Raw genomic sequence first — 48,497 nt, 5'->3', positions numbered from 1 at the left:
AACGGGTCCAACGGGAGCGACAGGAGTAACGGGAGCAACAGGAGCAACGGGAGCAACAGGGGCAACGGGTCCGACGGGAGCAACAGGAGCAACGGGCTCAACAGGAGCAACGGGTCCAACGGGAGCGACAGGAGCAACGGGCTCAACAGGAGCAACGGGTCCAACGGGAGCGACAGGAGTAACGGGAGCAACAGGAACAACGGGTCCAACGGGAGTAACAGGTACGAGTATCACGGCGACGTATGCATTTGCAAATAATACGTCGGGAACAGCGATATCGGTACTTCTTGGTGGAACAAATGTCCCACTTCCAAATAATCAAAACATCGGTCCAGGAATTACTGTTTCTGGTGGGAACACAGTATTTACGGTTGCAAATGCTGGGAATTATTATATTTCATATACGATTAATATAACGGCTTCATTATTAGTCAGTTCACGGATTACAATTAATGGAGCACCACTTGCTGGGACGATCAATGCTCCTGCGTTAGCAACCACATCATTTAGTGCAACAATTATTACAACTCTTGCAGCAGGAGATGCTATTAGTTTGCAACTATTTGGTTTGTTAGCTGTTGCCACATTATCAACAACTACACCAGGAGCTGTGTTAACGATAATAAGATTAAGCTAAATAATAACTCTCTTATTCTTTTATAGATTAGGAGAGTTTATACATATAATAAGAAGTTAATGGAGTGAAGCATAGTTATATAAAAGTCAGAATATTATGATTGTAACGCTATGGCGACTATAATATAATGAAAACAACCATCATGAATGAACATTCATTTATTTTTTATGTATTTGAAGGGGGAATGAAGGTGGAAAAACCATGGTTGAAAAGTTATCCAGAGGAAATTCCAAGTACGATTTCTTATGATATTCAGCCGCTTCATGGATATGTGGAACAGGTGGCTTCTCGTTATCCAGAAAAGAAAGCGCTTCACTTTTTAGGGAAGGATATTACATTTTCAGACTTCCACGATAAGGTGAAAAGGTTTGCAAATTATCTTCAAAAGCTAGGTGTGGAAAAGGGTGATCGGGTTGCTATTATGTTGCCGAACTGTCCGCAATCTGTAATTGGTTATTATGGTACATTACTTGCGGGAGGTATCGTAGTACAAACAAATCCACTATATACAGAAAGAGAATTAGAATATCAGCTTCATGACTCGGGAGCAAAAGTAATTCTTTGTCTCGATTTAGTGTTTCCAAGAGTAACGAATGTTCAAGCTACTACAAAAATTGAACATATTATCGTAACCCGTATTGCGGACTTTTTACCCTTCCCTAAAAATTTACTTTATCCATTTGTACAAAAAAAGCAGGCAAATCTTGTGGTGAATGTGTCGGAAAGTGAAACGATTCATCTATGGAAATCAGTAGAACGAGAAAGTACTGTTAATGTTGAAGTTCCTTGTGATCCTGAAAATGATCTAGCTCTTTTGCAGTATACAGGGGGAACAACGGGATTTCCAAAAGGGGTTATGTTGACGCATAAAAACCTTGTTTCGAACACTTTAATGGGAGCTCATTGGCTATATAATTGTAAAGAAGGAGAAGAAGTAATTCTTGGTGTTCTTCCGTTCTTTCATGTGTATGGGATGACAGCTGTAATGAATTTAAGTATTATGCAAGGATATAAAATGGTGCTGATTCCGAAGTTTGATATGAAAATGGTTTTTGAAGCAATAAAAAAACATAAAGTCACACTATTTCCAGGGGCACCAACCATTTATATTGCTCTATTAAATAGTCCCCTCTTAAAAGAATATGATATTTCTTCTATCGAGGCTTGTATTAGTGGATCTGCCCCGCTTCCTGTAGAAGTACAGGAAGAGTTTGAGAGAGTTACAGGTGGAAAATTGGTAGAAGGTTATGGATTAACGGAGTCGTCGCCAGTTACACATGGGAATTTTTTGTGGGAAAAACGCGTGCCAGGAAGTATTGGTGTGCCGTGGCCAGATACAGAGGCAAACATTATGTCACTTGAAACTGGAGAGGCTTTACCTCCGGGTGAAATTGGTGAGATTGTTGTAAAGGGTCCTCAAATTATGAAAGGGTATTGGAATAAGCCAGAAGAAACAGCAGCTGTATTACAAGACGGATGGCTCCATACAGGGGATGTTGGTTACATGGATGAAGATGGATTTTTCTATGTGAAAGATCGTAAGAAAGATATGATTGTTGCGAGTGGATTTAATGTGTATCCTCGTGAAGTAGAAGAAGTATTATATGAGCATGAAAAAGTGCAAGAAGTAGTGACGATTGGAATTCCCGATCCGTACCGAGGAGAAACAGTTAAAGCATTTGTTGTGTTAAAAGAAGGTATGGAGTGTTCTGAGGAAGAATTAAACCAGTTTGCGCGTAAATATTTAGCGGCTTATAAAGTGCCGAAAGTATATGAGTTTAGAGAGGAACTGCCGAAAACGACAGTCGGAAAAATTTTACGCCGTGTCCTAATAGATGAAGAGAAAAGAAAGAATGAGGATGAGCAAACGGGCTAAGGCCCTTTCTTTTTGAAAAAATAGGATTGACACTTTTCTAAATAGTCAGTATTATAAGAATATGAATGACTATTCATTCAGTCATCTTCTTGAAGGGGACAGTAAAGTGAAGAAAAATAGACCGAAATACAATCAAATTATTGATGCAGCAGTCATTGTGATTGCAGAGAATGGATACCATCAAGCGCAAGTTTCTAAAATTGCAAAGCAAGCTGGGGTAGCTGATGGCACGATTTATTTATATTTTAAAAATAAAGAAGATATATTAATATCCTTATTCCAAGAGAAGATGGGAGAATTTGTTGAAACAATTCGTCAAAAAACAGCAGGAATTGAAAGCGCTGTAGCGAAGTTATTCATGTTGGTAGAAACGCACTTCTTGCTGTTGTCGCAAAATGATCCTCTTGCTATAGTTACGCAATTAGAGCTAAGACAGTCCAATCAAGACTTGCGCCTTAAAATAAATGAAGTATTAAAAGGCTACTTACAAGTTATGGATGAGATTTTAGAAACAGGTATAAAGCAAGGTGAATTCCAGGCGGATTTAAATGTTCGCGTGGCAAGACAAATGATCTTTGGAACAGTGGATGAAGTTGTGACCAATTGGGTAATGAGCGATCATAAGTATGATCTGGTCGCACTTTCGAAAACGGTACATGGGCTACTTAGTGCAGCTTGTGGTTATCGTCAATAATGGGAGGGATCATGTTGAAATTCCTATCTGTAAAAGTTGAAGACCATATTGCGGTGGCGACGCTAAATCATGCGCCAGCTAATGCAATGTCTTCACAAGTTATGCATGACGTTACTGAATTAATCGATCAAGTGGAAAAGGATGATAACATTCGTGTTGTTGTTCTACATGGTGAAGGGCGTTTCTTCTCAGCTGGAGCAGATATTAAAGAATTTACATCTGTTACTGAAGCGAAGCAAGCGACAGAATTAGCACAGCTTGGACAAGTTACGTTTGAGCGTGTTGAAAAATGTTCAAAACCAGTTATTGCGGCAATTCATGGAGCGGCACTTGGCGGCGGCCTGGAGTTTGCTATGTCTTGCCACATGCGCTTTGTAACTGAAAGTACAAAGCTTGGTTTACCTGAATTAACACTTGGATTAATTCCTGGTTTTGCAGGTACACAGCGTTTACCGCGTTATGTTGGTAAAGCGAAAGCTTGTGAAATGATGTTAACAAGTACACCAATTACTGGTGCAGAAGCATTACAATGGGGGCTTGTTAACGGGGTATTTTCTGAGGAATCTATTTTAGAAGATACGCTTAAAATTGCAAAACAGATTGCTGGAAAAAGTCCAGCAACAACTCGTGCTGTGCTAGAGTTATTACAAACGACAAAATCGTCTCATTATTATGAAGGTGTACAGCGGGAATCACAGATTTTTGGTGAAGTGTTTACGAGTGAAGATGGAAGAGAAGGTGTAGCAGCGTTTTTAGAAAAACGTAAGCCTTCATTTAGTGGTAGGTAGTCCAATTATTTTTTTTATATAAATTAACAGAATTTTAAAATTGATAGAATCTTTCTGAAAAACAAGGGGGTAAATGGAATGAACATCTACGTACTCATGAAACGAACATTTGATACAGAAGAAAAAATCGTAATTAAAAACGGTGCAATTTATGATGGCGAAGCGGAATTCATCATCAACCCTTACGACGAATATGCGATTGAAGAAGCAATTCAAGTAAGAGATGCACAAGGTGGAGAGGTTACTGTTGTAACAGTTGGTGGCGAGGATAGTGAGAAAGAACTTCGTACTGCGTTAGCGATGGGCTGCGATAAAGCGGTATTAATCAATATTGAAGATGATGTTGAAAACGGTGATCAGTTCACGACAGCAAAAGTACTTGCTGAATATTTAAAAGATAAAGAAGTAGATTTAATTTTAGGCGGGAACGTTGCGATTGACGGCGCATCTGGACAAGTTGGTCCACGCGTGGCTGAAGCGTTAAACATTCCATACGTAACGACAATTACAAAGCTTGAAATTGACGGTACAAATGTGAAGATTGAGCGTGATGTTGAAGGAGATACAGAAGTAATCGAAACATCATTACCAGTCTTAGTAACAGCGCAACAAGGTTTAAATGAACCGCGTTATCCATCACTTCCAGGCATTATGAAAGCGAAGAAAAAGCCACTAGAAGAAGTAGAATTAGATGATTTAGATCTAGAAGAAGATGATGTGGAAGCAAAAACAAAAACAATTGAAATCTATTTGCCTCCTAAGAAAGATGCAGGAAAAGTGTTACAAGGCGAGCTGCAAGATCAAGTAAAAGAACTTGTATCGTTGCTCCATACAGAAGCGAAAGTAATCTAATAAAATACGAAATTATATATGCAGGAGGGAAAATCTATGGCTCGTAAAGTATTAGTAATGGGTGAAGTTCGTGATGGATCGCTACGTAACGTTTCGTTTGAAGCGGTAGCAGCAGCAAAAACAATTGCAGAAGGCGGTGAAGTAGTAGGTCTTCTAGTTGGAGACAGCGTTGCCTCTTTTGCAAATGAATTGATTCATTACGGTGCAGATCGCGTTGTGACAGTTGAAAATGATAAATTAAAATCATATACGTCTGATGGTTATGCGCAAGCGTTTTTAGCTGTATATGCTGAAGAAAATCCAGAAGGTATTGTATTTGGACATACAGCACTTGGTAAAGATTTATCACCAAAATTAGCAGCAAAGCTTGAAGCTGGTTTAGTTTCTGACGTAACTGCTTTAGAAGTTGAAGGTGGAAATGTTATCTTCACTCGTCCAATTTACTCTGGTAAAGCGTTCGAGAAGAAGATTGTAACAGATGGTATCTTATTTGCGACAGTGCGTCCAAATAACATTACAACGCTTGAAAAAGATGAGTCTCGCAGTGGTGATGTATCTTCTATTACAGTTGATGTAAAAGATTTACGTACAATCATTCAAGATGTCGTCCGTAAAACTGCAGAAGGTGTTGATCTTTCTGAAGCGAAAGTTATTATCGCAGGTGGACGCGGTGTGAAGAGTGAAGAAGGATTTAAACCATTAAAAGAGTTAGCTGACGTATTAGGCGGCGCTGTTGGGGCATCTCGTGGTGCTTGTGACGCTGAGTATTGTGATTACTCATTACAAATTGGTCAAACTGGTAAAGTTGTTACGCCAGACCTATACATTGCGTGCGGTATCTCTGGTGCGATTCAGCATTTAGCTGGTATGTCTAACTCAAAAATAATTGTTGCGATTAATAAAGATCCAGAAGCAAGTATCTTCAAAGTAGCTGACTATGGTATTGTTGGTGACCTATTTGAAGTTGTACCTCTTTTAACAGAAGAATTTAAAAAGTTAAAAGTACATTCATGATTTGAGTACCCTTGAGTTCTAAGTGAAGTACCCCTATATATAGAAAAAGGTGAGGGATCCCCTGTCTCTCACCTTTTTAGTATTTAATCCGTATTTTTATATAGTATAAAGGAACATTTTTTTGTTACAATACATAACGATACATATTATTCGCCACGTATATAAGTTAATGATATACTCTTGGTAGAATATACTTGAAGGAGGAAATAAAATGGCAATTGTAAACGCAAATGACCAAAGCTTCGCAGCTGAAACTAGCGAAGGTGTTGTATTATTAGATTTCTGGGCACCTTGGTGTGGACCTTGTAAAATGATCGCTCCTGTATTAGAGGAAATTGATGCAGAACTAGGCGAAAAAGTAAAAGTAGTAAAAGTAGACGTTGATGAAAACCAAGAAACTGCTCGTCAATTCGAAGTAATGAGCATTCCAGCTCTTTTCGTATTAAAAGACGGTAAAGTAGTTGATCAAGCGTTAGGTTATAAACCGAAAGAAGCGTTAGTAGAATTAGTTTCTAAACACTTCTAAAATAAAGAGGCTACCATTTGGTAGCTTTTTTTATTTTCTTTTTTATAACCTTTCAGTTACAATAAAAGAACGTATGTTGGGTGTTTTGGCATAGTATGTTTTCATGTGAAAATAAAAATGCTAAGCATGTAGAAATGGAGGGTGACGAGTGCACGAACATTTGAAAGAGAAGTTGGCTATTTTACCAGATCAACCTGGTTGTTATTTAATGAAAGATAAGCAAGGAACGGTTATATATGTCGGTAAGGCAAAAGTACTAAAAAATCGTGTGCGCTCGTACTTTACTGGTTCACATGATGGGAAAACACTTCGGCTTGTAGGAGAAATTGTTGACTTTGAATATATCGTAACCTCCTCAAATTTGGAGGCTCTTATTTTAGAGTTAAATTTAATAAAAAAGTATGATCCAAAATATAATATTCAATTAAAAGATGATAAAACATATCCTTTCATTAAAATTACAGCTGAAAAACAGCCACGCTTACTCATTACGCGAAATGTAAAAAAGGATAAAGGAAAGTATTTTGGTCCTTATCCAAATGCGCAATCAGCTCATGAAACAAAGAAATTATTAGATCGTATGTATCCGCTTCGTAAATGCTCAAATATGCCAGATAAAGTTTGCTTATATTATCATATGGGCCAATGTTTAGCGCCTTGTGTGAAAGAAGTAACGGAAGAGAAAAATAAAGAAATTGTAGATGAAATTATTAAGTTTTTAAATGGTGGACATAAAGAAGTTCGATCAGAATTAGAAACAAAGATGTATGAGGCTTCAGAGAAACTAGAGTTTGAACGGGCGAAAGAGTTGCGCGATCAAATTGCTCATATTGATGCGATTATGGAAAAACAAAAAATGATTATGAGTGACTTAGTGGATCGTGACGTGTTTGGATATGCGGTTGATAAAGGGTGGATGTGTGTTCAAGTTTTCTTTGTTAGAAAAGGAAAGTTAATTGAGCGTGATGTTTCTATGTTTCCAATCTATGATGAACCAGAAGAGGGATTTTTAACGTTTATCGGTCAATTTTATGAAAACAGTAGTCACTTTAAACCGAAGGAAATTGTCGTTCCAGGAAGTATAGATTCAGAATTAGTAGAGCGCTTTTTAGAAGTTGAAGCGACACAGCCGAAACGTGGTAAGAAAAAAGATCTTGTAGAATTAGCAAATAAAAACGCAAAAATTGCACTAGAAGAGAAATTTTACTTAATTGAACGTAATGAAGAGCGGACGGTTAAAGCCATTGATAATTTAGGGAAGCAGCTTAGTATTGAAACCCCATATCGTATTGAAGCATTTGATAACTCGAATATTCAAGGGACAAATCCCGTTTCCGCAATGATTGCTTTTATCGATGGGAAACCAGCAAAGAAAGAATATCGGAAATATAAAATTAAAACGGTTCAAGGTCCTGATGATTACGAATCTATGAGGGAAGTTGTAAGACGCCGTTATACGAGGGCGCTTAAAGAGAATTTACCTTTACCAGATTTAATCATTATTGATGGTGGAAAAGGCCATCTGGCCGCTACAAGTGATGTTCTGGAGAATGAACTCGGATTATATATTCCAATGGCAGGGCTTGTAAAAGATGACAAACATAAAACATCACATTTAATCATTGGAGATCCGCCTGAACCTGTGATGCTTGAGAGGAACAGCCAAGAATTTTATTTATTGCAACGCATTCAAGATGAAGTGCATAGATTTGCAATTACATTCCATCGCCAGTTGCACGGGAAATCGGTCATTCAATCAGCATTAGATGATATTCCAGGAATCGGCGATAAACGCAAAAAGGTATTGTTAAAACATTTTGGCTCGTTAAAAAAGATGAAAGAAGCTTCCATAGCTGAATTTGTCGAAGCAGGTATGCCGAAAAATGTTGCAGAGGCGATATACACTTATTTAACAGATAAGAAGACGTTGTAGTTTACAACGTCTTCTGTTTTTTGATATAATTTCTGAAGATTTAAAATAAACTCATCTGAATGAATATACAAAAAAGTCAACTAAACTTATATGTCTAGTTGACTGTAGGTAGATGCTACGCTTCAATGAGATCTTTAATATCCCATTTAACAAGAAATGTAATAGAGTCTGAACGTTTCTTTTGTTCTTCGTAGGACTCTGCAACGACGTTTCTTTGTCTTTGAATTTGCTCGGCGATAAATCCAGCTTCTAATTGATAAGAAGAATGTCTCTTTTGTTTTTGACGCTCAGTAATAAGCGTACCTTTAAGTTGGAACTGCATTTCACGACGTTTATGTTCAACGATGCTTAAAGTGCCCCAACCAGCTTTTTCAAAAAACTGAATGACTTCTTCAATTGTTTCTAGCGGATATTTTCTTGCAAGGTTTCTGCCGGACCAGTATAAAATACCGTCTAAATCGTTACCAATTAAATCAGGTAGTAATTCTTCACGTAGCAATTCATAAGCGAAGGCGTTCAATGAAACATCCTCTAAAGATGTTATATCGATTGTATTTTTGCTCACAATATTCCCCTCTTTCTATAGGGATTATTATATAACATTTTTCATTTATAAAAACAGATTTTTCTTTAGGGAAATCTGAATGTCTAAGAAGAAAAAAAGAATTGGCAAATTATATGCAAATTATGTATACGTTTTCTTGACGCTTCGACAAAAATAGGGGTAAAATGAACTTGTTATCAAATTATGCTGAAATATTTCGAATAATTTTTTCAGTTTTTCTTATGCCAATAGTGAAAAAACATTATTGTTATAAATTAATCTGAAAACAGCAGTCAAACATTCAAGGGGGTAATGGGGACATGAAAGGCCGCGAGTATACGTTTCGTAAGTGGCACTCATTAATGGGGGTCATCCCGGTTGGTGTCTTTTTGACGCAACATCTAATTGTAAACAACTTTGCAACAAGAGGAGCAGAGGCTTTTAACAAAGCTGCAGGCTTTATGGAGCTCCTTCCATTCCGGTATGCGCTAGAAATTTTCATCATCTTTTTACCTATACTGTACCATGCTATATATGGCTTATATATTGCATTTACAGCTAAGAACAATGCGGTATCTTACGGTTATTTCCGTAACTGGATGTTCGTCTTCCAAAGAATTTCAGGTATCGTTACGCTGATTTTCATTTCTTGGCACGTCTGGGAAACTCGTATTCAAGCATTGTTAGGTAAAGAGGTAAACTATGATATGATGGCAGATATTTTAAACAACCCATTTATGTTTGGTTTCTATTTAGTTGGTGTTGTTTCAACGATTTTCCACTTTGCAAATGGACTATGGACATTCTGCATAAGCTGGGGAATTACAGTATCTCCACGTTCACAAAGAATCTCTACTTATGTAACATTAGCTATTTTCTTAGGTCTATCTTATGTAGGTGTGAGTGCATTATTAGCGTTCATCGATCCACAGCTAGCAAACCAGTAAGGAGTGGGAGAGCATGAAAGGGAAACTTATAGTAGTCGGCGGTGGCTTGGCCGGCTTAATGGCAACGATTAAAGCGGCAGAAGCAGGAGTAAATGTTGAACTATTTTCTTTAGTACCAGTAAAACGTTCACATTCTGTATGTGCCCAAGGTGGAATTAACGGTGCCGTAAATACAAAAGGTGAAGGGGATTCTCCATGGATCCACTTTGACGATACAATTTATGGTGGGGACTTCTTAGCGAACCAACCGCCAGTTAAAGCGATGTGTGAAGCAGCACCAGGTATTATTCATTTAATGGACCGCATGGGTGTTATGTTCAACCGTACGGAAGAAGGACTTCTTGATTTCCGTCGTTTTGGTGGAACACAACATCACCGTACAGCATTTGCTGGCGCAACAACTGGTCAACAATTACTATACGCATTAGATGAGCAAGTACGTCGTCATGAAGTAGCGGGACTTGTAACGAAATACGAAGGTTGGGATTTCTTACGAGCTGTTGTTGATGATGAAGGTGTGTGCCGAGGAATCGTCGCACAAGACTTACAAACTATGGAGATTAAAAGTTTCCAAGCTGATGCCGTGATTATGGCAACAGGGGGCCCTGGTATCATCTTTGGAAAATCAACTAACTCTATTATCAATACAGGTACAGCAGCATCTGCTGTATATCAACAAGGTGCATATTATGCGAACGGTGAGTTCATTCAAATCCATCCAACGGCAATTCCTGGAGACGATAAGTTACGTCTTATGAGTGAATCCGCACGTGGTGAAGGTGGGCGTGTTTGGACATATAAAGATGGTAAGCCATGGTACTTCTTAGAAGACAAATATCCAGCTTACGGAAACCTTGTACCTCGTGATATTGCAACTCGTGAAATCTTTGATGTTTGCGTAGAGCAAAAACTAGGTATTAACGGTGAAAACATGGTATATCTAGATCTTTCTCATAAAGATCCGAAAGAACTAGATATTAAACTTGGTGGAATTATTGAAATCTATGAGAAGTTTACAGGTGATGATCCTCGTAAACTACCAATGAAAATCTTCCCAGCGGTTCACTATTCAATGGGCGGACTATGGGTTGATTACAAGCAGATGACAAGTATTCCAGGTTTATTTGCAGCAGGTGAGTGTGATTATTCTATGCACGGTGGTAACCGCCTTGGTGCAAACTCACTATTATCAGCAATTTACGGTGGTATGGTAGCAGGACCAAACGCAATTGAGTATATGAAAGGTCTTTCTAAATCATCTGATGCTGTTTCATCTACTGTATATGAGCAAAATGAATTAATCGAAACAGAGAAATTTAACAATATTTTAACGCTTGATGGTAACGAAAATGCGTATGTTCTTCATAAAGAGCTTGGAGAATGGATGACAGATAACGTTACAGTAGTTCGTGAAAATAAAAAGTTACTAGAAACTGATGCGAAAATCGAAGAGTTAATGGCACGTTACAAACGCATTAACATTAACGATACAGCAAGATGGAGTAACCAAGGTGCTTCATTTACACGCCAACTTGCAAATATGTTCGAGTTAGCGCGTGTTATTACAATTGGCGCATATAACCGTAATGAAAGCCGCGGAGCGCATTACAAACCAGAATTCCCAAATCGTGATGATGCAAACTTCTTAAAAACTACGATGGCGAAATTTGAGGGAGAAGGAAAAGCACCAGCATTCCATTACGAAGAAGTGGATGTTTCATTAATTAAACCACGTAAACGTGACTATTCTTCAAAACACGATGTAGCTGCTAAGGGTGAAGAGAAGGGGGATAAACAACATGTCTGAGAAAACAATCCGCCTCATCATTACGAGACAAGATGGACCAGATGCACAAGAATTTGACCAAGAGTTTGAAATTCCGTATCGTCCAAATATGAATATTATTTCAGCGTTGATGGAAATTCGTCGTAATCCTGTTGATTCAAAAGGGAACCAAACGACTCCGATTGCATGGGATATGAACTGTTTAGAGGAAGTATGTGGTGCTTGTTCGATGGTGATTAACGGAAAACCACGTCAATCATGTACAGCTCTTATTGACCAGTTAGAACAACCAATTCGCTTAAAGCCGATGAAGACATTCCCAGTTGTACGTGACTTACAAGTTGATCGTAGCCGTATGTTTAACGCGTTAAAACGTGTTAAAGCTTGGATTCCAATCGATGGTACGTATGACCTAGGACCAGGACCAAGGATGCCAGAGAAAAAGCGTCAATGGGCATATGAACTTTCAAAATGTATGACATGTGGTGTTTGCTTAGAGTCATGTCCAAACGTAAATAGTAAATCTGACTTTATTGGACCAGCACCGTTATCACAAGCTCGTTTATTCAACTCACATCCAACGGGTGAAATGCATAAAGCTGATCGCTTACGTGCAATTATGGGAGATGGAGGACTTGCAAACTGTGGTAACTCTCAAAACTGTGTGCAATCATGTCCGAAAGGTATTCCATTAACAACTTCAATTGCGGCATTAAACCGTGATACAACAATTCAATCGTTCAAAGATTTCTTTGGTAGCGACAATAACTATTAATAAATATTGCCTCTTCATGTTGAAGAGGCAATATTTATAACTTTATTTTTCTGTTTATTCTGTTTATTTTAAGGGCGAAAAGGAGAGGTAGCAATGAAGAGGATTTCTTATATTGAAGACTTTGAGCAATGGGAAAGTGGTTTTTCATTTTATAACCCTGTCAAAGTTCGTTTTGGTGAAGTAGATATGTTTGGGCATGTAAATAATGTCGTTGCTTTTACATATTTTGAAGAAGCACGTATTGCATTGTTTAAAGAACTCGGATTTATGCAAGAATGGACACATGAATCATCAGAAACGATGATAGTCGTCGCAGATCTACAATGCAATTTTATTAAACAAATTTATTTTGATGAGCAGTTGAAAGTATATGTAAAGGCAGGAGCGGTTGGGAATTCCTCATTAGATTTACACTATATGGTCAAAAATGCAGAAGGAGAAGTTTGTTTAGTTGGACGCGGCATGATGGTGCAAGCATCGAAAAAAACGGGAAGAGGCGAACCATGGCCTGAAGAATGGAAGGAAAAATTACTAAAATAATAGAATGAAAGAAAAATAAGAGAGCAATTTGCTCTCTTATTTTTTGTCTTCCATCGCTTCTTCTAATGTTAAATGATGTTTATATATGTATGTAGCGTATGGATTACCAACGTAGCGTAAATGCCACGGTTCATATGAATATTCTGTTGTTTCTGTTTTGTCTTCTAAGTAACGGATGACAAAGCCGAATTCATGGGCATGTTCTGCAACCCATTTTCCTTCTGCTGTTTCTCCGAAGATAGGCTCTAATTGGAATTTAGCAGATTTTGAACTAATATCCATTGCTAAACCAGTTTGATGTTCACTTGTTCCAGGAATTGCACTTACCGAATTAGCCTCAGTTTTTCCTTGGCGTTTAATATATGTATTATGTAATGACTGTTGACGTTTGTAAGAACGGTAACCTGAAACTGCTGTAAGTTCTACCCCTTCGTTTTTCGCTGCTTGGAACATTTTCTTAAGCGCATCTGCAGCATCTTTACGAAGTAATGTTTTCTCTTTATCTTTTGGACTAGTAAATGGTACGTTCGGTTTCGTTAAATCTTTTGGAATGTATCCATCTGGCAATTTACGATGTTTATTGACTAATACAAGAGCAGAATCTGGATTTGTTACAACGGAAAAATTATCATCTAGTTTCTTTTTATTATGATCAGCTTTTGGAAAAGCAGGAATCTCTTCTTTTTGATGGTTACTATGTTTTTGACTTTCGACAGCCTTCACCTCGTTTTGTAGTGGTGATTTAGAACCAAAGTAAGCGAAAGATGTGATACCGATTACAATAGTAGCGGCAGAAACAATTATTATCTTTTTCATGATGCCTTGTAATCACAGTCCTTTCTTAATAAAATATGTATCGTTTTTATTATAAGTCTAGCTTATTGAAAAAGAAATATAAGAGCCATAACGTAATAGAAATGCAAAGAAAATGTCAGAAAATGTGTGAAATTGTAGTGTTTTTTTCATATAATTCATTTCTAATCTTTCATGAAATTCATTTTTTATGTAATATATACATATAGATAGATTTAATGATTAGAAAGGGTGAAGGACTTCTTGTACAGAATAGGGGTGAATGGGAATGGATTTTGCAACAATTATTGGAATCGTTTTAGGAGTATTGGCGATAGTAGTAGGAATGGTCGTCAAGGGCGCTGACGTAATGGCCTTACTGAATCCTGCCGCGGCACTAATTATTTTTGTCGGTACGTTTGCTGCAGTATGTATTGCATTTCCGATGAATCAACTAAAAAAAGTTCCAAAATTATTTAAAGTTCTTTTTGGTTCAAATAAAAAAGATTTAAGCTATGAACAGTTATTAGAGTTATTTGTTCATTGGACATCTGAGAGTAGAAAATACGGTATTTTGTCTTTAGAACAACAATTAGATAAAATTGAAGATGAGTTTCTTTTACGTGGTATGAAATTTGTGATTGATGGCGTATCCGCAGAAAATTTAGAACAAATTTTAGAAGCTGAATTAGAAGCAATTGAAGAAAGGCATGCAAAAGGAGCGGCAATTTTTTCTCAAGCTGGTACATATGCACCGACATTAGGGGTTTTAGGTGCTGTTATTGGTCTTGTAGCTGCACTTGGAAATTTAACTGATATTGAAAAGCTAGGACATGCTATTTCAGGTGCATTTATTGCAACGATTTTCGGTATCTTTTCAGGTTACGTGTTATGGCATCCATTTGCAAATAAATTAAAGCAAAAGTCTGCCGCTGAATTAGAGAAGAAACGTTTAATTATTGATAGTTTATTAATGTTACAAGAAGGTACATATCCATTTATTATGAAAAACCGCATTTTAGGTGCGCTTTCTGCAACTGAGCGTAAAAAGCTAGAAAAAGGAGCGGAAAAAAATGCGGAGTAGGAAGAATAGAAGAAATAAAAAGAAAAAGCATGACGAACATATTGATGAAACGTGGTTAATTCCGTATGCTGATATGCTAACGCTGTTGTTTGCATTGTTTATTGTTTTATTTGCAATGAGTAGTATAGATGCTGAGAAATTTAAACAGATGGCAGTAGCTTTTCGCAGTGAACTAGCAGGTGGAACAGGAAATAAAGAGTTTTTAAGTGATCAAAAGCCAAATGATGAAAAAGGATTATCAGCAAGTGGTCTTGAGGCGGAACAAGAAAAAAAACAAGAAGAAGCTAGAGCCGAAGAAAAAAAAGAGATGGCTGAGTTAAAAGCATTACAAAAAAAGATTGATCAATATATTAATGAGAACCAATTATCCTCTGCTTTTCAAACTAAATTAACTGAAAAGGGATTAATGGTGACAATACTAGAGAATGTGCTGTTTGATTCGGGGAAAGCAGATGTAAAGTTGGAATCATTGGGAATTGCAAAAGAAATGTCTAATGTACTTGTTTCAGCAGCTCCTCGTGAAATAACTGTATCTGGTCACACTGATAATGTTCCGATTGCGAATGCAAAATTTGCATCAAACTGGGAATTGAGTACACAGCGCGCTGTGAATTTTATGCAAGTATTGCTTCAAAATAAAGAGTTGCCACCAGAAAGTTTTAGTGCAATTGGTTATGGAGAATATCGTTCAATTGATAAAAATGATACACAAGAAGGAAAGGCAAAGAATAGACGTGTGGAAGTGTTTATCTTGCCTTTAACAGAGAAGGAAAAATAAAAGAGGGTGGCGAAAGCCATCCTCTTTTATTTTGTATCAAATGATTTTAAGTTGTCACGACGAATTTTATCTTTTTCTGCATCTGATTTTTTGAAATCATAATCATATAAAGCGCCTTCCCAATCACCATACATTGGATTCGGGAAAATAATGAATTTCTCACCAAATTGTGCTTTTGAATTTGCTACTGTTTGATTACGATCTGTTACAGATTTTCCATCAAAACCAGTGAAATCAGATAAGTTATCACCGAAGAATAAGACAATATCATGTGTTTGTGAAACGAGTTCACGGCGTTTTTCTTTTCCTTTTTCTTTTGGATCTTGTAGTAATATATGTTCTTTCGTTGCTTGAGGAGCACCTACACGCTCAAGGTTTTTAATTGTTGCATCTAGTTGGTTCGTTTTACGATTTGAGATGTAGTAAATATCTACACCTTTAGATTCTGTATATTTTAAGAAATCAATTGAGCCTGGAAGGGCCTCAGCTTCAGCCTTATTAATCCAGTCATCCCATTTGTAAGGATAGCCTTTTCCTGTTTTTACGCTCATTGCTTGATGAGGACTGTTGTCTAAAACAGTTTCATCTAAATCAAGTACGATAGCAGGTTTTTTCTCTGTCCCTTTTGCAAGAGCTGCATCAAGCTTCAATTGACCAATATTGTATCCTTGGTAGTAAAGTGCTTTCGTTTCACCAGCTGTTTGATACCATAAATCAGCCATTAATTGCTGGTCTGTTAATTTTACTTTTTCTTCTTTTGCCACTGTTTTCTCTGGTGTTCCTGAACATGCTACAAGTGATGTAGATAGAACTGCTGCAGATAATAAAGTGGTAATGCCCCTCTTCATCTTCATATGTATCCTCCTTGATGTTAGAAAATCATTTAATATTATATATCGAAAAATAATATTTTTTTTATGAACATTTGCATATTGTCTTTTGTATATATAGTAGTCTGTCCTATATTAGAAAGGTGAGTTAAATAATAATACCTGTTTTGACAAGTTGTATTGTTGTAATGACAATTATAATTGACAGAAATAAGGTTTTTATTTACAGTTTTAACTAAATGAAACAAATGATGGATTAGGTGTAGTGATACATATAAGAGAATGAAATATAGTACTATATTTCATTCTGAACAATCATAGGATTTAACAGAGAGTACGAATGATACTAAAGGGGAGGCTTTATACTTTGAGTTTACAAATTCAAAATTTAACGAAACTATTTGGAGAATCAAAAGCAGTTAACGGTTTGCAAATTTCGTTACCAAAAGGTGAAGTGCTAGGATTGCTTGGACGAAATGGTGCAGGGAAAACAACAACAATCAAGATGCTTCTTGGATTATTAACACCTAATGAAGGCTCTATTACATGGGATGGAAAAACATTTGGTAATAGCGGGGTGACAATTGGATATTTACCAGAGGAGAGAGGTTTATATACAAAAAGTAGAGTAATAGATCAATTGCGTTATTTTGGTAGATTAGAAGGAATGACGAAGAAAGAAGTAGATATTGCTATCGATCACTGGTTAGAGCGATTAGCAATACCAGAATATAAATTTAAGACGGCTGGAGAGCTTTCAAAAGGGAATCAGCAAAAAATCCAATTAATTGCTGCCCTTCTTCATAATCCTGAACTTCTTATTTTGGATGAACCGTTTAGCGGACTGGATCCAGTTAATGCTGGGATGTTAGCTAGTATTATTGGAGAACAAGTACAGAGCGGAAAGACAATTATTTTATCAAGTCACCGTATGGAGCAAGTAGAGGCTTTTTGCCAGCATGTATGTATTTTGAAAAAGGGTGAAGCAGTTGTAGAGGGACAGTTAAGTGATATTAAGAAGGAATACGGTTTCCGTAATTTAACGATTGAAGATATAGCAGAGAATGAAAAGGGATTAGAAGCTATACAAGTCCCGTATGAAAAACAACAAGGCCTTCTTTATGTAAAAGTACAAGACGATGCAGAAGCTCTAAAGATTTTGCAACAATTGCAAGAACAAGGTGTTAGCTTACGACAATTTAAAATGTTAGAGCCAACGTTGAACGAAATCTTTGTAGAGAGGGCGAAATAACGATGCGTAAATTTTCTCATGTATTTTCATTTTATTTTAGGGAAGCGTTTTTATCTAAAAAATCATTAATTACGAGTGCGATTTTATTTTTAGTTGTGTTTGGGATTTTTGCATTTAATCATTTTACTACAGGCGATGATAAAAATAAGGATAAAGATAAAATTGCAGTTGTAGTAGAGAGCTCCACATACAAAGTACAAAAAGAAGAGCTAAATAAGCTATTACCATCAGCAAAAATAACGGTTGGTTCAAATAATGATTTTGATAAATACCATAAACAAGTAGAAGAAGGCGATTTAGATGGTCTATTCCATGTGACGGAAAAGGATGGGGCTCCAGCGGTTACATATATGTATAATGGATTTCCAAGCCAAGCAACTTCTGCAATTATGGCAGGCTATTTAAAACAACAATATACGATGGTGACGATTGCAAAAAATAATGTTTCACCAGAAATTGCGCAGCAATTACAAGCAGAAATTCAAGTGAAGCAAGAAGCGATAAAAGATCGTACATCTTCTTTCGGAATTGCGTATTTCTTTACATTTGCTTTGTATATGTTTATTGTAGCTTTCGGAAATACAATCGCAATGAATATTGCATCTGAAAAGGCGTCACGTGTAATGGAAGTAATGCTTCCGAAAGTAAAGCCACTTACGATGATGTATGCGAAAATTTTAGCGGTTGTTTCAACGGCGTTATTGCAACTTGTAATATTGACGTGTGGTTACCTTATTCCTTATTTGCTAGGTTGGGTCGATTTAGAAAGTGCCTCATTATTTGGTGTTCCAATTGACTTTACAAAATTAGATGCAAAGGTTATAAGCATGTTTCTTGTCTATTTCATTACGGGATATTTACTTTATGCGATGATGTACGCTGCGGCTGGAGCTGTTGTGTCTAAGACAGAGGATTTACAAGCTGTATCTTTCCCGGTAATGATTTTGATTATGGCTGCATTCTTCATTAGTATTAAATCATTAAGTGATCCGAATAGTACTATTGTTGTTGTAAGTTCGTATGTTCCGTTTTTCACACCGATGGTCACCTTCTCACGGATTGTAGCCGGTGAAGCAGGTATGTTAGAGATTACGATAACATTAATAGTTTTATTGGCGACAATTGGTATATTAAATGCTGTTACAAGTCGCATTTACGTAAACGGTGTAATGAATTACTCCGACAAAGTGAAATTTAAAGATTTAGCAAAATTTATAAAGCGTCAATAAGGAGAGAAAAGCATGATTTTCTAATGGAATCATGCTTTTTCTTTATGTATAAATTAAAAATAGTATATAATAATAAGAGTTGTCTTTTAATAGAATGAATACAAAGGAGGGTGTGCAGATGGGAATTAGTAGTCGGTTTACAGTAGGTGTTCATATGCTGACGTTACTTGCGATAGATCGAAACTCTCGCTGTACCTCTGAATGGATTGCTGGTAGTGTGAATACAAATCCAGTTGTGATTCGTCGCATTACAGGAATGTTGAAGAGAGCAGGACTTGTTGATGTACAAGCTGGTAAAGGTGGTACGACACTTGCTCGTGATTTAGAAGAAATTACATTACTTGATGTATATAAAGCAGTGGAAGTAGTAGAAGAAGGACAGCTATTTTCCTTCCATGAAAATCCCAACATTGAATGTCCAGTAGGAGCTAATATTCAATCAGTATTAGAAATTATTTTGATGCAAGCGCAAGAAGCGATGGAAAACGTACTTGCAAATGTAACAGTAGACCAATTAGTTACAAATTTAAAGTCTAAAATGAAAGAATAAAAAAGCGAGCTTCCTCATAATGAGGGCTCGCCTTTTTTTATTCAGAAATATTGAAAATTCTATTTTTCAGTATTTAAAATAAATTTCCCTACAACAGCTGCTACGATACCACCAAGAATTGGTGCTACGATGAATACCCATAGTTGAGAAAGTGCTTCTCCACCAACAAATAAAGCTGGTGCGATACTACGAGCTGGGTTAACAGATGTTCCAGTTAACGGAATTCCTAATAAGTGGATTAAAACTAATGTGAAACCAATTACTAGTCCTGCTAAAGAAGAACTTCCTTTTTTACCTGTTACAGCCACGATTACTAAAATAAATACGAAAGTTAAAACGAACTCAACTAAAAATGCTCCAGATAAACCAAGAGTACCAAAACCATTTTGTCCTAAATTATCTAAAGGTGTTTTAGCAGAGCGTAAAATTGTTACTAACGTTGCAGTTCCTAATAAACCACCTAAAATTTGAGCTAATACATAATAACAAAGTTCCGTAGCGTTCATTCTTTTGTTGATGAACATAGCTACAGATACTGCTGGGTTAATGTGACATCCAGAAATTGTTCCAATGCTATATGCCATAGCTACAATAGATAGACCGAAAGCCATAGCGATTCCTAATGTTCCAATTCCTTCAATTCCGCCGCCAGTGACAGCTACTCCAGTTCCGAATAATACAAGTACAAATGTACCAATAAATTCAGCGATTGCTTTTTTTAACATAATTTACCTCCTATTAATGCGCATGAAACGTATTATAACATAGGTTTTAGTATAAACAGCCAATAAAATACTATTCTGATAAGGCGAAATAGGGGGACAATAAAAAGGGTATGGTTCATTGTTATAGAACCATACTCTTTTTTATGCCGATTTTTTCTGTTTAATGACTGGAGCAGAACGGTTTAAAATACTATTCGCAACCATTCCTAACATAATAATAATCATTCCGAGTAGGGAAAGACCACCAGGGAATGAACCATTCAAGAAAATAATCTCACCAAGCACGGTAAAGACCATCGTTCCAGCTTGTGTTGCTTCAACAGCTCCAAGTAAAGCAAGATTGTCTTTTGCTAAATCAGTAGCAAAAAAGAATGTCATCGTCGCAATGACTCCAGAACATAGTGCTAACAAAAAACCTTGAAGCATTTGAGTTGATGATGGAATACCCGTAGTGGCAAAGCCGTATATACCAAGGAGAATTGTAATAGGAAGACTTCCAATTGCCATTCCTAATACACGTTGGAATGTATCAAGACGTCCGCCAACAAGTTCCATCATTTTTCGATTGCCGAACGGATATAAGAATGCAGCTAATACGACAGGTAAAAAACCCGAAATGAACTGCGTCATTGTAATATGACCTGCTGCAGTTGCTTGCATACAAATTACACCAAGTAAAATAAATAATGCTACATATAAACTACGAAGTGGAATTTTTCCGCGTACAAGTTTCGTACCTGACTGTGTCTCTATTTTCACGAAAAATAGTGGTGATAAAAGTAAACCTGCTAATATCGTAACTTGCCAAGTTCCAGCAACGAGCCAAGCTGGAGAAAAAACAGCTGCGAAACTTAATAAAGAATAGAAACCAATCCCTGCAACAGAACCCCATCCAATCCACATAAATGGATGTTTTTTTAACTCTTCCCATAAACCTCTTAAGTTTTTGCGAAATAAAACGATAAGGAATAAAATAGGGAGAGCGAATAAAAAGCGGAAGGAAGCTGTCCAAGCCCAGCTTGTTCCAGATACATTCATCGCTCTATTAATAATAAAGGTTGCAGAAAAAAAGGCTGATGATAAAAGCCCTAATAATATTGCGCGCATGAAATATAACACTCCTTTTGGAAGTAAATCATTATGTATAGTATAATATACTTAAGTGTGATAAAAGTAAACTATTTTATACTTTAAGGTGGTTTTATAGATGAAAGAAAATGAAGATATGCAAACGAAAGAAGTCATTCAGCAAGTAGGTCAGTTATTAAGACAAATTCGAAATGAAAAAAAATTAAGTTTAGAAGAGTTAGCCCAAAAAACAGGTGTGAGTAAATTAACGTTGGGAAAGATCGAAAGAGGAGAAACGAATCCGACGTTAGCTGTCATTTGGAAAATAACGAAAGGGTTATCAATTCCTTTATCGAGATTAATGGTTGTTGGAGAACCTGTAGCTGTTGCGCGCTGCGGAGAAGGATTTGCAGTAGATGTAGGACAAGCATGGCATTTAGAAACGATGTTCCGTTACACGAAAGAGACAGGGATGGAAATGCACCGTGCTTGTTTAAGAGCGAATAGTATATATGAACCGGAAGCTCATCATGAAGGTGCTATTGAGCTTGTAACGGTAATGAAAGGGAAAGTATCTATTCAAGTGGAGAATGATGTATACGAATTAAACGAGTTTGACTCCATTCAATTTGAAGCGAATAAGAAACATAGTTATAAAAATCAAGAGGATGAAGTGGCGGTATTACATTTAACGATGAAATATTCTTCATGAAAAAATCACCTATAGAAAAGAATTCTATAGGTGATTTTTTATATGCTCTTCTTAAGTATATGAGGAGATGCCGTTAGTACGAACGTGGCATAAGTAATAAACAAATAAAATAGACTAAAAATCCTGTCCCAAAACATAAAACTGCAATGACCCAAATGATACGAATGAGAGTAGAGCTAATATCAAAATATTCTCCTAAACCACCACAAATACCAAATAACATTTTATCAGTTTCGGACTTACATAATTTTTTTGACATATTACGATCAACTCCTTTTTATATCAAACTACATACTTCTATTCTATATGGAAATTTATGAGAAGACTATGAGGTTGTATTACATTTATTTTAGGAAACGGTCGTATTAATTGTCTTAATTTTCAGTTGATATTAAAATTATAGATAAGAGATGTAAGATGATTTTTAATAAAGGGTGGGGAAATAGAGATGACAGTATATTGGCTGACTAATGTAATGCTTGAATCAGGGTATACATATGAAGAAGGGGAAATTTCACGAACAGAAACAGAATTATGTAGTTTACTCATTGAAGATGGACGAATTAAAAAAATTATAGCAGGTGTTGTTCAAGAGGAAGGGATAGTAACTCTTGATGCCAATCGCTTATTAATTTTGCCAGCTTTCGAAGAGATGCATATTCACATTGATAAAACATATTATAGTGGTCCTTGGAAAGCTAGCATGCCAGCAGAAAATATTTTTACTCGTTTTAAAGAAGAAGAAACGATTTTGCCAAAGCAATTAGCAACTGCTCAAGATAGGGCGGAAAATATGCTAGAGTTGCTGCTTCGAAATGGTGCAACGAATATTAGAACGCATTGTAATGTTGATCCAATTATTGGACTTGGTAATTTGGAGGCGACGTTAGCGGCGTTAGAAACATATAAAGATCGGATGTCTGGTAGAATCGTTGCTTTTCCGCAACATGGATTATTGCGCAGTAATTCTGTGCAACTTGTGAAAGATGCGATGCGTATGGGTGCGCATCTAGTCGGCGGAGTGGATCCAGCTACAGTAGATAATGACATTGAAAAATCATTACATACGATTATGGATATCGCAGTAGAGTTTAATGCGGATGTTGATATTCATCTGCATGATGCAAATAATCTTGGAACGTTTACGATGAAAAGATTGGCAAGCTTAACAGAAGAAGCGGGGTGGCAAGGTCGTGTAACAATTAGTCATGCGCTTGGACTTGGTGGTGTTACTGATAAAGAAGTTGAAGAAGTGGCAGAAAGACTAGCGGCTTTAAAAATTGATATTACTTCAACCGTGCCAATTGGTAAACAAGTAATCCCGATTCCGTTATTAGATAAAAAGGGTGTTAAAGTTTCATTAGGAAATGATAGTATTACAGATCATTGGTCGCCATTCGGAACAGGTGATATGCTTCAAAAGGTAAATCGATTAGCCGAGCGTTTTGGGTGGAGTGACGAAAGGTCGTTAGGGAAGGCACTTCGTTTTATTACGGGAGGAAAAGAAACGTTAAACAATGAAGGAAAGCGAGTATGGCCGAATGTAGGGGATGAAGCAAGTTTTGTTTTAACGAATGCAACATGCGTCGCTGAAGCAGTAGCCCGTCAAACAGAGAAACGTCTAGTCGTATATAAAGGAAATATTGTTGTTGGAAGTTTAAATGAGATGGAATTGAATAATCTTGTGTAGAAGAATCGTTTGAATATTTTAAGGAGGGTTCTAATTATAAATATAGAACTCTTCTTTTTTATTCTAACGCTATATTTCGTGTAGGAAAGTTAGAAGGGATGAAACAATTGGACAATCAACATAACCAAAATCATATTATGGGAACTTTGCAATGGTTTATATTTTTATTAGCGAATTCAATCGCACTACCAATTGTCGTTGGCGGATTATTTCATCTTACGACGGAAGAGATATTTTATTTAATGCAGCGTACATTTTTTGTAGTTGGTATATCTTCTTTTTTACAAGGATGGCTTGGGCATAGACTACCAATTGCGGATGGTCCAGCTGGATCTTGGGTTGGTGTATTTACTGTACTTGCTTATGCAACTGTCGGGCAAGATCAATTACATAGTACGTTGCAAATTTTAGAATTAGGAATGATGATTTCCGGTGTTATTTTAATCGGATTAGGAGTAACTGGTTTTATAGGACGTATTTTATTTTTGTTTACGCCGCTTGTGACAGGCACATTTTTACTTTTATTATGTTTACAATTAAGCGGTGTGTTTTTAAAAGGAATGCTAGGAATTACAGCTACTGTTTCTCAAATCGATGGATTTACAGCAATAATCGCGTTTAGTATATTTCTGTTCGTTATTATACTATCTAATTTTGGAAAAGGTTTTGTCAAAAGTTATGCAGTTTTAATAGGATTAATTAGTGGGTGGATTATTTTTCTAATTGCAGGGAAAGTGACGATTCCGTCTCAAGTAACTCATTTTGTGCAACTTCCACATATATTTGCTTGGGGACTTCCGAAATGGAATACAGGTATGGCTGTATCAAGTTTCGTTATGGTATGTATTTTAGTTTCAAATACTGTGGCAGCTATTATAGCGATTAATCAAGCTACGATTCATAAAGCGACTATTGAACAAAAACAGTTGAAAGATGGTACGTGGGTTGGGGGAATTTCACACATCATTTCTTCCGTATTTTCAACTGTAGGTGTCGTTCCTTTACCAGCAACGGCAGGGTTTATTCGTTTAACAAAACAAAAATATATACGATCGTTCTTAATGGCATGTATGTTATTAGTCGTTATGTCACTATTCCCAAGTATTATTCGTTACTTAGCATCGTTACCATCTGCTGTTGCATCTGCAGTTTTAATGGCTTCATTCGTACAGCTAATTGGAATTGGGCTAAATAATATAAAGCAAGTGGAGCATAGCGAAAGGAATGTAACGATTTTAGGAGTTGCTATATTATTTGGAAGCGGTGTTATGTTTTTACCGTCTGGAGCACTCCAATCATTGCCGTCTGTTATGCAATATATATTCGGGAATGGTTTGTTTGTAGGTACAGTTGTAAGTATATTGCTAGAACAAATATGGCGCATTAAAAAGTAAGCGGATAAAATGAGTGCACGCACTGTATAAAAGTCTAAAATAACATAAGAAATAAAGCCTATTTTCATTCACCACCTGCACATTTCGTTCATACAATATCTTGACTAAATAAACACCCAACTTACACATATACAGCTCTGGCTTAAGCAAGGAGGGTTATACCAGTTGAAGGAAAAAGCGTATCAATCTAAACCGTTACTCACAAAGAGAGAAAGAGAAGTATTTGAATTACTGGTTCAAGATAAAACAACGAAGGAAATTGCAGGTGAACTTTTTATAAGTGAAAAAACAGTACGCAACCACATCTCAAACGCAATGCAAAAGCTAGGGGTTAAAGGACGTTCACAAGCAGTTGTTGAGCTTCTTCGTATGGGAGAGCTCGAACTATAAGAAAGCAGCCGACTTTTATACAAAGAGTCGGCTATTTTTCTGTTTGTTTCATGTTCTATATGAATGATAAGGATGTTCTATACATAAATAGGTAGTAGGGAGGGGATATGTTGAAAAGAGTATTATTAGTTTCAACAAGCGCTCATGATATGAATGGACACCCGACTGGTTTATGGCTTGAAGAGCTCGCAGCTCCTTATAATTTATTTAAAAAGGCTAAGTTCGATGTTGATCTTGTATCTATAGAAGGTGGAAGGGTACCTATTGATAGAGTATCAATTCCCAATGGTATACCTCATGAATTTAAGCAGGTAGCTACGATATTACAAAATACGCAACCAATTTCGAAGGCTCATTTTTCGGATTATGATGCGGTTTTGTTTGGTGGTGGGCACGGGGCGATTGTAGATTTTCCAGGTAATCCGTATGTAGCGAATTTGATTGTAAATATGTATAACAATAATCGGATTGTAGCGGCTGTTTGTCACGGCGTAAGCTCTTTAGTCGGTGTGAAAAATAAGGATGGTTCGTTTTTTAGTGCAGGTAAGCGAATAACAGGTTATACAAATGATGAAGAAAAAGCTGTGCATTTAGAAAAGCGAGTTCCATTTTTGTTAGAAAGTAAATTGAAGGAAGAAGGAGCTTTCTTTTATGTTGCACCTAACTTTACGCCACATGTTGTAGTAGATGGGCGTTTGATTACAGGGCAGAATCCGCAGTCTAGCGTGGAAATAGGTAAGGTTATAAAAAGAGCTGTAAATAAATTATCGTCTTTTTAATTTCTGCACATTTCTTCTTATTAATAGGAATGTCTTCTATTCAGAGAAAAGTGGCGTAATGAATATGTATTTTATATAGAAGAAACCGACTTTCATATAGAAGGTCGGTTATTTTTCTGTCTTGCAAATTATGAAAAAAAGGAGCAAAATAAAAAAGGTCCTGATCTATACAGGTACAAATGAAAATTTTCATACAGAAGCAGTTTAAGTGAGCGAACTTAAAGTGTGTAAAATATAATGATAAAATAAGATGATGAATGAGAAAACGGGTGATGAAGTTGAATAGAGCAATCGGTGTTATCGATTCAGGAGTTGGCGGTTTAACAGTAGCGAAAGAATTAATTCGTCAGTTGCCGAAAGAGCGCATTATATATTTAGGGGATACAGCACGTTGCCCTTATGGTCCACGTTCTCGAGAAGAAGTGCGTCAATTTACGTGGGAGATGACGGAGCATTTATTAGATTTAAATATCAAAATGTTAGTTATTGCGTGTAATACAGCAACTGCGGTTGTATTAGAAGAAATGCAGAAACAATTACCAATTCCAGTAGTTGGAGTTATTCATCCAGGATCACGTACAGCTTTAAAAGTGACAAATACGTATCATGTTGGGATTATTGGAACGATTGGAACAGTAAAAAGTGGTGCCTATGAAGAGGCGCTAAAGTCTATTAATAACCGTGTTATGGTAGAAAGTTTAGCGTGCCCGCCTTTCGTTGAGCTTGTAGAGAGCGGGAATTTCGAAAGTGAAATGGCGTATGAAGTTGTAAGAGAAACGTTGCAACCATTGAAAAATACTGATATTGATACACTTATTTTAGGGTGTACACATTATCCGATTTTAGGTCCTGTTATTAAAAAAGTAATGGGAGATAAAGTGCAACTAATTAGTTCTGGTGATGAAACGGCGCGTGAAGTAAGTACAATTTTATATCATAGTAAAATGTTGAATGAGGGAGAGGAACAAAGCGATCATCTCTTCTTAACAACAGGGAAAATAGGCCTATTTAAAGAAATTGCATCAAAATGGTTCGGTCAGCCGATTGAAAATGTGAAGCATATTAATTTAGAAACAGAATAATAGTAGATTCATATAAGAGAACTCCTGAGAAATCAGGGGTTTTTTTCTGTGTAAGTAGCTATAGCTTGTTCTAAAATATGAAACAGCTCGTATACATAATAGTACAAACTTAGATTTTAGGGGGGAATGGCATGCCTAAATCCACTTTTAAATGGGTTGTTGGTGCTACTGTGAGTGCGATTTTATTATCAGGGTGTGGCTTATTAAATCAAGAGAAAGCGACAGAACAAATTGATCCGCCGAAAAAAGTTACGTATACAGAAGGTGAAAAGAAAGAAACAGCTAAAAAAGATAAACAAGGGCAAACAGTAAATAGAGAGTTATACCTTGTTGATAAAAATGGATATGTCGTACCGCAAACTATTGCAATGCCTACTCCGAAAGCGAATGAGGTTGTAAAGCAAACGTTAGAGTATCTTGTGAAAGATGGACCAGTCACAAATTTATTGCCAAATGGATTTCGAGCAGTCCTTCCAGCAAATACGACGATGACCTTGGATTTGAAAAAAGGTGGGACAGCAGTAATTGATTTCTCTAACGAAATGAAAAATTATTCAAAAGAAGAAGAGCGTCAAATTGTTGAATCAGTAGCGTGGACTTTGACTCAATTTACAGAAATAAAACAAGTGCAGTTCCAAATAAATGGTGAGAAGTTAGCTAAGATGCCTGTTGCGGGTACACCGCTTGGTGAAGGTGTAAGTCGTGCGAATGGAATTAACTTTGATGATGAACAAGTAGCAGATGTAACGCATACAAAACCGGTTACACTTTACTTTATGGCGCAAAATAATAATAAGCAGCAATATTACGTACCGGTAACAAGACGCGTTGCAGAAGGGAAAGAAAATGATTACGCGACAATTGTGGATGAGCTTGTAAAAGGCCCGATTCACAGTTCGTTACTAAATGATTTTAATCCGGGAGCTAAGCTTATTACGAATCCGAAAGTGGAGAACGGAAATATTACATTAAACTTTAATGAAAATATATTTGCGAACCAAGACAAGAGTGTGATTTCAAATTACGTATTGAAGTCGCTAGTTTTATCTTTAACGGAAAAACAAGGTGTGAAAAATATTTCCATTGAAGTGAATGGGAAGGCGAATCTTATGGATGAGAAGGGTGAAAAGTTAACAAAACCTGTTAATCGTCCGCAAAACGTGAATACAGGTAGTTTTTAATCACGAATAATTTGATATACTTATGTAAGAAAGGGGAATTGCTTTTTGAGTTCCCCTTCTTTTATTGTTATACATATCGTACATTTAAATTTGGCTATACTAATAAGAGTAGTTATGAGGGGGTTATTTTTATGCGAGTAGATGGTAGAGGACAAGCAGAGCTACGCCATATACATATTCATACAAATTATTTAAAACATCCAGAGGGATCGGTACTAATTGAAGTTGGGGATACAAAGGTAATTTGTTCAGCGACAATTGAAGAGCGTGTACCGCCGTTTATGCGTGGAGAAGGAAAAGGCTGGGTAACAGCAGAATACTCAATGATTCCACGTGCGACAGAGCAACGTACAATCAGGGAGTCAAGCAAAGGGAAAGTAACAGGGCGTACAATGGAAATCCAGCGTTTAATTGGACGAGCATTACGTGCGGTTGTTGATTTAGAAGCGCTTGGCGAAAGAACGGTTTGGATCGACTGTGATGTAATTCAAGCGGATGGCGGAACGAGAACAGCTTCAATTACAGGTGCTTATGTAGCGATGGTATTAGCTTTTGAAAAATTATTGCAAGCAGATAAAGTATCTAAAATTCCTGTAAAAGATTATTTAGCGGCAACGTCAGTAGGTGTTGTTGAAGAACAAGGTGTCGTTTTAGATTTAAATTATGCCGAAGATTCTAAAGCAGATGTTGATATGAACGTTATTATGACTGGAAAAGGTCAGTTTGTTGAAGTACAAGGAACTGGAGAAGAAGCGACGTTTAGCAGAGCGGAATTAAATGAACTACTGGATGCTGCGGAACAAGGGATCTTCCAACTTGTTGAAAAGCAAAAAGAAGCGTTAGGTGACATCGTATCTCATATAGAGTAGAGGTGGAAAATATGAAACAAGTTGTTGTAGCGACGAAAAATCTTGGGAAAGTACGTGAGTTTGCTGAGTTATTTGAGAGATTTGACTTAGAAGTGAAATCTTTACACGATTTTCCTCATATTGAAGAAGTCGAAGAAACTGGTGAAACATTTGAAGAAAACGCAATTTTGAAAGCGGACAGTCTTAGTAGACAGTTGAATTCCATCGTAATTGCGGATGACTCTGGTCTTATTGTAGATGCCTTAAACGGGAAACCAGGTGTATATTCAGCTCGTTTTGCTGGAGAGCCGAAAGACGATCAGGCGAATATCGATAAAGTGTTACAAGGGTTAACTGACGTCGATTTAGAAAAACGTACAGCTCGTTTTTACTGTGCGCTAGCGGTTGCTTTCCCTGAAGCAGATAAAGAGCCTGTTATTGTAAACGGAACGTGTGAAGGAAAAATCTTAGAACAGCGCCGCGGGGAAAATGGTTTTGGATACGATCCGATTTTTTATGTAGAAGAATATAAAAAGGCAATGGCTGAGCTAAGTTCGGATGAGAAAAATGCCATTAGCCACCGTGGACGCGCTCTTCGTAAATTAGAAGAGAAAATCCCAGAATGGTTTTTAGAAGAATAAGGGAGAGAGATTGATGAAAGCTTTAATCGTAAGCGATAGTCATAGCTCTGTGAAGGAATTACAGCAGTTAAAAGAGAAATATGAAGGGAAAGTAGATATCATGATTCATTGTGGTGATTCAGAGCTAACGCCTGCTCACGAAGAGCTACAAGGTTTTCATGTTGTAAAAGGGAATTGTGATTATGCTAACTTTCAAGATGAAATTGTAACTGATGTAGATGGAATTCGTTTCTTAGTTGTACACGGTCATCGTCATAATGTGAAAATGACGTTACAAACGTTAGCGTATCATGCAGAAGAAGTAGGAGCGCAAGTAGCGTGCTTTGGACATTCTCATGTACTAGGGGCAGAATTACTTGATGGGATTTTATTTATTAATCCAGGAAGTATTTTGCTCCCGCGCTCTCGTGTGGAAAAGACATTCGCTTTATTAGAAATGGATGAAAATCAAATAGAAGTTCGTTTTGAAACATTAGACGGACAACTAGTTGAACAAGCAGTTTTTAAAAGAGGATAAGAAAAATTATCCTCTTTTAAAAAAGGTGTTGACTTTATGTATGGTTATACATATAATAAATATTGTCGATAGGGCAACAGCGCTAACGAAGAAAAATAAAATAAAATATGCGGGTGTAGTTTAGTGGTAAAACAAGAGCCTTCCAAGCTCTGGTCGAGAGTTCGATTCTCTTCACCCGCTCCATGTCCCAGTAGCTCAGCCGGATAGAGCATACGCCTTCTAAGCGTACGGTCGGGAGTTCGAATCTCTCCTGGGACGCTAACAAAACCTTGTTATCTTTTGATAACAAGGTTTTTTGTTTGTCTACCAATTGATGTATGTGCAAGAGGTGTAAAAAATATAACATAATATATGATAATTATTATATATTATGGATTAAAGTACATTAAGAAAAGAGCACCATTTATGCGCCCTATTCCTCTTATTTAATTTAAAGAATCAATAGGTTTATGGTGGAACTCAAATCCATATCCAGATTCTCCTAATTGTTCACTTACAATATTATAAAACTTTTTCCCGTAAAAACTAGGTTCATTCTGCGAATACACTTGTATAATGAATTGTGTTCTACCTATTGTACTTGGAACTTTTTCATAGATTTCATCACTTTCAATGAATCCTAAATATGTATTGATTTTGTCTTGTAAAAGTAAAATGTGTTCATCGTCAAGTTCTTCGCTTTTATTCCACTCTAAAGCATCAAAGACTGTTAAGTATACATTATCTTTATTATCCTCATCTATTAAAACTAAATCGACTTGATCTGTATCATGTAATGCCATATAAAGGCCTCCTTATTCTTCTTTTCTTATTACATTTATTTTCGTTGGTGGAATCTCTTCTAAATGTTCAAATGGTGGTTTGTTCCTACTTTTAACTATTGCACCTGATTCCGCAATTTCGGGGGAAGGCTTTTTTCTGATTTTTAGTAAGAGGTGCAGTAGGTGACGATTTTAACTCTACTAAGTCAATCTTACCATTTGCGCCCTATTCCTCTTATTTAATTTAAAGAATCAATAGGTTTATGATGGAACTCAAATCCATATCTGTATTATCCCAATTGTTCACTTAGAATGTTATAAAACTTTTACCATTCTAGTACGATTGAACAGCCGTTATCGGAACTTATCCCCGACAGTGTGTTACAATTAGTCGAAGTGGAAAGCGAGGATCTCCAATTGACTGGACGTGTGATTGATTGGACAGTTTTAGAAGGTTGTATAAAAAAGGGAGATGGCGCAAAGATGGCGAAATCTAAAGAGAATGATTTAACGGAGAAATTGGCAGAAGGTCACCGAAAATATGGTGACGGCAACTTTACAGTACAGAACATCGGTGATGAAACTAACCCGAATTGGACTGTCGTAAAAAATGTGAGGAAGGGATCGGCAGGCATTCGCGAAGAGGCAGATATATTAAGACTGCAATCAAAATATATAAAATAGTGCGGAAAGGTACGCCGAGATTCGCATTTTAAGACGATTGTTTTTTATTCCGTGGATAGGGAAATATCATCTAAATGCGTCAGAATTTTCGATAGGGAATCGATAGAACAAAAAGCATTCAACATTGGCGTAGAACTACTATATAGCGTATAATATTAATTAATAAAAACGGTCAGTTGACCGCACAAATGAACGTTCAGCAAGCGATGAAAGAATTGTTTATATATCATAGGTAATTGACGGGTCGGGAGTTCGAATCTCTCCTGGGACGCTAAGGAAACCTTGTTATCTTTGGATAACAAGGTTTTTTGTTTGTTTTAAATTAGTTATTAATAAACTTTTCAAATACAAAACCATAATCTTTCACATTATATTGTTTCTTCGTATCAACAAGCCAGTTAAAAGCGATCTCGTTCATCTCTTTAAATTGCTCTGCTAAGTTTACTTGTGCGTTTGAAATACGGCTGAAAGCGTTAGATGCCATATCTAAACTTTTATGTGCATATTGTAATGTAATGTCGTTGTCGTATGAAATTTCTTCGATTTTAAGTAAAGCCTTATATAAATCTTTTAATTCTTCAATATGTTTTTTATGAACATCAATTGAGTAATGCTCATCTCCCATTTGAAACTTAATTTCTACATCCAAATCAATCGTTCCCGCAGTTTCAAGTGCTACGTTTTTAATTTGATATTTACTATAACTAAAGCGGCGCAGTGTACGTTTTTTGCTTGTTGCACTTGTACCGTCTAGGTGGATTAATCCATTGTTTGTGAAACAATATTCATCTGATTTTGATTTAATAAGAAAATATATTTTCTCCCCATCTTCATGCATGACGTAATCATCAGCATCGACCTTATCATAATCTTTCGGAGTGATAACGGAACCTACATCGCTTAGTCCTAAAACATCAGCTGCCATTTTTTTGAACATATAAAATGCCCCTTGTAAATTAAATTCTTAATTGTACAAAAATATATTAACATGATTTTAAACTTATTTTTGAAATCTTACAATTCTGTAAGGTAACTGTAAGGAAGTTCGATGGTAACAAATTACGAATCCTCTATAATGAAGGTAACAACGATAAAACGAGGAGGAAGAAATGATGAAAGGATTAATCGTAACAGGTTTAACAGTAGCTTTTGGGTTTGTAGCGTATGAGAAATTAACGTATGTAGTTGATGTTGTAAAACATTTAATCGCTTAGAGAAAACTGCCATGAGAGGGAAAGGGAATGAGTGAATGAATGGAATGGTTATTTGGAATTATAGGTACTTGTAGTGTAGTTTTATTGTTCTTTGTCCCGAGTGGTATACTTAGTTCGACAACGAGTTTGTTCTTCTTAAGTTTGTTTGCTTGTACGATGCTTATCATTATGTTTTTAATGAAGCGAAGTAAACCAATCTTCTACTTTAGCATGATTGTTATGGCAATTATTGTTCTCCAAATTATTACCCTTGTTATATACCCCACAATTATAAATGCTTTCCATTAATGATGAATCCTCTGCTTCTGTTGCTGAGGGTTTTTGTTTGTGGAAAATGAATTTCATTTAAAAGGTTGTTGATTTCCTAATATGAAAATTAAATATTCCTATATTTCAAACGAATGGTTTTGGAATGTTGTGTTCTCATTACGCATTTGATATATTTACTTTGAAGATAATTAAAATCTAGAAAAAGAGGCGAACGTATGGATAAAAAAGAAAATACGGTCGTATTGTTTCCGCAACTATCAGAACGCTATATTGATGAAGGTTTTTTAGCGTTGAAAGAGCGGAAATTCGAAGATGCATTGCGCTGCTTTGAAATATTACGTCAGTATAATGCGGAAACGGAACAAACAGAATTAGCCTCAGTTATTTGTTTGTTAGAATTAAAGCATATGGAAGAAGCGAAAGATAAATGTGAGCAGTTACTTGAAACAGGAGCTGTATTATTTGGTGACATTCTTGAAACGTATGTGACTATTTTAGTTCAAACAAATGATTATGAAGGCGTTATTGAAACCGTTGAAAAAGTTTTGCAAACGAAAGATATAATGCCTGAGCAAAAGGAAAAATTAGCACAGCTCGCTTTATTTGCAGAAGGTATGCTAGATGAAGCAGACATGTCGCTAGTGGATTCGAATTTTGAATTGGAAGAATTTACCGATGAACTTTTTGGAGAAAACTTTGGTCAAAAGCTAAGAGTGATCCAAAAACTTTCATTAAAAGACCTGGATCTCGCACTTCCTGCTTTAAAGAAATTTTTAATAGAGGAAAAGCAACACCCTTATTTGAAAACTTCTATTTTGTATAAGATGGTAGAAAATCAAATAGAAGAAGAGATAGAAGTAGAGAAGTTTGGAAATACGATAAGAGTGATACCAGCATTTACGGGTCATAATGAGGAGCAATCCGATAAAATAATACATAAATTATCAAGCCAATTAGAGCAAAATTATCCGGATATATTTAGTGCGATGGTCACTTACTGGAAAGAATTACAAATTAGTATTTTCCCATTCCCTCTATTAATGGATAAAGTAGAAATTTGGGCTGCCGTCTTAGAGAGAATTGGAAGAAAGCGTTTCGGATTGGCTATTGATGAAGAAGAACTTATGACAGCATACAATATCGAGTTAGAGGAATTTCATATCGCCTATCAATGGTTACTACGCATTGAAAGAGAAGGATATTTGCCCGTATAATTATGAAAAAGAATCGTTCAGTTATTGAAACGAGCATATTCTATGTTATAATGTAAGGGTTGCAAAAGGCAGAAATCTGCCTGTTTGTAAGAGAAGAGGAGTATAATTCTCTTACTTAATATGTTTCATATTAGTCTCGAACAAAATATACCGTAGTTGTCTTTTAGACAATTAGTAGATTGGAACATTATATCTGAAAGCTTTTGCTAGAGGGTTATTTGTACATTTGTTATTTCAAAAAAGAGATAATGAATATTTTAATCTATAGAGGTATGTGCATACATTATTATAGTTGGAGGGAAAGAATAAATGTCTACAAAATGGGAAAAATTAGAAGGTAACGTTGGCGTTTTAACAATCGAAGTTGATGCTAAAGAAGTAAACAACTCTATCGACGCTGCGTTCAAAAAAGTAGTAAAAACAATTAACGTACCAGGTTTCCGTAAAGGGAAAATGCCTCGTCCGTTATTCGAACAACGCTTTGGTATCGAGTCTTTATACCAAGATGCTTTAGATATCATCTTACCAAAAGCATACGGTGAAGCAATCGATGAAGCTGGTATCTTCCCAGTTGCTCATCCTGAAATCGACATCGAGAAGTTCGAAAAAAATGCTAACCTTATCTTCACTGCAAAAGTTACAGTGAAACCTGAAGTTAAATTAGGTGAGTACAAAGGTTTAGCAGTAGAAAAAGTTGAAACAACTGTAACTGACGAAGATGTAGAGAACGAAGTAAAAGCTTTACAAGAGCGTCAAGCTGAACTAGTTGTTAAAGAAGAAGGAACTATTGAAAATGGTGATACAGCTGTAATCGACTTCGAAGGTTTCGTTGATGGCGAAGCATTTGAAGGTGGAAAAGGCGAAAACTATTCTCTTGCAATCGGTTCTGGTACTTTCATCCCAGGTTTCGAAGAGCAAGTAATTGGTCTTAAATCTGGTGAGTCTAAAGACGTTGAAGTATCATTCCCAGAAGAGTACCATGCTGCTGAATTAGCTGGCAAACCAGCAACATTCAAAGTAACAATTCACGAAATCAAAACAAAAGAACTTCCTGAGTTAAACGACGAGTTCGCTAAAGATGCTGACGAAGAAGTTGCAACTCTTGATGAATTAAAAACAAAACTTCGTACAAACTTAGAAGAAGGCAAAAAGCACGAAGCTGAGCACAAAGTACGTGACGAAGTAGTAGAATTAGCTGCTGCAAACGCTGAAATCGACATTCCAGAAGCTATGATCGACACTGAGTTAGATCGTATGGTTCGTGAATTCGAGCAACGTTTAAGCCAACAAGGTATGAACCTTGAGCTTTACTACCAATTCACAGGTACTGACGCTGACAAATTAAAAGAGCAAATGAAAGAGGATGCACAAAAACGTGTAAGAATCAACCTTGTTCTTGAAGCTATCATTGAAGCTGAAAACATCGAAGTTACTGAAGAAGAAGTAACTGCAGAAGTTGAAAAAATGGCTGAAATGTACGGTATGCCAGTAGACGCTATCAAGCAAGCTCTTGGAAGCGTAGACGCTTTATCTGAAGATCTTAAAGTGCGTAAAGCTGTAGACTTCTTAGTAGACAACGCTGCATAATAAAATAACAAGGCGCGATTTTAATCGTGCCTTGTTTTATAAATATAGAAATATATTTATAAAACTTTTCGATGAAGAAGGAAAAGTTTCTTCATAAGTCGAATATACATACTTCAAAAGTTTTAAAATTTTTTATTTGTACATAACTAGTCATATTATTTGTATTTCTCGCCACGTAGTGACATAATATGTATTTACATACGATACATTTATCGTGTACATACGAAGGCAAGAGGTTAGCACTTTGTAAGGGGTGTGAAAATATGTTTAAATTTAATGATGAAAAAGGTCAATTAAAATGTTCTTTCTGTGGTAAAACACAAACGCAAGTTCGAAAGTTAGTTGCAGGTCCAGGTGTTTACATTTGTGACGAGTGTATCGAGCTTTGTACTGAAATTGTACAAGAGGAGCTTGCGAAGGACGAAGAAGTAGAATTCAAAGATGTACCGAAACCGGTAGAAATTCGTGAAATCTTAGATGAGTATGTCATCGGACAAGATAACGCGAAAAAAGCACTAGCGGTAGCGGTATATAACCATTACAAACGTATTAATTCTAACAGCAAAATTGATGATGTAGAATTAGCGAAGAGTAATATTTCACTTATTGGGCCAACTGGTAGTGGTAAAACATTATTGGCACAAACATTAGCGCGTATTTTAAATGTTCCATTTGCAATCGCGGACGCAACATCTTTAACTGAAGCTGGATACGTTGGGGAAGATGTAGAAAACATCTTACTAAAACTAATTCAAGCGGCTGATTATGATGTAGAGAAAGCGGAAAAAGGAATTATTTATATTGATGAGATTGATAAAGTGGCACGTAAGTCCGAAAATCCATCAATTACACGTGATGTATCTGGTGAAGGTGTACAGCAGGCACTTCTGAAAATTTTAGAAGGTACTGTAGCGAGCGTTCCACCTCAAGGTGGTCGTAAGCATCCGCATCAAGAGTTTATTCAAATTGATACAACGAACATCTTATTCATTTGTGGTGGAGCGTTTGATGGCATCGAGCCAATTATTAAACGTCGCCTTGGTGAAAAAGTAATTGGATTTGGTTCTGAGAAGAAAAATGCTGATGTAAATGAGAAGCATGTTTTATCTCACGTATTACCAGAGGACCTTTTAAGATTCGGTTTAATCCCAGAGTTTATTGGTCGTCTTCCAGTTATTGCGAACCTAGAGCCGCTTGATGAAGATGCTCTTGTAGATATTTTAACTAAACCGAAAAATGCACTTGTTAAGCAATTCCAAAAATTGTTGGAGCTTGACGATGTTGAGTTAGAGTTTGAAGAAGGTGCACTAGTTGAGATTGCGAAAAAAGCAATTGAACGTAAAACAGGTGCTCGTGGACTTCGTTCTATTATTGAAGGCTTAATGCTTGATGTAATGTTCGAACTCCCATCTCGTAAAGATATCGAGAAGTGTATTCTTACAAAAGAAACAGTAGCTGATAATGCACCGCCAAAATTGGTGTTACAAGACGGTACTGTACTTGATACAAAAACATCTGCATAATGCGAAGAAGAAACAGCAATTTTTATAATTGCTGTTTTTCTTTATGTTTAGCACTATTCCTCCCAGGAAATACTAAAAGATAAAACATAGCGGGAGGAAATGAATTATGAGCTGGACAAATATATTTTTACTTGTTCAACTTGTTTTTGGTGTAATTGTCGGATTGTACTTTTGGCATTTACTTCGAAATCAGCGAACACAAAAAGTTTCAATTGATCGAGAATCGAAAAAAGAATTAGAGCAGCTTCGTAAAATGCGTGAGGTTTCTTTAACAGAGCCACTTGCGGAAAAGGTGCGTCCTATATCCTTTTTAGACATTGTGGGGCAAGAAGACGGGATTAAGTCGTTAAAAGCGGCTCTTTGTGGTCCTAACCCGCAACATGTGATTATATATGGTCCGCCAGGTGTCGGAAAGACAGCGGCAGCACGCCTTGTATTAGAAGAAGCGAAACGAAACCCAAAATCTCCATTCCGTACGAATGCAACATTTATCGAACTTGATGCGACGACAGCTCGGTTTGATGAACGTGGTATTGCAGATCCTTTAATTGGTTCAGTCCATGATCCAATTTATCAAGGAGCGGGTGCAATGGGGCAAGCTGGTATCCCGCAGCCGAAAAAGGGGGCTGTAACAGATGCACATGGAGGTATTTTGTTTATTGATGAGATTGGTGAATTACATCCGATTCAAATGAACAAAATGTTAAAGGTGTTAGAAGATCGGAAAGTATTTTTGGAAAGTGCGTACTATAGTGAAGAAAATTCGATGATTCCAACGTATATACATGATATTTTTCAAAAAGGTTTACCAGCCGATTTTCGCTTAGTTGGTGCAACGACGCGTTCGCCAGAGGAAATTCCTCCTGCAATTCGGTCGCGATGTTTAGAAGTGTTCTTCCGGGAGTTAGAAACAGAAGAAATTCAAAAAGTAGCGAAGAATGCAGCTGACAAAGTGGAAATGCAAATAGGTGAGAACGGTATTGAAATGATTGGAATGTATGCAAGAAATGGACGGGAAGCGATTAATCTCGTACAAATTTCTGCTGGTATGGCGATAAATGAAGAACGTTCTTTCATTAAAGATGAAGATATAGAGTGGGTTGTTCATTCGAGCCAACTTACACCAAAGTACGAAAAGCGCATTTATCCAATTCCAAGGATTGGCCTTGTGAACGGGCTTGCTGTATATGGACCGAATACAGGCGCTTTATTAGAAATTGAGGTAACAGCAATCAAGGCGAAAGATAAAGGATCAGTAAATGTAACTGGTATTGTGGAAGAGGAAAGTATTGGTAATCAAACGAAATCAATCCGCCGTAAAAGTATGGCGAAAGGTTCTGTTGATAATGTGTTAACAGTACTCCGTTCTCTAGATGTACTTCCAGAAGGCTATGATATACATATTAACTTTCCGGGCGGTATCCCGATTGATGGTCCTTCGGCAGGGATTGCTATGGCAACGGGTGTTTATTCAGCGGTGCATCGTACATATGTGAATAATGAAGTAGCGATGACAGGTGAAATAAGTATCCACGGAGAAGTGAAGCCTATTGGTGGTGTGTACGCAAAAATAAAAGCTGCGAAAAAAGCGGGAGCTAAAAAAGTCATTATTCCGGCTGAAAACATGCAACCATTTTTGTATACAATAAAGGGAATTGAAATCATTCCTGTCCGCAAATTAAAAGAAGTATTTGAATTAACATTTATGCAGGAAAATATGCATCGTGAGATTGATGTACAGACTGCTTTGGACGAAACAGATGCACAATCAATGTAAGAATAAACGATAATAAAATTTGCCAGACTTCGTTTAAGTTTGTATGCTTAAGCGGAGTCTTTTTTCTTTTCATAAGGGAGAAAAACAAGATATTTACAATTGCGGAGAATCTCTGCAATTGCATCTAGATGTATTGTAATATAAAATAGTTGAACAGGAGTTTAATTTATTATGGAGGTGCTATGTCTAGTATGAATACGAACGAAAGAATTGTGCCCCTCCTACCATTAAGAGGCGTTCTCGTATATCCAACGATGGTTCTGCATCTTGATGTAGGACGTGATAAATCGATACAAGCACTAGAGCAGGCGGCAATGGATGAAAATATCATCTTTTTAGCAATGCAAAAAGAAATGAATATCGATGATCCGAAAGAAGATGACATATATAGTGTAGGTACAGTGGCGAAAGTGAAGCAAATGCTAAAATTGCCGAACGGTACGCTTCGTGTCCTTGTGGAAGGTTTACATAGAGCAGAAGTAGTAGAGTTTATCGAAGAAGAAAATGTAGTGCAAGTTTCTATTAAAACGGTAACGGAAGAAGTGGAAGATGATTTAGAAGAGAAAGCTCTTATGCGTACGTTACTAGAGCATTTCGAACAATATATTAAAGTTTCGAAAAAAGTTTCAAATGAAACATTTGCAACGGTAGCTGATGTAGAAGAACCGGGAAGACTAGCTGATTTAATTGCTTCTCACTTGCCGATTAAAACGAAGCAGAAACAAGAGATTTTAGAGATTGTATCTGTAAAAGAAAGACTACATACACTTATTTCAATTATTCAAGATGAACAAGAGTTGCTTAGCCTAGAAAAGAAAATTGGACAAAAAGTGAAACGTTCAATGGAGCGCACACAAAAAGAATATTTCTTACGTGAGCAAATGAAGGCGATTCAAACAGAACTTGGTGATAAAGAAGGTAAGGGCGGAGAAGTTGAAGAACTTCGTGAGAAAATTGAACAGTCAGGAATGCCTGAAGAAACAACGAAGGCTGCGCTGAAAGAATTAGATCGTTATGAAAAGTTACCAACAAGTTCTGCGGAGAGCGGTGTTATTCGCAATTATATTGACTGGTTATTAGCCCTTCCGTGGACAGAAGCGACAGAGGATATGATTGATCTTGTTCATTCTGAAGAGATTTTAAATAAAGATCATTACGGCCTTGAAAAAGTAAAAGAGCGAGTGCTTGAATATTTAGCTGTACAAAAATTGACTAACTCATTAAAAGGCCCTATTCTTTGTTTAGTAGGACCTCCTGGGGTCGGAAAAACTTCGTTAGCTCGTTCTATCGCAACATCATTGAATCGTAACTTTGTCCGTGTATCCCTTGGCGGTGTACGTGATGAATCTGAAATTCGTGGTCACCGCCGTACGTATGTTGGAGCAATGCCAGGACGCATTATTCAAGGTATGAAAAAGGCGAAAACAGTTAATCCAGTCTTCTTATTAGATGAGATTGATAAAATGTCTAACGATTTCCGTGGAGATCCATCAGCAGCATTACTTGAAGTGTTAGATCCAGAACAAAACCATAACTTTAGTGATCATTACATTGAAGAGCCATATGATCTATCGAAAGTTATGTTTGTAGCAACTGCTAATACACTTTCAAGTATTCCAGGTCCGTTGCTTGACCGTATGGAAATCATTTCGATTGCTGGCTATACAGAACTTGAAAAGGTACACATTGCTCGTGAACATTTACTGCCGAAACAATTAAAAGAGCATGGCTTACGAAAAGGTAATTTACAAGTACGTGATGAAGCGCTTCTTGAAATTATTCGTTATTATACACGTGAGGCTGGTGTTCGTACACTAGAGCGTCAAATTGCAAAAGTTTGTCGTAAAGCAGCAAAAATCATTGTTACAGCAGAACGCAAGCGAATTATTGTAACGGAGAAAAATGTTGTTGATTTACTTGGTAAGCACATATTCCGTTACGGACAAGCTGAGAAGACAGACCAAGTTGGTATGGCGACTGGTTTAGCTTACACAGCAGCTGGTGGTGATACACTGGCTATTGAAGTGTCTGTAGCGCCAGGTAAAGGGAAATTAATTTTAACAGGGAAACTTGGGGATGTTATGAAAGAATCAGCACAAGCAGCGTTTAGCTATATTCGTTCTCGTGCAGAAGAGCTGCAGATCGATCCGAATTTCCATGAGAAAAATGATATTCATATTCATGTTCCAGAAGGAGCAGTTCCAAAAGATGGACCGTCAGCAGGTATTACGATGGCAACGGCACTTATTTCGGCACTAACAGGTATTCCTGTAAGTAAAGAAGTAGGTATGACAGGTGAAATTACACTTCGTGGTCGTGTATTACCAATTGGTGGTTTAAAAGAAAAAACATTAAGTGCTCACCGCGCAGGCTTAACAAAAATTATTTTGCCAGCAGAAAACGAGAAAGATTTAGATGATATTCCAGAGAGCGTAAAAGAAAACCTTACGTTTGTGCTTGCATCTCATTTAGATGAAGTATTGGAGCACGCATTAGTAGGAGTGAAACAATGAAAGTAACAAAAGCAGATATTGTAATTAGTGCTGTTAAACCAGAACAATATCCAGACAGTGATTTACCAGAAATTGCATTAGCAGGTCGTTCAAATGTCGGGAAATCTTCCTTCATTAATAAAATTTTAAATCGTAAAAAGTTAGTACGTATTTCTTCTAAACCAGGAAAAACGCAAACACTGAACTTTTTCTTAATCAATGAGATGATGCATTTTGTTGACGTTCCAGGTTATGGATATGCGAAAGTATCTAAAACGGAGCGCGCGGCATGGGGCAAGATGATTGAAACTTACTTTACAACACGTGAGCAATTAGACGCAGCTGTATTAGTAGTTGATTTACGTCACCAACCAACAAAAGATGACGTGATGATGTATGATTTCTTAAAGCATTATGAAATCCCAACAATTATTATTGCAACGAAAGCCGATAAAATTCCGAAAGGGAAATGGCAAAAGCATTTAAAAGTTGTAAAAGAAACGCTTGCTGTTGAAATTGGCGATGAAATCGTTCTATTCTCTTCTGAAACAGGACTTGGAAAAGAAGAGGCATGGAAAGCAATTCATAAAATGACAAAAACAAAAAACGCGTGACGAATGTCGCGCGTTTTTTCTTTATACACTTTTAGCGTACGTTTAATGTTACTTCAATATTCCCTCGTGTTGCTTTAGAGTACGGACACACCCCGTGAGCAGCTTCTACAAGTTCTTGTGCTTCGCTATGTGAAACGCCGGCGACATGTACATCAAGTACAGCAGATAGACCGAAACCACCATCTGTATCTTTTCCGATAGAAACGTGAGCAGTTACTTCTGTACTTTCCACTTTCACACGTTTTGTACGAATGACAAGTTGTAATGCACTATCAAAGCAAGCGGCATAACCAGCAGCAAATAGTTGTTCTGGATTTGTTGCCTCTCCGCCTGCACCACCTAGTGCTTTCGGCATTTTTACATCAAGGTTTAATATGCCATCATCTGAAACTACTTTCCCGTTTCTTCCACCTGTTGCTGTTACTGAAGCAGTATATAATTTATCCATGTTTATTCCCCTTTTCTATCATTAATGGTTTTCATTGTTTCAATTAGTGTATTTAATTGAATTAATAAAGAACGATATTCTTGCTCTGTAATTCCTAAATTTGTAGCCATCGTTGTCGGTAATGAGCAGGCCTTTTCTTTTAAATCTTTACCTTGTTCTGTTAATTCAATACAAACTTTTCGCTCGTCTTCTTTTGAGCGAACACGTTTTACAAGTTTTAATGATTCCATTCGTTTTAACATAGGTGTTAACGTACCAGAATCTAAAAATAGGCGTTCGCCAATTTCTTTCACTGTTAGTCCATCTTGCTCCCATAGTACGAGTAACGTAATGTACTGGGGATACGTAATGCCCATTTCTTCTAAATAGGGCCGATAAAAACGGGTAACCTCTTTAGAACAAGCGTAAATAGAAAAACAAAGTTGGTTATCTAGATGTAAAGGATTTTCTTTCATAAGCAACTCCTTATATTTTTAAATTGTGCACAATTTAATTTTGTAAAATCAATATAACGAAAAATAAATACAATGTCAAATGCATTGCATTGAGAAAGTGAGTACTATATTTTGGAACAATCATACATATTTTCCTTCATGATGAAAGAAGATAGAAAAGATGATGTTATAATTAATATGGAATAGTTTCCAACACTTGATTATGAGGACTTTTTTTGGTAACGTACAAATAGAGTTGTTATTTTATAATCATTATAAAGTAGAGAGTTCTTTGTTAATTTTACTGAAGCTCCTTTATTACATATGGAGAATAAATAAAAAATAATCAGTTGTTCACACGATTGTCAGATTCATAAGAGGAAAGTTGTATTATGATAGTAGATAAAGTGATAAAACGGGTGAAGGGGGACATGCTGCGTGCATATTCTTGTTGTTAGTGTAAATTATCGAACAGCCCCTGTAGAATTTCGTGAGAAACTCACATTTCAGGCAGCAGAGCTAGAGCAAGCAATGACTACATTACAAAATCAAAAGAGCGTGCTAGAAAACGTCATTGTATCAACTTGTAATCGCACTGAGATTTACGCTGTTGTCGATCAATTACACACGGGACGGTATTACATTAAGAAGTTTTTAGCTGATTGGTTTCAGCTTGAAATAGAAGAGGTCGCACCATATTTAACTATTTTTGAACAAGATGGTGCAATAGATCATTTATTCCGCGTAACGTGCGGTTTAGATTCTATGGTAGTTGGAGAGACGCAGATTTTAGGTCAAATAAAAGATAGCTTTTTAGAAGCGCAACAAGTAAAAGCGACAGGCACAATTTTTAATGAATTGTTTAAGCAAGTGGTTACGTTAGCAAAACGTGCGCACTCAGAAACAACAATTGGTGGAAGTGCGATGTCTGTTAGTTATGCTGCTGTTGAGCTCGGAAAGAAAATATTTGGCGATTTAACAGATTGTCATGTACTTATTCTTGGTGCTGGTAAGATGGGTGAACTTGCACTGCAAAACTTATACGGAAGCGGTGCTCGTAAAGTAACAGTTATGAATAGGACGCTTACGAAAGCGGAAGTGATGGCTGAGAAATATATGGGACATGCAAAGCCTTTAAGTGAATTGCAATGTGCATTATTAGAAGCGGATATTTTAATTAGTTCAACGGGTGCATCAGAATATGTTATTACGAAAGAAATGATGACGAAAGTAGAGAGAATGCGCTCTGGTCGTCCGTTATTTATGGTTGATATTGCAGTGCCACGTGATATTGATCCTGCGATTGACGAATTAGAAGGCTCTTTCTTATATGATATCGACGATCTGCAAGGTGTAGTTGAAGCAAACCGTGCTGAACGTTTAAAAGAAGCAGAGAAGATTCAATTTATGATTGAAGAGGAAATGGTTTTATTTAAAACGTGGTTAAGTACGCTTGGTGTTGTGCCGTTAATATCGGCTCTTCGTGATAAAGCGCTAGCAATTCAAAGTGATACGATGGAAAGTCTTGAGCGGAAAATACCAAACCTAAGTGATCGTGAGAAAAAAGTAATTAGTAAACATACGAAAAGTATTATTAATCAATTGTTAAAAGACCCAATTTTAGTAGCTAAAGAACTAGCTGTTGAAGAGGGAGCCGACGAAAAATTAGCTTTATTTGCGAAGATTTTTGATTTAGAAGTAGAAGAAGCGGGAAATACGGAAGAAGTAGAACATAAAAGAGCGTGGACACCATCCGTTCCATCTTTATAATTTGGAAGGATGATCGGATGAGTTTTTTAAATAACAGTATTATTTATCATATTGCAATTATTTTATATGCTTGTAGCATTAGTTTATATTTTATAGATTATTTCCAAAGTAACCGAAAGGCGAACCGATTTGCTTTTTGGTTACTTTCGATTGTATGGGTATTGCAGTCTATTTTTATGTTGCTTAGGGCGACAGATTCAGAAACGAATCCCATTTTAACTTTATTATCAGGGATTTATTTTTATGTTTGGTTATTGATTACGATGTCGTTAGTCATCAATCGATTTATGCGCGTTGACTTTCTAGTCTTTTTTACAAATGTTGTTGCATTTGGCGTAAGCGCTTTTTCGATTTTTACACCGCTAGGAAAGATGTCGCCAGTACTTGCAGAGCAATTGGTTTCAGAACTTGTATACGTGCATGTCGGAATGGCGATTATTTCTTATGCAACGTTTACTGTATCGTTTATTTTTTCTATTATGTATTTACTGCAATATCGCCTATTAAAAAAGAAAAAGTGGAATGCGAGATTAAGAAGGTTAGGGAACTTGCCGAAGCTTGAATCTACGTCTTACGGATTAAATTTATTTTCTGTGCCATTCTTCTTACTAGCAATTTTATTAGGATGCATATGGGGATATACAAAATTGGACAATTTCCATTGGTATGATACGAAAGTAATCGGTTCGTTTGTTGTTCTATTTGTATATTGTGCGGGCTTGTATTTACGAGCGGCAGATGTGTTGCAAGGTAAGAAAATTGTACTGTGGAATGTAGGGGCATTTCTCGTAATGCTAGTTAACATTTTTCTATTAAGTAGTTTATCTAATTTCCACTTTTGGTATTTATAATGAGGAGAGAGAATTATGCGCAAAATTATTGTAGGTTCACGAAAGAGTAAACTAGCATTAACACAAACAAACTGGTTTATTGATCAGTTAAAAGCACTTGGTTTACCATATGAATTTGAAGTGAAAGAAATTGTCACTAAAGGTGATGTGATTTTAGATGTTACTCTTTCAAAAGTAGGCGGAAAAGGTTTGTTCGTTAAAGAAATTGAACATGCGTTACTTACGAAAGAAATCGATATGGCTGTACATAGTATGAAAGATATGCCGGCCGTACTTCCAGAAGGATTAATGATTGGTTGTACACCAAAGCGTGTTGACCCTCGTGATGCTTTTATTTCTAAAAGCGGAGAATCGTTTAAAGATTTAGCAGAAGGTGCAATCTTAGGGACGAGTAGTTTGAGACGTAGTGCACAACTACTAGCTGCGAGACCAGATTTACAAGTGAAGTGGATTCGCGGAAATATCGATACACGTTTACGTAAATTAAAAGAAGAAGATTACGATGCGATTATTTTAGCGACAGCTGGATTACAAAGAATGGGCTGGGACGATGAAGTTATTACAGAACATTTAGATGAAACGTTATGTGTACCAGCTGTAGGACAAGGTGCATTATCGATTGAATGTCGTGAGGACGATAAGGATTTACTTCAGTTGTTAGCACATATTAATGATGCAGTAACAGAAAGAACAGTGGCTGCTGAACGAGTATTTCTTCATAAACTTGAAGGTGGATGCCAAGTTCCAATCGCTGGATATGCAACTCTTAAAGAAGATGATGCAATCGAATTAACAGCGCTTGTCGGTTCTATGGACGGTTCTGTTTTGTTGAAAGAGACAGTAGTAGGCACTGATCCGAAGCAAGTTGGATTAGAGGCTGCAGACCGTTTAATTAAACAAGGAGCAAAAGAGCTCATTCTTGCTGCAAATAAGGAGCAACAATAAATATGAACGCTCTCGCTGGCAAAACAGTATTGATTACACGTGCCCAGCACCAAGTGAAACAAATGAGTGTAGCAGTGAAAGAAAGGAGCGGAATTCCATTGGAAATTCCGCTTTTGCGTATGGAAGGTATGTCTCATAGGGAAATTCAACATATAGCAGGACAGCTACATTCGTATGACTGGGTTATTTTTACGAGTAAAAATGGTGTAGCTTTTTTTCTAGATAGTTTGAGAAAGAAGCTCCCCGGACCGATTAAAATTGCTGCAGTAGGCGTGAAAACAAAGTTAGAGTTAGAAAAGCGAGGCTATCAAGTAGATTTTGTTCCCACAGCATTTGTTGCAGAAGTATTTGCAGAAGAGTTTGTAAAAAAACTAAGTGGAAACGAATGTATTTTATTTCCGAAAGGGAATTTAGCAAGAGATGTTATCCCAGTTAAACTCCGGGAAATGGGTGTTTCTCTAGAGGAGCTAATCGTATACGGTACGAAAGAAAATGTAATGAAAAAGCAAGAGCTTATAGTAGCATTAGAAGAAGGGAAAGTAGACATTATTACATTTACGAGCCCTTCAACTGTCACTAGTTTTGTTCGTTTACTTGAGGGTACAAACTGGAGAGAATGGACAAAAAAATGTACAATTGCTTGTATAGGGCCTATTACGGAAAAAGAGGCGAGCCTTTATTTTTCGCATGTTATTGTGCCAAAAGAGTACACTGTAGAAGCATTACTACAATGCATTTGTGAATCTATAAAATAAAAGAATGGGGATAGAAATCTATGAACTCTTTACAATTTAATCGTCATCGTCGCTTAAGACAAAGCGGTAACATGCGTGCGCTTGTGCGTGAAACGTTTTTACATACGGAAGATTTTATTTACCCTATTTTTGTATTAGAAGGTGAAAATGTTCGTAATGAAGTTCCTTCTATGCCAGGCGTATATCAAATGTCTTTAGATTTATTGCAAGCTGAAATGCAAGAGGTTGTTGACTTAGGTATTCGTTCTGTTATTGTATTTGGTTTACCTGCTGAAAAGGATGAAGTTGGGTCATCAGCATATTGTGATCATGGAATTGTGCAACGTGCAATTAAGCAAATTAAAGGTGATTTCCCTGAGCTAGTAGTAGTTGCAGATACATGTTTATGTCAATTCACAAGCCATGGTCATTGCGGTGTGATTGAAGATGGTATTATTTTAAATGACGAGTCTCTTGCAGTTCTTGCGAAAACAGCTGTAAGCCAAGCGAAAGCGGGAGCGGACATTATTGCGCCGTCAAACATGATGGACGGGTTCGTAACAGCAATTCGCCATGCATTAGATGAAAATGGTTTTGGTCATGTGCCAGTTATGTCGTACGCTGTGAAATATTCATCAGCATTTTACGGACCATTCCGTGATGCGGCGCACGGTGCACCACAATTTGGTGATCGTAAAACATATCAGATGGACCCAGCGAACCGT

50 protein-coding genes and 2 tRNA genes (1 of these 52 running past the window's edge) are annotated in these 48,497 nt (G+C 36.7%); 42 read left to right on the top strand and 10 right to left on the bottom strand.

What is annotated here, in order from left to right:
- The 8 genes from BAU27_RS20480 to uvrC all read left to right on the top strand — a co-directional run.
- Nucleotides 1–637: BclA C-terminal domain-containing protein (locus BAU27_RS20480; RefSeq protein WP_071771759.1), on the top strand; the 637-nt coding region annotated here is incomplete at its 5' end.
- Nucleotides 638–827: 190 nt separating this feature from the next.
- Nucleotides 828–2,513, top strand: a complete 1,686-nt coding sequence (locus tag BAU27_RS20475; protein WP_071771758.1) for a long-chain-fatty-acid--CoA ligase — start codon at nucleotides 828–830, stop codon at nucleotides 2,511–2,513.
- Nucleotides 2,514–2,619: 106 nt separating this feature from the next.
- On the top strand, nucleotides 2,620–3,207 hold the full coding sequence (locus BAU27_RS20470; protein ID WP_000742219.1) for a fatty acid metabolism transcriptional regulator FadR: 588 nt from the start codon (nucleotides 2,620–2,622) through the stop codon (nucleotides 3,205–3,207).
- Between the two features lie 11 nt (nucleotides 3,208–3,218).
- Nucleotides 3,219–3,995 (top strand): enoyl-CoA hydratase, encoded by a 777-nt coding sequence (locus tag BAU27_RS20465; protein ID WP_002088868.1) that lies wholly within the window; start codon nucleotides 3,219–3,221, stop codon nucleotides 3,993–3,995.
- Nucleotides 3,996–4,073: 78 nt separating this feature from the next.
- Nucleotides 4,074–4,847: an electron transfer flavoprotein subunit beta gene (gene etfB / locus BAU27_RS20460; protein WP_001029036.1), complete on the top strand. Its 774-nt coding sequence runs from the start codon at nucleotides 4,074–4,076 to the stop codon at nucleotides 4,845–4,847.
- Nucleotides 4,848–4,883: 36 nt separating this feature from the next.
- On the top strand, nucleotides 4,884–5,861 hold the full coding sequence (gene etfA, locus BAU27_RS20455) for an electron transfer flavoprotein subunit alpha (protein ID WP_071745803.1): 978 nt from the start codon (nucleotides 4,884–4,886) through the stop codon (nucleotides 5,859–5,861).
- Nucleotides 5,862–6,072: 211 nt separating this feature from the next.
- Nucleotides 6,073–6,387 carry a thioredoxin gene (gene trxA / locus BAU27_RS20450; RefSeq protein WP_001018943.1) on the top strand — a complete coding sequence of 105 codons (315 nt, stop codon included), beginning with the start codon at nucleotides 6,073–6,075 and terminating at the stop codon, nucleotides 6,385–6,387.
- 148 nt (nucleotides 6,388–6,535) lie between these two features.
- The gene (uvrC, locus tag BAU27_RS20445; protein ID WP_071771757.1) at nucleotides 6,536–8,320 is read left to right on the top strand and encodes an excinuclease ABC subunit C; all 1,785 of its coding nucleotides are present in this window, start codon (nucleotides 6,536–6,538) and stop codon (nucleotides 8,318–8,320) included.
- 115 nt (nucleotides 8,321–8,435) lie between these two features.
- Here uvrC and BAU27_RS20440 read toward each other — a convergent pair whose 3' ends face one another.
- Nucleotides 8,436–8,885 carry a YslB family protein gene (locus BAU27_RS20440; RefSeq protein ID WP_071745801.1) on the bottom strand — a complete coding sequence of 150 codons (450 nt, stop codon included), beginning with the start codon at nucleotides 8,883–8,885 and terminating at the stop codon, nucleotides 8,436–8,438.
- Nucleotides 8,886–9,184: 299 nt separating this feature from the next.
- On the opposite strand from BAU27_RS20440, the gene sdhC reads away from it, so the two are divergent.
- From sdhC to BAU27_RS20420, 4 genes are all read left to right on the top strand, one after another.
- On the top strand, nucleotides 9,185–9,811 hold the full coding sequence (gene sdhC, locus BAU27_RS20435; protein WP_002015407.1) for a succinate dehydrogenase cytochrome B558: 627 nt from the start codon (nucleotides 9,185–9,187) through the stop codon (nucleotides 9,809–9,811).
- A gap of 13 nt (nucleotides 9,812–9,824) precedes the next feature.
- On the top strand, nucleotides 9,825–11,618 hold the full coding sequence (gene sdhA, locus BAU27_RS20430) for a succinate dehydrogenase flavoprotein subunit (protein WP_071745800.1): 1,794 nt from the start codon (nucleotides 9,825–9,827) through the stop codon (nucleotides 11,616–11,618).
- Nucleotides 11,611–12,372 carry a succinate dehydrogenase iron-sulfur subunit gene (sdhB, locus tag BAU27_RS20425; protein WP_001291830.1) on the top strand — a complete coding sequence of 254 codons (762 nt, stop codon included), beginning with the start codon at nucleotides 11,611–11,613 and terminating at the stop codon, nucleotides 12,370–12,372. The genes sdhA and sdhB overlap by 8 nt, the downstream gene beginning before the upstream one ends.
- A gap of 93 nt (nucleotides 12,373–12,465) precedes the next feature.
- A complete protein-coding gene (locus BAU27_RS20420; RefSeq protein ID WP_071771756.1) occupies nucleotides 12,466–12,912 on the top strand; it encodes an acyl-CoA thioesterase in 447 nt (148 codons plus the stop codon).
- A gap of 36 nt (nucleotides 12,913–12,948) precedes the next feature.
- Here BAU27_RS20420 and BAU27_RS20415 read toward each other — a convergent pair whose 3' ends face one another.
- Nucleotides 12,949–13,728 (bottom strand): M15 family metallopeptidase, encoded by a 780-nt coding sequence (locus tag BAU27_RS20415; RefSeq protein WP_071771755.1) that lies wholly within the window; start codon nucleotides 13,726–13,728, stop codon nucleotides 12,949–12,951.
- A gap of 265 nt (nucleotides 13,729–13,993) precedes the next feature.
- Here BAU27_RS20415 and motA point away from each other — a divergent pair, with 265 nt between their 5' ends.
- Nucleotides 13,994–14,788: a flagellar motor stator protein MotA gene (gene motA / locus BAU27_RS20410; RefSeq protein WP_071771754.1), complete on the top strand. Its 795-nt coding sequence runs from the start codon at nucleotides 13,994–13,996 to the stop codon at nucleotides 14,786–14,788.
- Nucleotides 14,778–15,566 carry a flagellar motor protein MotB gene (gene motB, locus BAU27_RS20405; protein ID WP_071771753.1) on the top strand — a complete coding sequence of 263 codons (789 nt, stop codon included), beginning with the start codon at nucleotides 14,778–14,780 and terminating at the stop codon, nucleotides 15,564–15,566. The genes motA and motB overlap by 11 nt, the downstream gene beginning before the upstream one ends.
- Nucleotides 15,567–15,592: 26 nt before the next feature.
- On the opposite strand, the gene BAU27_RS20400 is transcribed toward motB, so the two are convergent.
- Nucleotides 15,593–16,420 carry a 5'-nucleotidase, lipoprotein e(P4) family gene (locus BAU27_RS20400; protein WP_071771752.1) on the bottom strand — a complete coding sequence of 276 codons (828 nt, stop codon included), beginning with the start codon at nucleotides 16,418–16,420 and terminating at the stop codon, nucleotides 15,593–15,595.
- A gap of 343 nt (nucleotides 16,421–16,763) precedes the next feature.
- Here BAU27_RS20400 and BAU27_RS20395 point away from each other — a divergent pair, with 343 nt between their 5' ends.
- The 3 genes from BAU27_RS20395 (at nucleotide 16,764) to BAU27_RS20385 (ending at nucleotide 19,427) form a co-directional block, all read left to right on the top strand.
- A complete protein-coding gene (locus BAU27_RS20395; RefSeq protein ID WP_071771751.1) occupies nucleotides 16,764–17,648 on the top strand; it encodes an ABC transporter ATP-binding protein in 885 nt (294 codons plus the stop codon).
- Nucleotides 17,649–17,650: 2 nt separating this feature from the next.
- The gene (locus tag BAU27_RS20390; protein WP_071771750.1) at nucleotides 17,651–18,877 is read left to right on the top strand and encodes an ABC transporter permease; all 1,227 of its coding nucleotides are present in this window, start codon (nucleotides 17,651–17,653) and stop codon (nucleotides 18,875–18,877) included.
- A gap of 118 nt (nucleotides 18,878–18,995) precedes the next feature.
- Nucleotides 18,996–19,427, top strand: a complete 432-nt coding sequence (locus BAU27_RS20385) for an Rrf2 family transcriptional regulator (RefSeq protein WP_000512998.1) — start codon at nucleotides 18,996–18,998, stop codon at nucleotides 19,425–19,427.
- Between the two features lie 59 nt (nucleotides 19,428–19,486).
- On the opposite strand, the gene BAU27_RS20380 is transcribed toward BAU27_RS20385, so the two are convergent.
- Both BAU27_RS20380 and BAU27_RS20375 read right to left on the bottom strand, forming a co-directional pair.
- Complete coding sequence (locus BAU27_RS20380) at nucleotides 19,487–20,152, bottom strand: aquaporin (RefSeq protein WP_071745793.1); 666 nt, start codon at nucleotides 20,150–20,152, stop codon at nucleotides 19,487–19,489.
- Between the two features lie 141 nt (nucleotides 20,153–20,293).
- Nucleotides 20,294–21,259, bottom strand: a complete 966-nt coding sequence (locus tag BAU27_RS20375; protein ID WP_071745792.1) for a DMT family transporter — start codon at nucleotides 21,257–21,259, stop codon at nucleotides 20,294–20,296.
- Nucleotides 21,260–21,359: 100 nt separating this feature from the next.
- Here BAU27_RS20375 and BAU27_RS20370 point away from each other — a divergent pair, with 100 nt between their 5' ends.
- Nucleotides 21,360–21,932 (top strand): helix-turn-helix domain-containing protein, encoded by a 573-nt coding sequence (locus BAU27_RS20370; RefSeq protein ID WP_071771749.1) that lies wholly within the window; start codon nucleotides 21,360–21,362, stop codon nucleotides 21,930–21,932.
- A gap of 73 nt (nucleotides 21,933–22,005) precedes the next feature.
- Here the strand turns inward: BAU27_RS20370 and BAU27_RS20365 are convergent, their stop codons facing one another.
- Nucleotides 22,006–22,191, bottom strand: coding sequence for a PspC domain-containing protein (locus BAU27_RS20365; RefSeq protein WP_000038411.1), 186 nt, complete (start codon nucleotides 22,189–22,191; stop codon nucleotides 22,006–22,008).
- A gap of 189 nt (nucleotides 22,192–22,380) precedes the next feature.
- Here BAU27_RS20365 and BAU27_RS20360 point away from each other — a divergent pair, with 189 nt between their 5' ends.
- The 11 genes from BAU27_RS20360 to BAU27_RS20310 all read left to right on the top strand — a co-directional run bounded on the left by BAU27_RS20360 (nucleotide 22,381) and on the right by BAU27_RS20310 (nucleotide 30,712).
- Nucleotides 22,381–23,622, top strand: a complete 1,242-nt coding sequence (locus tag BAU27_RS20360) for an amidohydrolase family protein (protein ID WP_071771748.1) — start codon at nucleotides 22,381–22,383, stop codon at nucleotides 23,620–23,622.
- Between the two features lie 98 nt (nucleotides 23,623–23,720).
- A complete protein-coding gene (locus BAU27_RS20355) occupies nucleotides 23,721–25,016 on the top strand; it encodes a purine/pyrimidine permease (RefSeq protein WP_071771747.1) in 1,296 nt (431 codons plus the stop codon).
- Between the two features lie 165 nt (nucleotides 25,017–25,181).
- Nucleotides 25,182–25,406 carry a spore germination transcription factor GerE gene (gene gerE, locus BAU27_RS20350; protein ID WP_000659484.1) on the top strand — a complete coding sequence of 75 codons (225 nt, stop codon included), beginning with the start codon at nucleotides 25,182–25,184 and terminating at the stop codon, nucleotides 25,404–25,406.
- Nucleotides 25,407–25,513: 107 nt separating this feature from the next.
- Nucleotides 25,514–26,185 carry a type 1 glutamine amidotransferase domain-containing protein gene (locus BAU27_RS20345; protein ID WP_071771746.1) on the top strand — a complete coding sequence of 224 codons (672 nt, stop codon included), beginning with the start codon at nucleotides 25,514–25,516 and terminating at the stop codon, nucleotides 26,183–26,185.
- Between the two features lie 272 nt (nucleotides 26,186–26,457).
- Nucleotides 26,458–27,267 carry a glutamate racemase gene (gene racE, locus BAU27_RS20340; protein WP_071771745.1) on the top strand — a complete coding sequence of 270 codons (810 nt, stop codon included), beginning with the start codon at nucleotides 26,458–26,460 and terminating at the stop codon, nucleotides 27,265–27,267.
- A gap of 131 nt (nucleotides 27,268–27,398) precedes the next feature.
- Complete coding sequence (locus BAU27_RS20335) at nucleotides 27,399–28,448, top strand: GerMN domain-containing protein (protein ID WP_071745786.1); 1,050 nt, start codon at nucleotides 27,399–27,401, stop codon at nucleotides 28,446–28,448.
- Nucleotides 28,449–28,579: 131 nt separating this feature from the next.
- Nucleotides 28,580–29,317 (top strand): ribonuclease PH, encoded by a 738-nt coding sequence (rph, locus tag BAU27_RS20330; protein WP_001261778.1) that lies wholly within the window; start codon nucleotides 28,580–28,582, stop codon nucleotides 29,315–29,317.
- 11 nt (nucleotides 29,318–29,328) lie between these two features.
- On the top strand, nucleotides 29,329–29,937 hold the full coding sequence (locus BAU27_RS20325) for an XTP/dITP diphosphatase (protein ID WP_061674627.1): 609 nt from the start codon (nucleotides 29,329–29,331) through the stop codon (nucleotides 29,935–29,937).
- A 13-nt stretch (nucleotides 29,938–29,950) separates the two neighbouring features.
- Nucleotides 29,951–30,454, top strand: coding sequence for a metallophosphoesterase (locus tag BAU27_RS20320; protein WP_071771744.1), 504 nt, complete (start codon nucleotides 29,951–29,953; stop codon nucleotides 30,452–30,454).
- Nucleotides 30,455–30,563: 109 nt separating this feature from the next.
- A tRNA-Gly gene (locus tag BAU27_RS20315) sits at nucleotides 30,564–30,637 on the top strand.
- Between the two features lies 1 nt (nucleotide 30,638).
- Nucleotides 30,639–30,712, top strand: a tRNA-Arg gene (locus BAU27_RS20310).
- Nucleotides 30,713–30,879: 167 nt separating this feature from the next.
- On the opposite strand, the gene BAU27_RS20305 is transcribed toward BAU27_RS20310, so the two are convergent.
- Nucleotides 30,880–31,236: a DUF6572 domain-containing protein gene (locus BAU27_RS20305; RefSeq protein WP_071771743.1), complete on the bottom strand. Its 357-nt coding sequence runs from the start codon at nucleotides 31,234–31,236 to the stop codon at nucleotides 30,880–30,882.
- Between the two features lie 462 nt (nucleotides 31,237–31,698).
- On the opposite strand from BAU27_RS20305, the gene BAU27_RS20295 reads away from it, so the two are divergent.
- Nucleotides 31,699–31,899: a cytoplasmic protein gene (locus BAU27_RS20295; RefSeq protein WP_071745806.1), complete on the top strand. Its 201-nt coding sequence runs from the start codon at nucleotides 31,699–31,701 to the stop codon at nucleotides 31,897–31,899.
- Nucleotides 31,900–32,221: 322 nt separating this feature from the next.
- Here the strand turns inward: BAU27_RS20295 and BAU27_RS20290 are convergent, their stop codons facing one another.
- Complete coding sequence (locus BAU27_RS20290; protein ID WP_071771742.1) at nucleotides 32,222–32,836, bottom strand: PH domain-containing protein; 615 nt, start codon at nucleotides 32,834–32,836, stop codon at nucleotides 32,222–32,224.
- A 316-nt stretch (nucleotides 32,837–33,152) separates the two neighbouring features.
- Here BAU27_RS20290 and BAU27_RS20285 point away from each other — a divergent pair, with 316 nt between their 5' ends.
- The 7 genes from BAU27_RS20285 (at nucleotide 33,153) to ysxC (ending at nucleotide 42,590) form a co-directional block, all read left to right on the top strand.
- A complete protein-coding gene (locus BAU27_RS20285) occupies nucleotides 33,153–33,401 on the top strand; it encodes a hypothetical protein (RefSeq protein ID WP_002094402.1) in 249 nt (82 codons plus the stop codon).
- Between the two features lie 197 nt (nucleotides 33,402–33,598).
- Nucleotides 33,599–34,597 carry a hypothetical protein gene (locus BAU27_RS20280; RefSeq protein WP_071745781.1) on the top strand — a complete coding sequence of 333 codons (999 nt, stop codon included), beginning with the start codon at nucleotides 33,599–33,601 and terminating at the stop codon, nucleotides 34,595–34,597.
- 309 nt (nucleotides 34,598–34,906) lie between these two features.
- Nucleotides 34,907–36,184: a trigger factor gene (tig, locus tag BAU27_RS20275; RefSeq protein WP_071745780.1), complete on the top strand. Its 1,278-nt coding sequence runs from the start codon at nucleotides 34,907–34,909 to the stop codon at nucleotides 36,182–36,184.
- 263 nt (nucleotides 36,185–36,447) lie between these two features.
- Nucleotides 36,448–37,707 (top strand): ATP-dependent protease ATP-binding subunit ClpX, encoded by a 1,260-nt coding sequence (gene clpX, locus BAU27_RS20270; protein WP_071745779.1) that lies wholly within the window; start codon nucleotides 36,448–36,450, stop codon nucleotides 37,705–37,707.
- A gap of 106 nt (nucleotides 37,708–37,813) precedes the next feature.
- A complete protein-coding gene (lonB, locus tag BAU27_RS20265) occupies nucleotides 37,814–39,484 on the top strand; it encodes an ATP-dependent protease LonB (RefSeq protein ID WP_071745778.1) in 1,671 nt (556 codons plus the stop codon).
- Nucleotides 39,485–39,666: 182 nt separating this feature from the next.
- A complete protein-coding gene (gene lon / locus BAU27_RS20260; protein ID WP_071745777.1) occupies nucleotides 39,667–41,997 on the top strand; it encodes an endopeptidase La in 2,331 nt (776 codons plus the stop codon).
- Nucleotides 41,994–42,590, top strand: coding sequence for a ribosome biogenesis GTP-binding protein YsxC (gene ysxC, locus BAU27_RS20255; protein WP_000869121.1), 597 nt, complete (start codon nucleotides 41,994–41,996; stop codon nucleotides 42,588–42,590). The genes lon and ysxC overlap by 4 nt, the downstream gene beginning before the upstream one ends.
- Before the next feature lie 31 nt (nucleotides 42,591–42,621).
- On the opposite strand, the gene BAU27_RS20250 is transcribed toward ysxC, so the two are convergent.
- Both BAU27_RS20250 and BAU27_RS20245 read right to left on the bottom strand, forming a co-directional pair.
- On the bottom strand, nucleotides 42,622–43,038 hold the full coding sequence (locus BAU27_RS20250) for an organic hydroperoxide resistance protein (protein ID WP_000359781.1): 417 nt from the start codon (nucleotides 43,036–43,038) through the stop codon (nucleotides 42,622–42,624).
- A 2-nt stretch (nucleotides 43,039–43,040) separates the two neighbouring features.
- A complete protein-coding gene (locus BAU27_RS20245; RefSeq protein ID WP_071771741.1) occupies nucleotides 43,041–43,493 on the bottom strand; it encodes a MarR family winged helix-turn-helix transcriptional regulator in 453 nt (150 codons plus the stop codon).
- A gap of 417 nt (nucleotides 43,494–43,910) precedes the next feature.
- On the opposite strand from BAU27_RS20245, the gene hemA reads away from it, so the two are divergent.
- The 5 genes in view from hemA to hemB are tightly spaced (at most 20 nt apart) and all read left to right on the top strand, a layout consistent with a single transcriptional unit that may run on beyond the window.
- Nucleotides 43,911–45,242 (top strand): glutamyl-tRNA reductase, encoded by a 1,332-nt coding sequence (hemA, locus tag BAU27_RS20240; RefSeq protein WP_071771740.1) that lies wholly within the window; start codon nucleotides 43,911–43,913, stop codon nucleotides 45,240–45,242.
- Between the two features lie 17 nt (nucleotides 45,243–45,259).
- On the top strand, nucleotides 45,260–46,093 hold the full coding sequence (locus tag BAU27_RS20235; protein WP_000009002.1) for a cytochrome c biogenesis protein: 834 nt from the start codon (nucleotides 45,260–45,262) through the stop codon (nucleotides 46,091–46,093).
- Nucleotides 46,094–46,108: 15 nt separating this feature from the next.
- Nucleotides 46,109–47,038: a hydroxymethylbilane synthase gene (hemC, locus tag BAU27_RS20230; RefSeq protein ID WP_071771739.1), complete on the top strand. Its 930-nt coding sequence runs from the start codon at nucleotides 46,109–46,111 to the stop codon at nucleotides 47,036–47,038.
- A 2-nt stretch (nucleotides 47,039–47,040) separates the two neighbouring features.
- The gene (gene hemD, locus BAU27_RS20225; protein ID WP_071745773.1) at nucleotides 47,041–47,793 is read left to right on the top strand and encodes a uroporphyrinogen-III synthase; all 753 of its coding nucleotides are present in this window, start codon (nucleotides 47,041–47,043) and stop codon (nucleotides 47,791–47,793) included.
- Between the two features lie 20 nt (nucleotides 47,794–47,813).
- On the top strand, nucleotides 47,814–48,497 hold the 5' portion of the coding sequence (gene hemB / locus BAU27_RS20220; protein ID WP_071745772.1) for a porphobilinogen synthase. It continues 306 nt past the right edge of the window; the window shows 684 of its 990 coding nt (coding positions 1–684); its start codon is at nucleotides 47,814–47,816; the stop codon falls past the right edge of the window.

Source organism: Bacillus sp. NH11B (assembly GCF_001884205.1).
GTDB classification, from domain to species: Bacteria; Bacillota; Bacilli; order Bacillales; family Bacillaceae_G; genus Bacillus_A; species Bacillus_A proteolyticus.
This window is presented reverse-complemented; position numbering and strand designations above follow the sequence as displayed.

What these genes read in the sequence shown, in the direction of transcription:
- BAU27_RS20465 (WP_002088868.1), top strand. Translation starts at nt 3,219, where the DNA reads ATGTTGAAATTCCTATCTGTAAAAGTTGAAGACCATATTGCGGTGGCG.
- etfB (WP_001029036.1), top strand. Translation starts at nt 4,074, where the DNA reads ATGAACATCTACGTACTCATGAAACGAACATTTGATACAGAAGAAAAA.
- etfA (WP_071745803.1), top strand. Translation starts at nt 4,884, where the DNA reads ATGGCTCGTAAAGTATTAGTAATGGGTGAAGTTCGTGATGGATCGCTA.
- trxA (WP_001018943.1), top strand. Translation starts at nt 6,073, where the DNA reads ATGGCAATTGTAAACGCAAATGACCAAAGCTTCGCAGCTGAAACTAGC.
- sdhC (WP_002015407.1), top strand. Translation starts at nt 9,185, where the DNA reads ATGAAAGGCCGCGAGTATACGTTTCGTAAGTGGCACTCATTAATGGGG.
- sdhA (WP_071745800.1), top strand. Translation starts at nt 9,825, where the DNA reads ATGAAAGGGAAACTTATAGTAGTCGGCGGTGGCTTGGCCGGCTTAATG.
- sdhB (WP_001291830.1), top strand. Translation starts at nt 11,611, where the DNA reads ATGTCTGAGAAAACAATCCGCCTCATCATTACGAGACAAGATGGACCA.
- BAU27_RS20420 (WP_071771756.1), top strand. Translation starts at nt 12,466, where the DNA reads ATGAAGAGGATTTCTTATATTGAAGACTTTGAGCAATGGGAAAGTGGT.
- BAU27_RS20415 (WP_071771755.1), bottom strand. Translation starts at nt 13,728, where the DNA reads ATGAAAAAGATAATAATTGTTTCTGCCGCTACTATTGTAATCGGTATC.
- motA (WP_071771754.1), top strand. Translation starts at nt 13,994, where the DNA reads ATGGATTTTGCAACAATTATTGGAATCGTTTTAGGAGTATTGGCGATA.
- motB (WP_071771753.1), top strand. Translation starts at nt 14,778, where the DNA reads ATGCGGAGTAGGAAGAATAGAAGAAATAAAAAGAAAAAGCATGACGAA.
- BAU27_RS20400 (WP_071771752.1), bottom strand. Translation starts at nt 16,420, where the DNA reads ATGAAGATGAAGAGGGGCATTACCACTTTATTATCTGCAGCAGTTCTA.
- BAU27_RS20390 (WP_071771750.1), top strand. Translation starts at nt 17,651, where the DNA reads ATGCGTAAATTTTCTCATGTATTTTCATTTTATTTTAGGGAAGCGTTT.
- BAU27_RS20385 (WP_000512998.1), top strand. Translation starts at nt 18,996, where the DNA reads ATGGGAATTAGTAGTCGGTTTACAGTAGGTGTTCATATGCTGACGTTA.
- BAU27_RS20380 (WP_071745793.1), bottom strand. Translation starts at nt 20,152, where the DNA reads ATGTTAAAAAAAGCAATCGCTGAATTTATTGGTACATTTGTACTTGTA.
- BAU27_RS20375 (WP_071745792.1), bottom strand. Translation starts at nt 21,259, where the DNA reads ATGCGCGCAATATTATTAGGGCTTTTATCATCAGCCTTTTTTTCTGCA.
- BAU27_RS20370 (WP_071771749.1), top strand. Translation starts at nt 21,360, where the DNA reads ATGAAAGAAAATGAAGATATGCAAACGAAAGAAGTCATTCAGCAAGTA.
- BAU27_RS20365 (WP_000038411.1), bottom strand. Translation starts at nt 22,191, where the DNA reads ATGTCAAAAAAATTATGTAAGTCCGAAACTGATAAAATGTTATTTGGT.
- BAU27_RS20360 (WP_071771748.1), top strand. Translation starts at nt 22,381, where the DNA reads ATGACAGTATATTGGCTGACTAATGTAATGCTTGAATCAGGGTATACA.
- BAU27_RS20355 (WP_071771747.1), top strand. Translation starts at nt 23,721, where the DNA reads ATGAAACAATTGGACAATCAACATAACCAAAATCATATTATGGGAACT.
- BAU27_RS20345 (WP_071771746.1), top strand. Translation starts at nt 25,514, where the DNA reads ATGTTGAAAAGAGTATTATTAGTTTCAACAAGCGCTCATGATATGAAT.
- racE (WP_071771745.1), top strand. Translation starts at nt 26,458, where the DNA reads ATGAAGTTGAATAGAGCAATCGGTGTTATCGATTCAGGAGTTGGCGGT.
- BAU27_RS20335 (WP_071745786.1), top strand. Translation starts at nt 27,399, where the DNA reads ATGCCTAAATCCACTTTTAAATGGGTTGTTGGTGCTACTGTGAGTGCG.
- rph (WP_001261778.1), top strand. Translation starts at nt 28,580, where the DNA reads ATGCGAGTAGATGGTAGAGGACAAGCAGAGCTACGCCATATACATATT.
- BAU27_RS20325 (WP_061674627.1), top strand. Translation starts at nt 29,329, where the DNA reads ATGAAACAAGTTGTTGTAGCGACGAAAAATCTTGGGAAAGTACGTGAG.
- BAU27_RS20320 (WP_071771744.1), top strand. Translation starts at nt 29,951, where the DNA reads ATGAAAGCTTTAATCGTAAGCGATAGTCATAGCTCTGTGAAGGAATTA.
- BAU27_RS20305 (WP_071771743.1), bottom strand. Translation starts at nt 31,236, where the DNA reads ATGGCATTACATGATACAGATCAAGTCGATTTAGTTTTAATAGATGAG.
- BAU27_RS20295 (WP_071745806.1), top strand. Translation starts at nt 31,699, where the DNA reads ATGGCGAAATCTAAAGAGAATGATTTAACGGAGAAATTGGCAGAAGGT.
- BAU27_RS20290 (WP_071771742.1), bottom strand. Translation starts at nt 32,836, where the DNA reads ATGTTCAAAAAAATGGCAGCTGATGTTTTAGGACTAAGCGATGTAGGT.
- BAU27_RS20285 (WP_002094402.1), top strand. Translation starts at nt 33,153, where the DNA reads ATGGAATGGTTATTTGGAATTATAGGTACTTGTAGTGTAGTTTTATTG.
- BAU27_RS20280 (WP_071745781.1), top strand. Translation starts at nt 33,599, where the DNA reads ATGGATAAAAAAGAAAATACGGTCGTATTGTTTCCGCAACTATCAGAA.
- tig (WP_071745780.1), top strand. Translation starts at nt 34,907, where the DNA reads ATGTCTACAAAATGGGAAAAATTAGAAGGTAACGTTGGCGTTTTAACA.
- clpX (WP_071745779.1), top strand. Translation starts at nt 36,448, where the DNA reads ATGTTTAAATTTAATGATGAAAAAGGTCAATTAAAATGTTCTTTCTGT.
- lonB (WP_071745778.1), top strand. Translation starts at nt 37,814, where the DNA reads ATGAGCTGGACAAATATATTTTTACTTGTTCAACTTGTTTTTGGTGTA.
- lon (WP_071745777.1), top strand. Translation starts at nt 39,667, where the DNA reads ATGTCTAGTATGAATACGAACGAAAGAATTGTGCCCCTCCTACCATTA.
- ysxC (WP_000869121.1), top strand. Translation starts at nt 41,994, where the DNA reads ATGAAAGTAACAAAAGCAGATATTGTAATTAGTGCTGTTAAACCAGAA.
- BAU27_RS20250 (WP_000359781.1), bottom strand. Translation starts at nt 43,038, where the DNA reads ATGGATAAATTATATACTGCTTCAGTAACAGCAACAGGTGGAAGAAAC.
- BAU27_RS20245 (WP_071771741.1), bottom strand. Translation starts at nt 43,493, where the DNA reads ATGAAAGAAAATCCTTTACATCTAGATAACCAACTTTGTTTTTCTATT.
- BAU27_RS20235 (WP_000009002.1), top strand. Translation starts at nt 45,260, where the DNA reads ATGAGTTTTTTAAATAACAGTATTATTTATCATATTGCAATTATTTTA.
- hemC (WP_071771739.1), top strand. Translation starts at nt 46,109, where the DNA reads ATGCGCAAAATTATTGTAGGTTCACGAAAGAGTAAACTAGCATTAACA.
- hemD (WP_071745773.1), top strand. Translation starts at nt 47,041, where the DNA reads ATGAACGCTCTCGCTGGCAAAACAGTATTGATTACACGTGCCCAGCAC.